54 protein-coding genes (1 of these 54 running past the window's edge) are annotated in these 57,671 nt (G+C 44.3%); 34 read left to right on the forward strand and 20 right to left on the reverse strand.

Translation table 11 applies throughout. From position 1 onward, the window contains the following. Positions 1-264: 264 nt before the first annotated feature. Together FTU46_RS10575 and FTU46_RS10580 are read left to right on the forward strand one after the other, a co-directional pair. A complete protein-coding gene (locus tag FTU46_RS10575) occupies positions 265-840 on the forward strand; it encodes an alpha/beta hydrolase (protein WP_180104943.1) in 576 nt (191 codons plus the stop codon). Between the two features lie 133 nt (positions 841-973). Continuing rightward, positions 974-1,579, forward strand: coding sequence for an alpha/beta hydrolase (locus tag FTU46_RS10580; RefSeq protein ID WP_166136715.1), 606 nt, complete (start codon positions 974-976; stop codon positions 1,577-1,579). On the opposite strand, the gene FTU46_RS10585 is transcribed toward FTU46_RS10580, so the two are convergent. Next, complete coding sequence (locus tag FTU46_RS10585) at positions 1,533-2,273, reverse strand: type III pantothenate kinase (RefSeq protein ID WP_180104944.1); 741 nt, start codon at positions 2,271-2,273, stop codon at positions 1,533-1,535. The two genes, FTU46_RS10580 and FTU46_RS10585, sit on opposite strands and share 47 nt — an antisense overlap. 14 nt (positions 2,274-2,287) lie before the next feature. Then, the gene (locus FTU46_RS10590; RefSeq protein ID WP_034170645.1) at positions 2,288-3,043 is read right to left on the reverse strand and encodes a biotin--[acetyl-CoA-carboxylase] ligase; all 756 of its coding nucleotides are present in this window, start codon (positions 3,041-3,043) and stop codon (positions 2,288-2,290) included. A gap of 27 nt (positions 3,044-3,070) precedes the next feature. Here FTU46_RS10590 and FTU46_RS10595 point away from each other — a divergent pair, with 27 nt between their 5' ends. From FTU46_RS10595 to rlmF, 6 genes are all read left to right on the forward strand, one after another. Then, positions 3,071-3,874 carry a sulfite exporter TauE/SafE family protein gene (locus FTU46_RS10595; protein WP_180104945.1) on the forward strand — a complete coding sequence of 268 codons (804 nt, stop codon included), beginning with the start codon at positions 3,071-3,073 and terminating at the stop codon, positions 3,872-3,874. Between the two features lie 194 nt (positions 3,875-4,068). Beyond that, positions 4,069-4,764: a GntR family transcriptional regulator gene (locus FTU46_RS10600; protein ID WP_034170647.1), complete on the forward strand. Its 696-nt coding sequence runs from the start codon at positions 4,069-4,071 to the stop codon at positions 4,762-4,764. An 11-nt stretch (positions 4,765-4,775) separates the two neighbouring features. After that, entirely contained in the window at positions 4,776-8,228 is a 3,453-nt protein-coding gene (gene smc / locus FTU46_RS10605) for a chromosome segregation protein SMC (RefSeq protein ID WP_180104974.1), read from the forward strand. A gap of 1 nt (position 8,229) precedes the next feature. Next, positions 8,230-9,225 carry a cell division protein ZipA C-terminal FtsZ-binding domain-containing protein gene (locus FTU46_RS10610; RefSeq protein ID WP_004783344.1) on the forward strand — a complete coding sequence of 332 codons (996 nt, stop codon included), beginning with the start codon at positions 8,230-8,232 and terminating at the stop codon, positions 9,223-9,225. A 96-nt stretch (positions 9,226-9,321) separates the two neighbouring features. Continuing rightward, on the forward strand, positions 9,322-11,361 hold the full coding sequence (ligA, locus tag FTU46_RS10615) for an NAD-dependent DNA ligase LigA (protein ID WP_180104946.1): 2,040 nt from the start codon (positions 9,322-9,324) through the stop codon (positions 11,359-11,361). A 222-nt stretch (positions 11,362-11,583) separates the two neighbouring features. Continuing rightward, on the forward strand, positions 11,584-12,558 hold the full coding sequence (gene rlmF / locus FTU46_RS10620) for a 23S rRNA (adenine(1618)-N(6))-methyltransferase RlmF (RefSeq protein WP_180104947.1): 975 nt from the start codon (positions 11,584-11,586) through the stop codon (positions 12,556-12,558). 120 nt (positions 12,559-12,678) lie between these two features. On the opposite strand, the gene FTU46_RS10625 is transcribed toward rlmF, so the two are convergent. Continuing rightward, entirely contained in the window at positions 12,679-13,746 is a 1,068-nt protein-coding gene (locus tag FTU46_RS10625; RefSeq protein ID WP_034170652.1) for an aldehyde reductase, read from the reverse strand. Positions 13,747-14,084: 338 nt separating this feature from the next. On the opposite strand from FTU46_RS10625, the gene bfr reads away from it, so the two are divergent. Continuing rightward, positions 14,085-14,549 carry a bacterioferritin gene (gene bfr, locus FTU46_RS10630; protein ID WP_180104948.1) on the forward strand — a complete coding sequence of 155 codons (465 nt, stop codon included), beginning with the start codon at positions 14,085-14,087 and terminating at the stop codon, positions 14,547-14,549. Between the two features lie 54 nt (positions 14,550-14,603). Here bfr and FTU46_RS10635 read toward each other — a convergent pair whose 3' ends face one another. The 5 genes from FTU46_RS10635 to FTU46_RS10655 all read right to left on the reverse strand — a co-directional run bounded on the left by FTU46_RS10635 (position 14,604) and on the right by FTU46_RS10655 (position 19,908). Next, positions 14,604-15,023 carry a biopolymer transporter ExbD gene (locus tag FTU46_RS10635; protein ID WP_004783336.1) on the reverse strand — a complete coding sequence of 140 codons (420 nt, stop codon included), beginning with the start codon at positions 15,021-15,023 and terminating at the stop codon, positions 14,604-14,606. A gap of 20 nt (positions 15,024-15,043) precedes the next feature. Next, complete coding sequence (locus tag FTU46_RS10640; protein WP_005234255.1) at positions 15,044-15,469, reverse strand: biopolymer transporter ExbD; 426 nt, start codon at positions 15,467-15,469, stop codon at positions 15,044-15,046. A 15-nt stretch (positions 15,470-15,484) separates the two neighbouring features. Further along, positions 15,485-16,369, reverse strand: a complete 885-nt coding sequence (locus FTU46_RS10645) for a MotA/TolQ/ExbB proton channel family protein (RefSeq protein WP_179992868.1) — start codon at positions 16,367-16,369, stop codon at positions 15,485-15,487. Positions 16,370-16,408: 39 nt separating this feature from the next. After that, complete coding sequence (locus FTU46_RS10650) at positions 16,409-17,113, reverse strand: energy transducer TonB (protein WP_175966796.1); 705 nt, start codon at positions 17,111-17,113, stop codon at positions 16,409-16,411. Between the two features lie 137 nt (positions 17,114-17,250). Continuing rightward, entirely contained in the window at positions 17,251-19,908 is a 2,658-nt protein-coding gene (locus FTU46_RS10655) for a TonB-dependent receptor (protein WP_180104949.1), read from the reverse strand. A 725-nt stretch (positions 19,909-20,633) separates the two neighbouring features. Here FTU46_RS10655 and FTU46_RS10660 point away from each other — a divergent pair. From FTU46_RS10660 to FTU46_RS10685, 6 genes are read left to right on the forward strand one after another with little or no spacing between them, the layout of a single operon-like run. Beyond that, positions 20,634-22,391: an ABC transporter substrate-binding protein gene (locus FTU46_RS10660; RefSeq protein ID WP_180104950.1), complete on the forward strand. Its 1,758-nt coding sequence runs from the start codon at positions 20,634-20,636 to the stop codon at positions 22,389-22,391. A gap of 22 nt (positions 22,392-22,413) precedes the next feature. Further along, positions 22,414-24,216, forward strand: a complete 1,803-nt coding sequence (locus FTU46_RS10665) for an ABC transporter substrate-binding protein (protein WP_179992870.1) — start codon at positions 22,414-22,416, stop codon at positions 24,214-24,216. Between the two features lie 19 nt (positions 24,217-24,235). Beyond that, on the forward strand, positions 24,236-26,239 hold the full coding sequence (locus tag FTU46_RS10670) for a M3 family metallopeptidase (RefSeq protein ID WP_159123537.1): 2,004 nt from the start codon (positions 24,236-24,238) through the stop codon (positions 26,237-26,239). A 17-nt stretch (positions 26,240-26,256) separates the two neighbouring features. Continuing rightward, the gene (locus tag FTU46_RS10675; protein WP_004783323.1) at positions 26,257-27,195 is read left to right on the forward strand and encodes an ABC transporter permease; all 939 of its coding nucleotides are present in this window, start codon (positions 26,257-26,259) and stop codon (positions 27,193-27,195) included. Positions 27,196-27,202: 7 nt separating this feature from the next. Beyond that, on the forward strand, positions 27,203-28,351 hold the full coding sequence (locus tag FTU46_RS10680; protein WP_180031798.1) for an ABC transporter permease: 1,149 nt from the start codon (positions 27,203-27,205) through the stop codon (positions 28,349-28,351). A gap of 10 nt (positions 28,352-28,361) precedes the next feature. Further along, the gene (locus tag FTU46_RS10685) at positions 28,362-30,089 is read left to right on the forward strand and encodes an ABC transporter ATP-binding protein (protein WP_034701592.1); all 1,728 of its coding nucleotides are present in this window, start codon (positions 28,362-28,364) and stop codon (positions 30,087-30,089) included. Between the two features lie 199 nt (positions 30,090-30,288). On the opposite strand, the gene rluB is transcribed toward FTU46_RS10685, so the two are convergent. From rluB to FTU46_RS10700, 3 genes are read right to left on the reverse strand one after another with little or no spacing between them, the layout of a single operon-like run. Continuing rightward, complete coding sequence (gene rluB / locus FTU46_RS10690; RefSeq protein ID WP_004783318.1) at positions 30,289-31,332, reverse strand: 23S rRNA pseudouridine(2605) synthase RluB; 1,044 nt, start codon at positions 31,330-31,332, stop codon at positions 30,289-30,291. Positions 31,333-31,374: 42 nt separating this feature from the next. Continuing rightward, positions 31,375-31,965, reverse strand: coding sequence for an SMC-Scp complex subunit ScpB (gene scpB, locus FTU46_RS10695; protein WP_180104951.1), 591 nt, complete (start codon positions 31,963-31,965; stop codon positions 31,375-31,377). Then, positions 31,962-32,756: a ScpA family protein gene (locus FTU46_RS10700; RefSeq protein WP_180104952.1), complete on the reverse strand. Its 795-nt coding sequence runs from the start codon at positions 32,754-32,756 to the stop codon at positions 31,962-31,964. Before FTU46_RS10700 ends, scpB begins: the two co-directional genes overlap by 4 nt. A 448-nt stretch (positions 32,757-33,204) precedes the next feature. On the opposite strand from FTU46_RS10700, the gene FTU46_RS10705 reads away from it, so the two are divergent. Continuing rightward, positions 33,205-33,768, forward strand: a complete 564-nt coding sequence (locus FTU46_RS10705; RefSeq protein ID WP_159123539.1) for a hypothetical protein — start codon at positions 33,205-33,207, stop codon at positions 33,766-33,768. A 26-nt stretch (positions 33,769-33,794) separates the two neighbouring features. On the opposite strand, the gene FTU46_RS10710 is transcribed toward FTU46_RS10705, so the two are convergent. The 3 genes from FTU46_RS10710 to FTU46_RS10720 all read right to left on the reverse strand — a co-directional run bounded on the left by FTU46_RS10710 (position 33,795) and on the right by FTU46_RS10720 (position 35,470). After that, positions 33,795-34,067, reverse strand: a complete 273-nt coding sequence (locus tag FTU46_RS10710) for a hypothetical protein (RefSeq protein ID WP_125278773.1) — start codon at positions 34,065-34,067, stop codon at positions 33,795-33,797. Positions 34,068-34,105: 38 nt separating this feature from the next. Then, entirely contained in the window at positions 34,106-34,723 is a 618-nt protein-coding gene (locus tag FTU46_RS10715) for an L-threonylcarbamoyladenylate synthase (protein ID WP_004783309.1), read from the reverse strand. 84 nt (positions 34,724-34,807) lie between these two features. After that, a complete protein-coding gene (locus FTU46_RS10720; protein ID WP_125278772.1) occupies positions 34,808-35,470 on the reverse strand; it encodes an elongation factor P hydroxylase in 663 nt (220 codons plus the stop codon). A 99-nt stretch (positions 35,471-35,569) separates the two neighbouring features. On the opposite strand from FTU46_RS10720, the gene FTU46_RS10725 reads away from it, so the two are divergent. The 6 genes from FTU46_RS10725 to lysM all read left to right on the forward strand — a co-directional run bounded on the left by FTU46_RS10725 (position 35,570) and on the right by lysM (position 39,366). After that, positions 35,570-36,127, forward strand: a complete 558-nt coding sequence (locus tag FTU46_RS10725; RefSeq protein WP_004783305.1) for a DUF177 domain-containing protein — start codon at positions 35,570-35,572, stop codon at positions 36,125-36,127. A 77-nt stretch (positions 36,128-36,204) separates the two neighbouring features. Then, positions 36,205-36,387, forward strand: a complete 183-nt coding sequence (gene rpmF / locus FTU46_RS10730; protein WP_004783304.1) for a 50S ribosomal protein L32 — start codon at positions 36,205-36,207, stop codon at positions 36,385-36,387. 246 nt (positions 36,388-36,633) lie between these two features. After that, positions 36,634-37,620, forward strand: coding sequence for an ACP S-malonyltransferase (gene fabD / locus FTU46_RS10735; RefSeq protein WP_034701605.1), 987 nt, complete (start codon positions 36,634-36,636; stop codon positions 37,618-37,620). Then, positions 37,617-38,351 carry a 3-oxoacyl-ACP reductase FabG gene (fabG, locus tag FTU46_RS10740; RefSeq protein ID WP_180104953.1) on the forward strand — a complete coding sequence of 245 codons (735 nt, stop codon included), beginning with the start codon at positions 37,617-37,619 and terminating at the stop codon, positions 38,349-38,351. The genes fabD and fabG overlap by 4 nt, the downstream gene beginning before the upstream one ends. An 86-nt stretch (positions 38,352-38,437) precedes the next feature. Further along, complete coding sequence (acpP, locus tag FTU46_RS10745; protein WP_004783299.1) at positions 38,438-38,674, forward strand: acyl carrier protein; 237 nt, start codon at positions 38,438-38,440, stop codon at positions 38,672-38,674. A gap of 182 nt (positions 38,675-38,856) precedes the next feature. Then, positions 38,857-39,366, forward strand: a complete 510-nt coding sequence (lysM, locus tag FTU46_RS10750) for a peptidoglycan-binding protein LysM (protein WP_004783297.1) — start codon at positions 38,857-38,859, stop codon at positions 39,364-39,366. Between the two features lie 124 nt (positions 39,367-39,490). Here the strand turns inward: lysM and FTU46_RS10755 are convergent, their stop codons facing one another. Beyond that, positions 39,491-39,958, reverse strand: coding sequence for an Lrp/AsnC ligand binding domain-containing protein (locus FTU46_RS10755; RefSeq protein ID WP_004783295.1), 468 nt, complete (start codon positions 39,956-39,958; stop codon positions 39,491-39,493). A gap of 140 nt (positions 39,959-40,098) precedes the next feature. Here FTU46_RS10755 and FTU46_RS10760 point away from each other — a divergent pair, with 140 nt between their 5' ends. The 4 genes from FTU46_RS10760 (at position 40,099) to FTU46_RS10775 (ending at position 44,499) form a co-directional block, all read left to right on the forward strand. Next, complete coding sequence (locus FTU46_RS10760) at positions 40,099-41,358, forward strand: D-amino acid dehydrogenase (RefSeq protein WP_180104954.1); 1,260 nt, start codon at positions 40,099-40,101, stop codon at positions 41,356-41,358. A 35-nt stretch (positions 41,359-41,393) separates the two neighbouring features. After that, positions 41,394-42,506, forward strand: coding sequence for an alanine racemase (gene alr / locus FTU46_RS10765; protein ID WP_180104955.1), 1,113 nt, complete (start codon positions 41,394-41,396; stop codon positions 42,504-42,506). Positions 42,507-42,544: 38 nt separating this feature from the next. Further along, the gene (locus FTU46_RS10770; RefSeq protein ID WP_180104956.1) at positions 42,545-42,907 is read left to right on the forward strand and encodes a RidA family protein; all 363 of its coding nucleotides are present in this window, start codon (positions 42,545-42,547) and stop codon (positions 42,905-42,907) included. A gap of 152 nt (positions 42,908-43,059) precedes the next feature. Then, on the forward strand, positions 43,060-44,499 hold the full coding sequence (locus FTU46_RS10775; RefSeq protein ID WP_180002411.1) for an amino acid permease: 1,440 nt from the start codon (positions 43,060-43,062) through the stop codon (positions 44,497-44,499). A gap of 54 nt (positions 44,500-44,553) precedes the next feature. Here the strand turns inward: FTU46_RS10775 and FTU46_RS10780 are convergent, their stop codons facing one another. Beyond that, positions 44,554-45,006: a CopD family protein gene (locus FTU46_RS10780; RefSeq protein ID WP_004783286.1), complete on the reverse strand. Its 453-nt coding sequence runs from the start codon at positions 45,004-45,006 to the stop codon at positions 44,554-44,556. Between the two features lie 23 nt (positions 45,007-45,029). Beyond that, entirely contained in the window at positions 45,030-46,259 is a 1,230-nt protein-coding gene (locus FTU46_RS10785) for a beta-ketoacyl synthase N-terminal-like domain-containing protein (protein WP_005234293.1), read from the reverse strand. A gap of 275 nt (positions 46,260-46,534) precedes the next feature. Between FTU46_RS10785 and FTU46_RS10790 the strand changes: the two genes are divergently transcribed. The 7 genes from FTU46_RS10790 to rimI all read left to right on the forward strand — a co-directional run bounded on the left by FTU46_RS10790 (position 46,535) and on the right by rimI (position 54,459). Further along, entirely contained in the window at positions 46,535-48,037 is a 1,503-nt protein-coding gene (locus FTU46_RS10790; RefSeq protein WP_180104957.1) for an EcsC family protein, read from the forward strand. Between the two features lie 155 nt (positions 48,038-48,192). Beyond that, a complete protein-coding gene (gene rpsL / locus FTU46_RS10795) occupies positions 48,193-48,567 on the forward strand; it encodes a 30S ribosomal protein S12 (RefSeq protein WP_004783283.1) in 375 nt (124 codons plus the stop codon). Positions 48,568-48,747: 180 nt separating this feature from the next. After that, complete coding sequence (gene rpsG / locus FTU46_RS10800; RefSeq protein ID WP_004783282.1) at positions 48,748-49,218, forward strand: 30S ribosomal protein S7; 471 nt, start codon at positions 48,748-48,750, stop codon at positions 49,216-49,218. Positions 49,219-49,350: 132 nt separating this feature from the next. Next, positions 49,351-51,486 (forward strand): elongation factor G, encoded by a 2,136-nt coding sequence (gene fusA / locus FTU46_RS10805; protein WP_180104958.1) that lies wholly within the window; start codon positions 49,351-49,353, stop codon positions 51,484-51,486. A 94-nt stretch (positions 51,487-51,580) separates the two neighbouring features. Then, positions 51,581-52,771 (forward strand): elongation factor Tu, encoded by a 1,191-nt coding sequence (tuf, locus tag FTU46_RS10810; RefSeq protein WP_166139643.1) that lies wholly within the window; start codon positions 51,581-51,583, stop codon positions 52,769-52,771. A gap of 234 nt (positions 52,772-53,005) precedes the next feature. After that, positions 53,006-53,887 (forward strand): metal-dependent hydrolase, encoded by an 882-nt coding sequence (locus tag FTU46_RS10815; RefSeq protein WP_180104959.1) that lies wholly within the window; start codon positions 53,006-53,008, stop codon positions 53,885-53,887. Positions 53,888-54,000: 113 nt separating this feature from the next. After that, on the forward strand, positions 54,001-54,459 hold the full coding sequence (gene rimI, locus FTU46_RS10820) for a ribosomal protein S18-alanine N-acetyltransferase (protein WP_180002414.1): 459 nt from the start codon (positions 54,001-54,003) through the stop codon (positions 54,457-54,459). Between the two features lie 27 nt (positions 54,460-54,486). Here rimI and FTU46_RS10825 read toward each other — a convergent pair whose 3' ends face one another. From FTU46_RS10825 to trxB, 3 genes are all read right to left on the reverse strand, one after another. After that, positions 54,487-55,302 (reverse strand): arginyltransferase, encoded by an 816-nt coding sequence (locus FTU46_RS10825; protein WP_005234302.1) that lies wholly within the window; start codon positions 55,300-55,302, stop codon positions 54,487-54,489. A gap of 21 nt (positions 55,303-55,323) precedes the next feature. Continuing rightward, positions 55,324-56,055 carry a leucyl/phenylalanyl-tRNA--protein transferase gene (gene aat / locus FTU46_RS10830; RefSeq protein WP_180002415.1) on the reverse strand — a complete coding sequence of 244 codons (732 nt, stop codon included), beginning with the start codon at positions 56,053-56,055 and terminating at the stop codon, positions 55,324-55,326. 83 nt (positions 56,056-56,138) lie between these two features. Beyond that, positions 56,139-57,098: a thioredoxin-disulfide reductase gene (gene trxB, locus FTU46_RS10835; protein WP_034704432.1), complete on the reverse strand. Its 960-nt coding sequence runs from the start codon at positions 57,096-57,098 to the stop codon at positions 56,139-56,141. 238 nt (positions 57,099-57,336) lie between these two features. Here trxB and FTU46_RS10840 point away from each other — a divergent pair, with 238 nt between their 5' ends. Continuing rightward, positions 57,337-57,671, forward strand: partial view of a DNA translocase FtsK gene (locus FTU46_RS10840; RefSeq protein WP_166137971.1) — the start only. It continues 2,716 nt past the right edge of the window; the window shows 335 of its 3,051 coding nt (coding positions 1-335); its start codon is at positions 57,337-57,339; its stop codon lies off the right edge, out of view.

Consider the following 57,671-nt stretch of genomic DNA (forward strand, 5'->3'; position numbering starts at 1 on the left):
ATAATTCAAGTGAATTTGTTTGAAAGAAGAACTTTAAAAGCTTTATTTTCACCCGATAAAATACCCATAAAACAAGAGGAAGCTCATTTGAGCTTCCTCTTGTGAAAAATTGTGGGACAGCAATGGCATATAGCGCCTTTTTTATTGTCTGTATTTTCTTTTATATCCAGTTTAAACAAAACAACATTTGCTTACCCAAATTTCCATAAAAATCAGGCAGACTCGAAAATATTCGAAATAAAATAATATAGAAGGATGTTTCTAATGACTCAAGTGATTGTGGTGCATGGCTATACCGCAAGTCCTGAAGAAAACTGGTTTCCATGGATTCAGGAAAAAGCCCAGCAGGAACATGTCAGCTTGAAAGTACTCAGACTTGACCCGTCAACTACGCCAAAACTGGAGGTCTGGGAACAGCAAATGCGTGAACAGATTGACGGGATTGACGAAAACAGTATTTTTATTGCGCATAGTCTGGGATGTCTGGCTGCATTACATTATTTAAGTCGCGAATTAAAAAATCAGAGAATCAAACAACTGGTATTAGTGGCCGGTTTCAATGGCCGACTGGGACGTCTGGAAGAAGTTAATCCGTTCATTGACGCTGCTGAAGTAGATTTTGATTTACTGAAACGTCAGATTGATGAACGTGTAGTGATTTATTCGGAAGGTGATGATCGGGTTCAGCCTGACTTTAGTCTGGAGCAAGCGGAAAGTCTGGATGCAATTGTAGTCTGTGCCGAGCATCAAGGACATTTTATTAATTCGCAAGGCTGTACTGAACTGCCGGAAGTCTGGCAAGTGATTCAGCCTTATCTGATTCAATCTTCCACTGAATAGGGAGGATGATGAACAGATCGGTTCAATGATGACAGGATGAAATTAAATAAGGAATATTGAATTTCATCCGCTAATAATTAAAAACTTAACTTTTGTCGGAGCATTTTGCTCTCAATATAATAAGTACAATGCTATGAAAAATATAACGAAGAAAGTCTATATCGTGCCTGACTATCAGGCAACCTCAAATGACCATTGGTATCCATGGTTAAGCCGGCAGATCAAAGACGCCGGGTTCGAGGCCAAACGGATCATGCTGGCCAATCCTTTTCAACCCGATCTGGAAGAATGGCAGCACAACCTGAAACTACAGATTCCGTACCTGGATGAGCATAGTTTCATTGTTGCGCATGGCTTGGGTGGCTTAAGTGCTCTAAAGTTTCTCGAAGAACACTATAACCGTACACAATTGAAAATTGGCGGGCTCATGTTAGTCGCAGCTTTTGATACACCACTGGTGGCCTGGTCGGAACTAAACAAAATGGTGCAGGCAGTAAAGTTAGATCTGAACAATCTATCACATGGCGCCAAACGTTTTGTAATGCTGCTTTCCAGCAATAATCCTTATGTGCCTGCACCGATTTCGTTGCGTTTGGGCCATAGCCTGAATGCACAGATTTTTGAAATCAAAAATGCAGGGCATTTTAACAAGCTGGATGGCTATGCAGATTTTTCAAAGTTGCTCGAGCTGCTCAAACTGTGTCTGGCAAATGATCTGCAAAATGCTGCAGGCCTTTAAGCAATAAGTCTGGTTCAATAATAGGCTGAAACCGTTCGAGATGCTGGGCAAAGAGCGCAGCATCTCCACCGGTCAGGATCAGCTGTGCCGGAAAATCTTGCAGTACTTTTTCAATGGTACTGAGCAGACCGAATAAAATGCCATGATGTACGGCATCAATGGTATTGCGCCCAGGACTGAGTTCCTCGAAAGCTGCATCCGGGATTTTAATACCTTTGGTATTCTGGATCAGGGAGTCGCGCTGTAAATACAGATTCGGCAGGATATAACCACCGAGATGTTTCTGACCTTGGGCTAGATCAATGGTCAGGGCAGTCCCGCAGCTGATGACACAATAATTTTTCTCAGCTGACTTGGCAACGGCCAGCACCTGCAACCAGCGGTCAATCCCAAGCTGGGAAGGATCATCATAGCCACAGATCAAACCGGCATAGCGTGCCTGTACCTTGGCAAAAACCATAGGAATGTTCAGGCAGGTCAGAATCGATTGAATACGGACATTATTCGCTTTGTCCAATACTGAAGAAATTCCGACCTGATGCAGACCCAAACTTTTAAAGTGCTGAATCAGTCCTAAAAGTAAGTCGGCAGGAGATTGCAAATGCATTTCCGCGGCATGCTCAATGATCTGGTTCTGCTCCGTAATCCAGTACTTGAGTCGTGTATTGCCGATATCCAACCATAATTTTTTCATTGAGTTATGCCTGATTAGCCGCCGTTTTTAAGACGGAGTTGCCCCTGATAAAATGTCTGCGTACCTGCATCCGTTTCAATAATGACTGCACCATCGTCTTGAATGCCGAGGAAAGTTCCGGAATATTGGCCTTGAATATCGGTAAATTCAACTGTTTGCTGGAAAAATGCAGCATATTGGTTAAACCGTGCCGGCAGATTCTGACTGCCATAATTAAACCATTCCCCCGCTTGCTGAATAGCCAGATACAACTCGGCAATCAGATCTACACGTGAAGTATGTGGTAGTCCCAATTCAGTCAGAGAGGTGACCTGCTGGTCTGGAATGCTTTCCATGAGTGGGCTGATATTGATCCCGACACCAACCACCACCTGTTGAGTCGAAATCGGTTCAATCAGAATGCCACCCCATTTCCCCTGCAGGCTGTACAGGTCATTGGGCCATTTCACCTGCAAGTCCAGGCCTTTTAGGCTTGGCATTTGCAGGATATTTAATGCAATTTCCAGTGCCAGGCGACCATCGATTACTTTTTGTGTATGCAGCAATGTGCTTAAATAGATGTTCCCCTCAGGAGAAATCCACTGACGTTGACGCTGTCCACGTCCCTGGGTTTGCACGCGGCTACACACCAGTACCTGTTGTACCCCTTTGGTTGCCAGTTCCCGGACATCGTCATTGGTCGATGTGGTGATCGGCTTGATCAGCAACACTTCAGGGAGTTGGCCTGCTTGACTTAAACGTTGCTGCAGTTCGCGAGTTTCTACATCCATTTGAATCTAAACGTGGTAAATGTCGTTATGGAGTTAATCATATATTTATTGATTGGTGCAATTGCAGGATTTGCCGCAGGCCTGTTTGGCGTTGGTGGTGGTCTGATTATCGTGCCAATTCTGTACATTGTTTTTACCCAGCTCCAGTACGATCCAAGCGTGATTATGCATATGGCAGTCGGAACTTCTCTGGCCACAATTATTGTGACCTCAATCAGTTCGGTGATGGCACATCATCAGAGAGGGGCAGTGTTATGGAATGTGGTGCGTAATCTGGCACCCGGCCTGGTCATTGGCTCATTCTTAGGAGCTGGAATTGCAGATTATTTATCGGGTCAGGGTCTGCAATTGCTGATTGGCTTCTTTGCAGTCTGGATTGCCTTCAGAATGTTTAGAGGTGCGCATTATCAGGTTGATCCGAACCAGAAATTGCCTTCAGCCGCATTACAGCTGGCAGCGGGTGGCGGCATTGGCGTGGCATCGGCCATATTCGGGATTGGTGGCGGCAGTTTGACTGTGCCTTTCCTGAATCGTTGTGGTGTCGTCATCCAGAAAGCAGTAGCCACTTCTGCTGCCTGCGGTTTGCCGATCGCAGTGGCTGGTGCCTTAGGTTTCATCTGGTTTGGTCAGAAAGCTGAAGTCGAAGTACCAAATACGATTGGTTATATTCATATTTATGCGTTTATTGGTATTAGTGTGATGAGTTTTATCACTGCAAAATTTGGTGCAAAAGTGGCGCATTTATTATCACCAGTTCTATTAAAAAAATGTTTTGCGGCCTTATTGACTACAGTTGGTCTGTATTTTATCTATCAAGGCTTTACTGCCTGAACTACTCATTTTTTATCAGCTAAATTTTTTGAGGAGAATAGGTCACTATTCTCCTTTTTCTTTGACTGGGTTGGCTGTATAGACACAAGATTGTCTGACAATGTCAAAGTATTTTCTGCAAAAAAGCCGTTTAATAACTGAAAAGTCATCCAGAATGACTGCACTTGCATCAATAAAAATAAGACAGGAACAGTATGCAACAACAAGAAGCACACAGTTTGTCTGAACAGATTGCCAAGCATATCAGTGAACAGATTATCCGGGGTGAACTGGTTGAAGGCGAACGCATCCAGGAACTCAGAATTGCATCGGAACTTGACGTCAGTCGGGGATCAGTCCGTGAAGCCTTGCTCTTGCTTGAACGTACCCAGCTGATTGAAATCTTCCCGCGTCGTGGCGCCATTGTTTCGGAAATGTCGGCCATGCAGGTTCGTGCCCTGTTTGACCTGACCTCTTTATTGCTGGGGCAGATGGTACATCGCATGGCAGAGACCTGGCGCAGTCATGAGGCAGAGCGCATTCAGCTATTATTAGAACAATTAGAAGCCGAAACCCGCCAAGGCCATATCGAAAAGTTTTATGATTTGATCTTTCAGGGAATGGCCCAGCAACAGGAGATGGTCGGTAATCTTTACCTGATGCGCTACTATCAGGAACTGCTGCCATCTTTACGCCGTAGCTATTTTCTGACCCTGAATATTTCAAGACGTGAGCTACAGGAATCTTTTGAATTATTTAAACTGGTGACGGAGGCGATTTTAATTCGTAAATCCCATCAGGCGACGTTATTTATGGAAGATTTTTGTCGACACTTGCGCAACCTTGTGTTGGAATCTCTGACACGGATGAAACAAATTGAACTCGCGTGGGCCAGACGCTCACGACGTTAAATCAGGACACTATGCGTTTAAGCAGTTTAAAACTTTCAGGCTTCAAATCTTTTGCTGACAGTACCACCTTACACTTCAAGGATAACCGGACTGCAGTGGTGGGACCCAATGGTTGTGGTAAATCAAATGTGATTGATGCCATACGCTGGGTGATGGGTGAGTCCAGTGCGCGCCAACTACGTGGTGGCAGCATGCAGGATGTGATTTTTACCGGAACAGCCAAGCGCAAACCGGTGGGCATCGCCAGTGTAGAACTGCGTTTTGATAATACTTATGGCAAGCTGGGCGGTGCGTATAATGCCTATAATGAGCTGGCAGTGCGTCGTCAGGTCAACCGTGATGGCAAGTCTGAATATTTCCTGAATGGCACTAAATGCCGACGTCGTGATATTACCGATATTTTCTTGGGAACCGGTCTGGGGCCGCGTTCTTATGCAATTATTGAACAGGGCATGATTAACCGTCTGGTAGATGCCAAGCCGGAAGAAATGCGGGTTTTTATTGAAGAAGCTGCCGGGGTTTCCCGTTATCAGGCACGTCGCCGCGAGACCATGCTGCATCTGGATCACACGACGCAGAACCTGTCGCGTCTGGAAGATATTGCCTCTGAACTCAAGTCTCAGCTTAAAACCTTGAAACGCCAGTCAGAAACTGCCATTCAATATAAGGAACTGGAAGGCCAGATCCGTACCATCAAGATTGAAATCCTGTCGTTCCAGTGTGAGCAGAGCCAGCGTCTGCAAGAAGAATATACTGTGCAGATGAATACGCTGGGCGAGAATTTTAAGCTGGTACGTTCTGAATTGACTACTGTTGAGCATGATCTGGGAGCGACCAGTGAACTGTTCCAGCGCTTGATTCAACAGTCCACACCGCTACAAACTGAATGGCAACAGGCTGAGAAAAAGCTCAGCGAACTGGAAATGACCCTGCAGCAAAAGCAGTCCTTATTGCAGCAGAACTCAAGCAGTCTGGTGAAGCTGGAAGAACAAAAAGCACAAACCAAAGAACGTTTACAGCTGATTGAATTGCAACTGGACACCCTGCATCAACAACTCGAAGATCAGACTGCACAATTGCAGCAGCAGGAAGGTCAAAGTCAGGAACAAAACCAGGGTCTGACTGATCTGAAATCCCAGCAAGGCACAATTGCTGCCCAGTTTGCTCAAATTAAAACCCAGGTTGAGCAACAGCAACAACGTAAACAGCAAATGCTGGCGCAAAGTGAACAGCTGGCTAAAAATATTGTCCGGATTGAACAGCAAAAAGAAACCTTGCAACAGCAGGCAGCACAAATTCAGCAGCAGGCGCAGCAAGATGAGCTGGAACAGTATCAGACTGATAGAGCTGAAACTGAACAGCAAATCACTGGCTTTGAGACTCAGCTCAAAACACTGAAAACTGAGCTTGAGCAGCTACAGGCAGAACAGGCAGGTCAGCAGCAATTGCTCATACAGATGAAATCAGAAATTCAGGTACTGCATTCAGAACGGAAAAACCTGAGCCAGTTACTGACCAAAGCCAATCCAAACGCCAAAGCGGATGCGGTGCAGTTAATGCAGGTGTTGAAGCTGAATCCACAGGCCAAAGCTCATGCCAGCCTGATTGAAAAGTTCCTGGCGAAATGGCTTTCTGCACAAGTATTAGAAGAAACTGAGCATTTTTTGAAAAATAGTGCACGCCAGCTCAAAGCTCAGATGATACAGGATAATATTCAGCTTGATGGACTCCCTTGTCTAGCAGACTGGATTGAAGCACCTCAATACTCACTCTGGCAACAGGTGGCCGTAGCTGAGAACTTTAAACAGGCACTTGGTTTACAAACGCAGTTGCATACAGGCCAGTCGATCTTAAGTCTGGATGGCTATCATGTCGGACCCGACTGGATGATTGCACTGGACTATGATGAAGCCAGTCAGGCGGGACAAGGGGCACTGAGTCATCGTATTCGTCTGGATGAAATCGAGCAGCAACTGATTCAGCTTGAACCAAAATTCGCAGATCTAGAGCAACAGCTTCCTGAGTTAAATGCTCAAGTGAAAGCTTTACAGAGCCAGATTCAGAGCATCAATGAGCAGCAGAAGCAGGCACAAAAGCAGTTACAACAGCTTGATCTGAATATTGCTAAAGTCCAGAGTGCGACACAGGCCTTTGCAGTACAGAAACAGCAATTGCAGAACCAGTTACAGCAACTGGACGAGCAACTGGAAGAAGATGCGATGCAGAAAGACGATCTGGAAATTGATCTGCATGCACTGAATCTGAAACTGGAACAGGCACTGCCAAATTACAAAACCTTGCAATTCCAGCTGGAAGAACTCAATGCCCAGCTGGAAGACTCACAGCAAGTCACTCAGCAGGCGCAGCAGGAATTAGAATTACTGCGCCGTCAAACGGTACAAAGTCAGCAGCAGGCTGAACTGCTGGAAAAAGACCAGCTGTTTTTAAAAGAGCAATATCAACAGATTATTGCGCAAATAGAACAGGCCAAAAAGTTTGTCGATCCGGTACAGCTGGAATTACCTGCTTTACAGAGCCAGTTCAATGAACAGGCACTGATCACGGAAAAACTGCAAAAAACCTGGGCAGACTGGCAGATCGAGCTGAATCAGATCCAGAGCAAGCAGCAGCACCTGACTGAGCAGCGCCATACTTTCCAGCAGCAAGATGAACAATTGCGTACTGAACTTGAAGCCAAACGTCTGGCCTGGCAGGCAGCAAAATCCGATTTACAGCATTATTCAGAGCAGCTGAAAGAGTTGAATAGTGAAGTAATTTCAGGGCTAAATATTGATGTAAAAGTACATCAGGCTAAACTGGAAAAAGCACAGGCTCAATTCGATAAACTGGGTGCGGTGAATCTGGCAGCTTCTGAAGAGTATGAAGAAGTTTCGAAACGCTATGGCGAACTCAGCCATCAGATTCAGGACCTGGAAAATACCGTTGAACAGCTGCAGGCAGCAATGAAAAGTATTGATCAGGAAACCCGCAAGCTGTTTATGAATACTTTCGATCAGGTCAATGCCGAGCTGCAAAACCTGTTCCCGAAAGTATTTGAGGGTGGTGAGGCGAGTTTAAGTCTTGAAGATGGATGGCAATCGGGTGTAAAACTGATGGCACGCCCACCAGGCAAGCGCAATAGCTCACTGGCATTGCTTTCTGGTGGTGAAAAGGCTTTAACCGCATTAGCACTGGTCTTTGCAATTTTCCGACTAAATCCGGCACCGTTCTGTGTACTGGATGAAGTCGATGCACCGCTGGACGATGCCAATGTGGGACGTTTTTGTAATTTAGTCAAAGAGCTTTCTGAACAAGTGCAATTTATTTATATTACCCATAACAAACTTGCAATGATGATGGCGACTGATCTTTTAGGTGTAACCATGCCTGAACCGGGAACCTCAAAATTAGTGACAGTAAATTTGGAACAGGCAAAAGAATACGGCTTAGCTGCGGAGGTATAACATGGAAATCACCACAATTATCGGGATTGTTATTGCAATTGTGATTATGCTATTCGGCATAAGACTGATCTTGAAAAAACCTGCGGAGGCTGTACCGTCACTGGATGCGGATCTTCATATTGATCCTGACAGCCAGACTCCGGTTATTCCAAGGCATGTACGATCTCAACTGTCTAAAACCGAAAGTCCGGCAGCTGCACGTGTTGAACCGAGTCTGAATGAAGAAGTGGTAGACAACATTGCACCTGAGACAGAACAAAAAGAAGCAGTCAAAGTAGAGCCAACTTTGACTGAAACCGCCCAGCCAGAAACCAAAGCAGCAAGTCCGCTCGATACACAGGTGGTTGCAGAGGAAGCAGCCAAAACAGAAGAAAACACTACGTCAGCTGAACAAGAAAACAAGCCTGAAACAGTAGAAGTAGCAGAAGAAGAAAAAGAGCCCAAAGCCGCTGAATTTAGCCTGAATAGTAATATTGAAAAAGCTGAAATTTCTGACTTTAATGATGAAAGCAGTATTCTCGATGCACATCTCCATGAGCAAAAAATTGTGGATGAAGAATGTTCGCTGGCTAATGCTGAAACGATTATTTCATTGCATGTTTATCCACAAGGCCGTGCTCTTTCAGGTGAAAAAACCTTAAAAGTTTTACTGAAATATGGCCTGCGTTATGGTGAGCTGGCATGTTTCCATCGCTATAGTGAAGATGGCTCGAAACTGCTATTTTCGGTATTACGTATGGCAGATACCGGTATGGAAGGTTTTGACCTAGAAACCCTGTCGACTGAAGAAGTGAAAGGTCTGGCGTTCTTCCTGGCTTTACCGCATAGCGATGTGCAGAATGCCTTCGATACCATGGACAGCATTTCTCGTCTGATTGCGCGTGAAGTGGATGGTCTGGTTTATGATCAGAACCAGCAGGAAATGACCCCACAATTACGTGAATTCTGGCGTCATCAGGCGATTGATTATCGTGCTGGACAGACTGCAGAAGTTTAATATTCCAATATTGAATCTGCAGAATCCGATTTTTATAATAGCGAAAAGCTGAATATTGTATAGGGCGGATTTTCCGCCCTTTTTTATGGTGAAATTATGACCCAAGATGCCACTGTCATTGCGCAAATGCGTCAATTGATTCAACTGATTGCCAAGCATAATCATGCTTATTATGTGATGGATCAACCTACGATTGAAGACAGTGAATATGATCAGCTCTTTCATCAGCTCAAAGCTTTAGAAGAACAATATCCACATATACAGCAGCCAGACACACCGACAGTCAAAGTAGGTGGTCAGGCACTTTCCAAATTTCTGACCGTAACGCATGCGGTGCCAATGCTGTCTTTGGGCAACGTGTTTAATCAGGATGATCTGTTTGCTTTTGCGCGCCGTATTGAAGAACGCTTACCCAATCAAAAGATTGAATACGATGTTGAGCTGAAATTTGACGGTCTGGCAATTTCCCTCTGGTATGAACATGGCGTACTGGTTCGTGGTGTCACCCGTGGTGATGGGGAAACTGGAGAAGATATTACCCAGAATGTCAAAACCATCCGTAACCTGCCGAAATTCCTGTCTCCAGTGAATGGCGTGATTCCAGAATTACTGGAAGTGCGTGGCGAAGTGCTGATGCCGAAATCCGGCTTTGAACGCCTGAATGCGGCCAATGCAGCGAAAGGTGAAAAAACCTTTGCCAATCCACGTAATGCCGCGGCCGGCAGTTTACGCCAGCTTGATCCGAATATTGCAGCTTCTCGACCTTTGGCTTTCTATGCCTATGGGATTGCCCAGTGTGTACCGCATCATGGTCAAACCACGATGTCAGCCAGTCTGGAATGGCTACAGCAGTTTGGCTTTGCTGTTGGTGAGCGGCATTTTATCTGCAGTAGCATCCAGGAAGTGCAAAAAGTTTACGAGCAGATCATTGAAGAACGTTCAAAGCTTAGTGTCGAAATCGATGGTATGGTCATTAAGGTCAATGACCTTAAACAGCAACAGAAACTGGGTTTCTTGAGCCGTGAACCACGTTGGGCAACGGCTTATAAATTCCCGGCAGTGGCTGCATTGACCACTGTTGAAAATATTGACTGGCAAGTGGGTCGTACCGGGACTCTAACGCCTGTAGCACGGTTGAATCCGGTTGCTGTGGGCGGCGTGACCGTTTCCAATGTGACCCTGCATAATATTGGTGAAATTCATCGTCTGGATGTGCGTATTGGTGATACCGTCAGCGTTTATCGTAGTGGTGACGTGATTCCTAAGGTTGAAAAAGTCTGGCCAGAATTCCGTCCTGCCGATGCGGTAGAAGTGTATTTGCCAGAGAACTGTCCAGTCTGTGATTCTCCTGTGGTCATGCCAGAAGGTGAAGCACTGGCACGCTGTTCAGGTGAGCTGTATTGTGCAGCGCAGCGCATTGAGACCATCCGTCACTTTGTTTCACGTAAGGCCATGGATATCGAAGGTTTGGGCGATCGCTGGGTAGAGTCATTGCTACATCTCAATCTTTTAAAAGATGTTTCGGATATTTATCACTTGCATGAGCATCGTGAGCAATTGCTGCAAATCGAAAAAATGGGTGAAAAATCCGTGCAGAATCTCATTGATTCGATTGAAAACAGTAAGAAAACTACATTGGCAGCGTTTATTTATGCACTCGGTATTCGCGGTGTAGGTGAAACGACAGCACGTATGCTGGCCAATACTTTCCAGACTCTCGACGCTTTGCGTAGTGCTGATGTAGACGCTTTAAAGAAAACACCGGATGTTGGTGATATTACCGCAGAATGGATTGTTGATTTCTTCCAGGCACCGCATAACCTGGAAGTATTGGATCGCTTGTTGGCTGCCGGTATTCATTGGGATGCGCCAATTGCACCAACGCGCCAACCACTGAATGGTGAAAGCTGGGTAGTGACTGGAACTTTAAGTTCTATGGGTCGTGATGAAGCGACGCAATTACTGCAAGCCTTAGGTGCACGGGTCAGTGGCAGTGTCTCTAGCAAAACCAAATGTGTGGTGGCGGGTGAAAAAGCGGGTTCTAAGCTCGATAAAGCAGAAAAACTTGGTGTGCCTGTGATCAATGAAGAACAGTTTATTGCCTTGATGAAAGAGCATGGGCAAATCGAAGAATAATCAGTTCTAAACAATGACTCAAATAAAAAAGACACCCAGGATGATGAATCTTGAGGTGTCTTTTTTATTGCTAGTTCAAAACTATAGGTGAATGAGAGGGGAGGATAGACAAATACAAGGACGGGTTCGGTAATGTAAGTTGAATTCACGTACAATAGATTCATTTGCAGGTATAGATCCTGCCTGATTGATTCTGTTCTCCCTTTGATGATTGGCATACACATGGCGCAAGCAAAGAAATCTTTTCCGCAACAAAAATCGCAATTACATGCACGAAATCTGCATCGCAGTCGTTACGATTTTCCTCAGCTGATCAAGACTTGTCCGGAACTTGCGCCTTTTGTCAGCCCGAATCAATACAACGATCTTTCAGTCAATTTTTCTGATCCACTGGCTGTGAAAATGCTCAATAAAGCATTGCTCAAGCATTTTTACGGCATTCAATATTGGGATATTCCTCAAGATTATCTTTGCCCACCGATTCCGGGTAGAGCCGACTATATTCACTATTTGGCTGACCTGTTAAGTCTCAATAATAACGGTCAGATTCCAACAGGACACGCCGTTCACGTATTAGATATTGGGGTAGGGGCGAACTGTATTTATCCGATCATTGGGCATCGTAGTTATGGTTGGAAATTTGTCGGCTCAGACATTCATTCGGCATCGGTTAAAAGCGCTCAATTTATCGTGGAGGCAAATCCGAATCTCAGGAAGGGGATTCAGATTCGATTGCAGAAGACACCGAGCAATATCTTCAAAGGTGTGATTAAACCTTCAGATCGTTTTGATTTGACCCTGTGTAACCCACCATTTCATGCTTCGCAAGATGAGGCAAATGCCACAGCAACGCAAAAATTACGCAAACTTGGCAAACCGGTTGATCGGTCTAAAGTGGTGTTAAACTTTGGCGGACAAAAGAACGAGCTGTGGTGTGACGGTGGAGAAGAACGCTTTGTTTGCCAGATGGTACAAGAGAGCACACAGTTTGCTGAGCAATGTCTTTGGTTTAGTACACTGGTTTCTAAGAAAACCACATTACCTATGCTGTTAAATACCTTGAGTAAGTGCGGTGCAGTGGATGTAAAAACTATTAAAATGACGCAGGGGCAAAAAGAGAGTCGTTTTGTGGCTTGGACTTTTCTAGATACAAAGCAACAGCAAGCGTGGAAAAATGCGCGTTGGACTTCTGCTTAGCTTGTTTTTATGCAGGAATAGTGAGCTTGTGGGCGCATAAGTCGGTGTAGTAGCTCAAATTTAATCTGACAGACACCATAAAAAATCGGTCACTGTCAGATCAGGTTTGAGCTCGTACAATTAAGGAATATATTTCTTCACCACACCATCATCCAGCAATTGCTGGAAATGTTCGACCAAGCTTTCTTTTACTGGACGATATTCCAGACCGAGTTCATCCTTACTTTTTTGGGCATTAAAGAAAATTGGATAACCCATATTGAGTTCAACAAATTTACGGCTAAAGCCTGCCAGAGGACCAAAAATCTTGAAGGCCGTTTTTGGCAACTGGTTGCGTGGAAACGGGAATTTAGGACCAAACGCTTCACGCAGGATTTTACCCATTTCTAGCAGGCTCAAAGTCTCACTACAGATAATATAACGGCCATGCGCTTCCGGATTAAATGCAGCACGGATATGGGCTTCAGCAACATCCTGAACATCCACCACACCATTCCACATTGGTGGAACACCCAGCAAGGTCATGCCATTGGCAAACTGTTGCAGAACTTCCACACTGCCTGATTGAGTATTAGGCGTTAAGGATTCCCCAAAGACCAGTGCCGGATTGATACAGATCAGGTCCCAGCGATCCTGCGCTTCCGCCATTTCCCAAGCTTTGCGCTCAGCCATGACTTTAGAATATGGATAAGGCTGATGGGTTTCTGAACTGGTGGTATTCCAGTGAGATTCATCAAAACTGGTGTGCTCGGTTTGCAAAATATCAATCGCATCGCCATACGTTGAGGCAATACTTGAGGTGACAATCACACGTTTGACAGATTCAGTTTTATTGACGCTATTCAGCACATTTTGCGTACCCAGAATTGCCGGTTCAATAATGTCTTTGAGCGCATCTTTATAATTGGTGACCACAAAAGGTGAGGCCATATGAAAGACAATTTCACAACCTTCCATGGCTGCATCAAAAGAACCGGGCTTGAGCAGATTAGCTTCAAACAGCTTTAAGGTCCCGGGGCTGCTATCTGCAATTTGTTCTAGGTGCGTATAACTCTGGGTTTTATTCAGGTCACGTACAGTGGCATGTACGGTATAACCCTGTTTCAAAAGTTTCTGGATCACCCAACTGGCGATATAGCCAGATGCGCCGGTGACCAGAACAGGTGCTGTGCTATGTTGTAATGTCATATTTAAACCGTTGTTGTTTTGACTTCTTTCATCGTAGGCACAATTATGCATGAACCAGGCCAAACAGGTGAGTCCAAGATAAAAATAAGCAACAAGATAAGTGCTTATTAATATTTACAAAAATTAACGTTTGAATATTCCAGCTTGCTAGAATGAATAAAAACGGAACGAAAAATGCAAGATGTTGTTTTATAAATGGGATTTGGCCGAACAGAGAGCGTAAATGCAAGTGCTTCTCATTTTAATTATATAAAAATCAGACATTTACCATAATTTTGCTTTTGCAAATCAAAAATCTTTTCTCCATAATAGGATGATAAAAGCAGGGAGTAATTCAAATGCGCGGTAATCCAGAAGTCGTAGATTATTTAAATATGCTGATCGGTGGCGAACTGGCTGCTCGTGATCAATACCTGATTCACTCTCGTATGTATGAAGATTGGGGTCTGACTAAAATCTTTGAACGCATCGACCATGAAATGCAGGAAGAAGCACAGCATGCAGATGCCCTGATCCGTCGTGTCCTTTTTCTTGAAAGTACGCCAAATATGCAGCGTGATGACATCGAAGTTGGTGAAGATGTGGTGACCTGCCTGAAAGCTGACCTGAAGCTTGAGTATCATGTCCGTGAAAAGCTGGCTCAAGGGGTCAAACTTTGTGAAGAGAAGGGCGATTATGTGACCCGTGACATGCTGCGCCAGCAAATGTCGGATACGGAAGAAGATCATACTTACTGGTTAGAAAAACAGTTACGTTTGATCGAGCTGATTGGTCTACAAAACTATATCCAGTCACAAATGTAAGATATTGAATAATCAAAAAACCCAGCAGATGCTGGGTTTTTTGATTCTATAGACTTAAGAATTGTTGTTACTGACAATTCCGATTTTTTTCACTTCCAGACGCTGAGCCGCAGCCATCACCATCGCGATATGCTTGTATTCAGTTGCACGATCAGCCTTGATTTTAATCTGATCCTGATCGGCTTTTTGCGCCACGGTCTTGAATAAGGCTTCCAGCGCTTGAGCATTGGCCACCGGCTGATCATTCCAGAAGATCTGGCCTTGAGCATCGAGACGCAAATTCACAATCTCTGGCGGTTTTTCCTCAGTCGGTGGTGGTGTACCATTCGGCAGGTTGATATTAATCGAATTATTCGGCAATGGAATAGTGATAATAAACATAATCAGCAAGACCAGCATGACATCAATCAATGGTGTCATGTTGACGTCCAGCATTACATCATCATCCTGATTTGAGCCAACATTCATTCCCATAACTGGATTCTCCCTCAATCTTAAGGTGAAGCGGGCGGGGTGGTGACAAATGCAATCTTGCCAATACCTGCTTGCTGGGTAGTACTGATGACCTGATCAATCGCTTCAAAAGCTGTTCTTTGATCACCGCGAATATGCACCTCAGGCTGAGGACGTTTCTGGGCTTCTGCCTGTAAACGGGTCAGTAAAATTGCCTTGTCCGGAATATAGGATTCATTCCAGAAAATATCGCCATTTTTATTGACTGCCAGCTGGATATTTTCCGGCTTGGTTTCATACGGGACATTACGTTCTTCAGGCAGATCGACCGGTACGGTATGAATTGCAACCGGTACTGTAATCAGAAAGATAATCAGCAGTACCAGCATCACATCAACCAGAGGCGTGGTATTAATGGTACCAATGACCTCATCATCGCTGTCGTTTGAATTGACCATCATTCCCATGGTTGACCCCCATTTCTATTTTGTGTCGCGGTGAACAGGATTGTTTGAGCTGATTTCGCCGCTCAGTAGTACAGCATGCAGGTCAGAACCGAAGGTACGAACTTCTTCCATTACAGCTTTATTACGGCGAGTTAACCAGTTGTAACCAAGTACTGCCGGAACTGCCACAGCCAGACCGATTGCAGTCATGATCAGTGCTTCACCGACCGGACCAGCAACTTTATCGATTGATGCCTGTCCTGAAATACCAATTGCAGTCAAGGCATGGTAAATGCCCCAAACGGTACCAAACAGACCTACGAAAGGTGCAGTAGAACCTACAGTTGCAAGGAAGGCCAGACCACCACTCAGATGGCTTTGAATCTTGTCGACTGCGCGTGAAATAGAAATCGTAACCCAGGTATTAAAGTCGATACGCTCTAGTAAAGTACCGCCATGGTTTTTGGTTGACTTGATGCCTTTTTCAGCGATAAAACGATATACGCTGGCTTCATCCAGATTTTGCGCTGCATTATCCAGAGAAGAAGATTCCCAGAACTGATGCTCTGCTTCTTTGGCTTGTTTGCGAATCTTGCCTTGTTGCAAGCACTTGGTGATCATGATGTACCAGGTACCGATCGACATGATCACCAGAATGAACAGGGTCACTTTAGACACCATGTCGCCTTCTTTCCACATGGCTTCCAGACCATAAGGGTTGCTGGCAGGTTTTTCAGCTGCAGCAGGTGCTGGCGGTGTAGGCTCAGCGACAGTCGCAGGAGTTGGGGTTGCCGTTTCAGTGACTGTCGTTGCAGGTGTAGGGGATTCTTCAGCAAATACGGTTTGCAAAGGTAGTAAAGTACTTGCCGCAATGACACTTGCAGCAGTGATATTTTTTAAAGTGTGTCGTGCGTTTTTCATAATGAATCTCCTCATTTTGTTTTTAATCTGTTGTCTGGATCAGTCCAAGATAAATTCGTAGGGAATGTCGTACCAAGATTCTTGTGGTTCACCATTTTTCATTGCAGGTTTAAAGGTACATAAGCTGAAAGCCTTGGACGCTGCACGGTCAAGTGAACGGCTGCCACTGGATTTTTTTACTTTGGCATCTTTCACTTTGCCGTCGGTATTCACAAAGACAGAGATCAGCACATTACCTTGCTCTTCATTCATTAATGCATCACGTGGATAATCTGGACGCTTACAGCCAGCTTCACCTTGAGATACGCCGCGTGTAACGCCAGTTGGTTGCGGTGGAGCAGCAGGTGCCGCTGCAACAACTGGAGCTGGTGCAGCCACCGGACTTGGGGATGGTGTTGCTGCAGCTACAGGCGTTGGTTCTGCAACCGGTTGAGTGACTGTTGGTGTAGGCTGTGTTTTCTGTACCGGAACCACTTTTTCTACCGGTTTAACCTCAGGAACCTGTGCCACTTTTTCTACAATTTTAGGTGGCTCAGGTGGGGTTTCTTTAGGTGGCTCTGGTTCTGGTGGTTTAATATCCTGAATAATCATCAATTCAACCGGTTCTTCTGACGGTTTGATGATGTCTTTTGCCATACCTGCCATTAGCACCAGGCCCACCAGGATATGCAAGAAAATCACGACACCAATTCCAGTCAACTTTTTGGCGGAGCTTTTTTCTATGTCTTCAAACGTTGTGCTCATCATGACTCCTGGAATTTAAGACAAACAAGAAATAACGGTTTATTTCAAAGCTGATGTAGCTGCATTATTTTTTGTTTGGCTAAAATGATATGAATACTGCAAATACAGCATGGCGCTGTATTTGCAGAAAGCTTGTCTTAGAATTTGTAAGTACCACGGATGTAGTAAGTACGACCTGTAGGATCTGAGTAACGAGGGTCATAACCGTATTGGAAGTTATCCAGAACATCAGATGCAGCAGGCTCTTCATCAAAGATGTTGAGGATACCGCCAGTCAACTCCAGGTTTTTGAAGCCTTTATAAGTTGTTGCGAAGTTATAAAGTGTGTAGTCACCCACATCACGTTCGCCAGAGTAGTCTTCATAACCACGAGTGAACTGTTGTTCAAAGATCATTTTCCAGTCTTCATAAGACCAGTTCAGGTTGGCAACATGTTTCCAGCGAACTACTGCCGGGTCTTCATATTTGCCTACCAGACCAGACCATTCACCGCCTGGTTCACTTTGGTAGTCCAGATTGATCACGTAAGTACCATCAATACCGAAACCGAAACGACCAGTAGATGTTTTAGGTGTCAGGTAGTTCAGGCTCAGGTCTACACCTGAAGTTTTTAAACCGCCAGAGTTCATCAGGGTAGTACGGATGTGCTGGATACGGCCTTCGCTATCACGTATGAAACGGTCTGCATAAAGGTCTGGATTACCAAAGATTGATGATTCACCCACTGTACCTACCAGACCATCGATCTCGATATTGAAGTAGTCAGCAGTGAAGACCAGGTTTTTGATTGGTTCAAATACTAAACCAGCAGTGAATGATGTAGATTCTTCTGGTTGCAGGTCAGGTGAACCACCTTGGGTACGCTTAAACTGGGTATTACATTCAACCTGATATTTAGGTTCGACTGGCGTGCCACCTGGACATAACACAGGGTCATTGTATTTCGCACCTGTCCAGGTTTCACTGATTGGCGCGTTGATTTCGTACAAGCTTGGTGCACGGAAACCGGTGCTATAAGATGCACGGAACATGACTTCCTTCATTGGTTCCCAACGAAGACCAACTTTTGGGTTGAAGGTATCACCGAAGTCGCTGTAGTCATCATAACGGGCAGCAATTTGAGCTTCCAGGCTTGGCAAGATTGGGATCTGGAATTCAGTAAAAAATGCTGTGATGTCACGATCACCCTTACTGATTGGTTTGCTCGGATCAATACCAGAACCTGGTACTTGAGCCACGATTTCAGAGTTTACTTTTGCTTCCCAGTCCTGAGTGGTGAAGCTACCACCGAAGGCAAAGCCAACATCACCTGCAGGTAATTCAAAAATTGGACGGCTGATTGTAAAGTCTGCAGTTGTAGACTCTAAAGAGGCGATGTTAGTTTCGCCATTAATCACAAATGATTCCCAAGGGGTATCGCCTGGACGTGCTGGACCGAATGGGTTAATACGACCTTCATTCAATGCAGTTTGCAGGTTGCTACGATGTAAGTAACCCCCTGTAAACTCATCAGTTGCTTCACTTTTCGCGTATGACACGCCTGCGTTGATATCCCAGCCTAATGCCTCACCTTCAATACCTGCAAAGAAGCGGTGAGAGTCATTGGTTGACATACTTTGACGGTTGCCTGCCTGAGAACGGAGGTAAAGTTGAAGTGGGTCACCGCTTAACTCGCCATCTGTAATAGCTGGAGTAATACCATTACCTGGATAGTATTGGCTGCTTGAAGGTAAAGTCACGGTACGGCCATAAACGTCTGGTGCAATTGAAGTGGATACTTCAGAACGTGTAAACACGTATTCACCAACCGCATTTAATGAATCATTAAGCTTGAATGTCCCTTTACCTAATGCAGATAGTGTTTCAACCTGTGGTTTGATCGCAATTAAAGCCTGCGTATTCAGGTAACAGAAGCCGTCATCTGGAGAAGACCATGGAACATTATTACAGTCATCTGGGTATGGGTTACCTAAGTAACCAGTGGTTGGATCATAGATGTTTGCCGGGAAGCCGCTTGCAGAGCCGGCATTAATACCTAATTCAGGAATTACACCACCACGGCGGCTGACTTTACGCTGTTGAGCATGGATCTGGTTAGATTTACGGTAGTCCAAGACACCCATGACGTTAAAGCCATTTTCATCCAGGTCACCGAAACCACCGAAGATCGCAGCCTGTTGTTTCTCACCACCTGAATGTTCAGTTTCATGTAAGGCTCCGGTAACGCCTAAGCCATTGTATTCAGATTTGGTGATGAAGTTGATTACCCCCGCAATCGCATCTGCACCATAAACTGCAGAAGCACCATCACGTAAAATCTCAATACGGTCAATCATCGCCATAGGGATGATGTTTAAGTTGGTACTATCTGTACTGAATGCACTATAGGCAAGACGGCGGCCATTTAAAAGCACAAGCGTTTTGTCTGAGCCTAGACCACGTAAGTTGGCTGTAGAACCTGAAGTATTACTTGCACCTACGTTTTGAGCAGTAGAGAAACCAGCCTGGTTGGCGCTGACTTTTACTAAAGCTTCTTCAACAGTAGTTACACCCTGGTTCGCAAGATCTTCACCTTTGATGACGGTGATTGGTGAAGAACTTTGTGCAGCAACCCCCTTGATTGATGAACCCGTCACTGTCACTTTTTGAACTTTAGTCGGCTGTTCAGTAGATGCAGCTTCTTCGGCATGGGCCAGCGGCAGACACATCATACTTAAGCTGAGTGCGCTTAACTTGAGTAGTCTTTTGCTGACGGTTGGAGCCCCCATAGATCCGACCAATTTATTTTTTTTCATCGTAAATTTCACCCTTTTGTTATGTGAAGTAGTGCTGGGTTGATCTAAGCAAGGCGGATGCCAACTTATAAAATTTTATATTTTTATATTTTTAAGTAATTGAAAAATATTAATTTAATTGAATTTGGTTTGATTTAGTCGAGTTATACTGAAGAAAAATTAAGAAGTCTGTGTATCGAATCTGAAGAAAGAAGGAAGTGAGACCCCTGTCAAAGCAATAAATAAATATTTAATGAATAAGAAAGTAGTCCAAAAATGAGAGGGAAATTGAATAAAGTTTAATCATGGTGCATAATTTTTACATAAAATATACAATATTTTTTTAAAATAAATTATTTATAATACAAGTACTTGTGTTTATTTGTTGTTTGCCTAAAGGTATACAATAGTGCAATAAGATGAAACAGGGTTGAGTTATTTTTGTGCGAAATGAACTTTAGTGAGAATTTTAAGGATAAAAATTTAATTAATGATTCATGGAAAATATTATGTTATTCATAATGTTTTAAATAATTAATAAAAATAAACTTTTTTCAGTTAAAAACAGGAAGAAATCCCTATTTTTTGCAAGGATGGCATGAAATTCGCTTTGTTCAGTTTATTCCATCTGTCCAGCTTTGACCCATCCATTGAAGCAAATATGGGATGATGTATTTAAAACTTCCTATAGCAATAAAACTTCAAGATAAAGAATAGGTACAAATTTGAAATCAGCACTTTTTAGCATGACGATTTTGGCCTTGGCTATGAGCTCGGGGCAAACTGCCTGGGCAAAATCATCTGCACATCCGGATAAAATTTTAAACCTGGCTTTCGAAGCACCTGATGATGGTTTTGATATGGTCAAAACCTATAATTTTTATAGTGGTAGCGTAGCTGAGGCCATTTTCGAGCCTTTGTTGCGTTATGACTATCTGGCCCGGCCTGCAATTTTGGCTCCGAATACCGTCGAGTCTTTACCCGTGGTTAAACAGGATGGCAAAGTTTATACTTTTAAAATCAAGCCAGGAATTTATTTCAGTCCGGATCCGGCCTTTCAGGGCAAGAAGCGTGAACTGGTTGCTCGGGATTATATTTATTCCATGCAAAGGGTGATGGATCCGAAAAATCATTCGCCTTCTTTTTCCTTTATCGAAGGCAAAATTCTTGGCGCGGATCAAGTTATCCAACAAGCCAAAAAAACGGGCAAATTTAACTATGATGCTCCGATTGCCGGTTTAAAAGCCCTAGATAAATATACCTTACAAATTACCCTGACCCGTTCAGACCTGAACTTTCCTTACATTCTGGCCTATGTCGCTTTTGCTGGTACTGCACGTGAAGTCATCGAACATTATGGCGATCGGGTAGGTCAGCATCCAGTCGGAACAGGGGCATACCAGTTACACAAATATGTGCCGCGTAGCCGCATTGAGTTAACCGCTAATCCAAATTATCGCGGTTTTGTCTGGAACTTTAAGGGGGATGGTTCAGAGTGGGATCAACGGATTGTCAAGGTCATGCAAGGCAAGCAGATGCCACAAATTGGCAAGGTCAAAATTAGTATTATTGAAGAAGAACAATCACGCTGGCTGGCCTTAAAATCTGGACAATTAGACTATGACAAACTGACTGCAAGCGGCGCTGAACAGGCACTGGAAAATAAACAGCTGAAAAGTGAATACAAGAAAAAAGGCATTCTGCATTATCCGAATAAAGAACCGGAAATCACCTATACCATCATGAATATGCGTGATCCGGTGATTGGTGGGAACTCACTGGAAAAAATTGCACTACGCCGTGCCATTGCCTTGTCCTATAACCAGAAAGAAGCCATCCAGCAGCTATATAAGGGGCATGCTGTTAAAGCTGAAATGATTCTTCCTGAAGGCGTGGGCGGATATAACCCGAATTATAGAAGCAGTATTGCCTATAACCCATTACTCGCCAATAAACTGCTCGATCGTTTTGGCTACAAGAAAGGCGCCGATGGTTATCGTACCTTGCCTGATGGCAAACCATTGGTTCTGAAAATGAACTCGACCAGCTCAAGTTCTTCCGTCATTTCTGCGGAGCTATGGAAAAAGAACCTGGATGCAATCGGAGTAAAAGTTGAATTTAAAGTCAGTAACTTTGCCGACAATTTAAAAGAAGCCACCCAGTGCAAACATATGATGTGGGGTGGCGCCTGGATTGCAGATTATCCGGAAGGGGAAAACTTTGCTCAGTTGCTGTATGGCCCAAATGCCCAGCAAGGTAACCTGAGCTGCTATACCTCTAAAGCCTATGACGCGCTGTATCAAACTGCGATGAAACTGCCGCCTCAGCAACGTACTCCATATTATGAGCAGATGAACCGCCAGATGGAGGCCGATAATCCATGGATTTTGCACAATACCCGGGTACGCAACTGGCTGATTCACCCACAGGTACAGGGCTTTAAGGCACATCCGGTGACTAGAGCAGTTTGGCAATATCTGGATATTGAACCTGTTAAAAAATAACTTGAGAAGATTAAGAACCAGTATGAATGTGAATACAAACGCTTTAAAAAAGCTGGCCAGTGGGGTTTTAATGGCCAGTTTAATGATGGCAGGTGCTGCACCTACATGGGCTGCCAATCCCGCTAATCCAAATAAAGTCTTAAAAACGGTCTTTCCTGCGGCTGAAACCGGTTTCGACCCCGGTTATATCCATGACCGTTATTCGGCCAAGATTAACTCGGCAATTTTCGAAACCTTATATACCTATGATTATCTGGCCTCACCAGCGAAACTGGTGCCATTGACTGCGGTAGATATGCCTCAAGTCAGTGCAGACGGTTTGACTTATACCATTAAAGTTAAAAAGGGCATTTACTTTGCAGATGATCCGGTCTTTGGCGGTAAAAAACGTGAACTGACCGCCTATGACTATGCCTATTCTCTAAAGCGTCTCTTAGATCCAAAACTTAATTCACCAAATAGCTGGTTGCTGGATGGTCGGATCAAAGGGCTGGAAGCATGGACAGCCATGGCGAAAAAAAATGGCAAAGTCTATGAAAATCCATTTGAAGGTATTCAGACTCCAGATCGCTATACCTTGGTACTCAAGCTGAATAATCCGGATCAGAACTTTCCGATGTTGCTGGCCCACGGTCCAGCTGCCGCAGTTGCACGCGAAGTCATTGAAAAGTATAAAGACAAAGCTGGCTGGGTAATGAGTAAGCCGGTCGGTACAGGGCCTTATGTACTTAGTCGCTGGACACCGGGATCACGCATTATCTTAAAGCCAAATCCGGCTTACCGTGGTTTTGTCTGGAATTATAAAGCCAATAGTGCAGAAGACCAGGCGATTGTCAGTGCGATGCAGGGCAAAAAAATGCCTCAAATCGGCACCATTGATGTGCGTGTCATTGAAGAAGCCCAATCACGGATGTTGTCATTTAAGAAAAATGAATTGGATCTGGTGGAAATCGACGGCGATCTGGTCGTGCAGGCATTGGATGGTGACAAGTTAAAACCTGAGCTGGTCAAGCAAGGCATCAAGCTGTCACGCATGTTGGAGCCATCGATTAACTACCATTACTGGAATATGCAAGATCCGGTAGTAGGTGGCTTTACGCCAGAAAAAATTGCCTTACGTCGTGCGATGGCAATGGCTTTTTCTGTTGAAAATATGATTAGCGTACTCCTTAAAGGAGATGGTGCAAAACTGCACATGCCTATTCCGCCAGGAGTTGCAGGCTATTCACCCGCTTATAAAACCAGTACACCATATTCGGTCAAGGCAGCCAACATGTTGCTGGATCGCTATAACTATAAGATCGGTGCGGATGGCTGGCGGAGAACTCCTGAAGGTAAACCTCTGGTGATTGAACTGATTACTGCTAATACCAGTCGTGGTCAGCAACAGGGCGAATTCTGGAAAAAGACCTTAGATAATATTCATATCAAACTGACCAGTAAGGCCATGCCATTTGCTGAAGGCATTAAGCTGGAAAAGCAATGTAAAACCATGTTTAAAAGCTCTGCATGGATTGCCGACTATCCTGATGCAGATAACTTCATGCAGCTGTTCTATGGCAAAAACGTCAATGTCACCAATAATGCCTGCTTCAAGCATGCGGAATATGACCGTTTATATGAACAAAGTCAAAGCATGCCACCGGGTCCTGAACGGGATCTGGTTTATCGCAAAATGACCCGTATTTTGGAGGTCAATATGCCCACCATGATGCTGTATAGCACTTACCGTAATGCATTAGCGCAACCTCATGTTATTGGGCACAAGTCCCATCCGATTCTGTCCACAGAATGGATGTATATCGATATTGATACTAAAAAGTAAGAAAAAGCTGGAGATGATGATGACATTAAAACACTTGAAATTTACCACACTCTGTCTGGCGATGATCGGGGGATCTCAAACCGTCATGGCAGAGACCCAAACCCAGCTTTTGCCTTTATTCAAGGCTGCAGAAATTCCGGCATTGTGCGATGCCAATCTGGATAAAATGCAAAAAGATATCCAGAAATTTGAAAGCCAGAAAATCAAAAATAAGGCTGAAGCCCGTCCTTATCTGGCAGCTTGGGATACATTGCAGGCATCGATTGGTGATTTTGTTTCACCTATCGGTTTATATAGTAATGTCGATCCTGATCCGGCCTTGCGTCAGGCAGCAGATGACTGTGAGCTGAAAATCAGTAAATACCTGACTTCCATGTATCAGAGTCCAAAACTGTATGCCCAGTTCAAGAAACTGAAAGCCACAGATCCGGTCGATGAAAAATTCCTGAAAGATATTCTGAATCAGTTTGAAAAAACGGGGGTACAACTCAGCGCAGAGAAACAGAAGCGTCTGAAGGAAATTATTGAAGAAAGTACCAAACTGGGGCAGGACTATTCCAAGAATGTACGTGATAACCCTGAAAAAGTTGAATTCACTGTTGCAGAGCTGAAAGGTTTACCTGAGAGCTATATCGCCGGTTTAAAGAAAAATGAAAAGGGCAATTATCTGCTCGGCTTCGACTATCCGGAATATCAGCCATTTATGGAGCTGGCAGAGAGTGATGAAGCTCGTAAACGTTATCAGACTGCCTATACCCGCCGAGGGACTGAGAAAAACCTCGAATACATGAAAAAGGCTATTGATCTGCGTTATGAACTGGCCCAGCTATTCGATAAAGACAGCTATGCTTATGTTGCCTTAAAAGATCGCATGGCCAAAACCCCAGAAGCAGTGAATAGTTTTCTGGATGAGGTCTATGCCAAAGTTGCGCCATTAGAAAAGCAGGATGTTGAAGAATTACGTCAGTTCAAGGCAGAAACCTTAAAAATTCCGCTGGAAAAAGCAGAGATTGAGCGCTGGAGCCAAGGCTACTGGAGTGAAAAACTGCGTCAGGCCAAATATAAGGTGGATCAGGAAAAACTGCGTGATTATTTCCCGACTGAAGCGGCGCAAAAATGGTTATTTGCCATATCTTCCGATTTATATGGGATTGAATTCAAGCCGGTAAAAGTCAAAGCCTGGCACGATGAAGTTGAATACTATGCCGTGCATGACAAAGCCACCGGTGAGTTTATGGGCGGACTTTATGTCGATAAATATCCACGTGAAGGCAAATATGGCCATGCTGCAGTCTGGGGCGTTTATGGTGGCAGCCGTTTAAATCATCGCCGTCCGGTCTCTGTTTTGGTGACCAACTTCAACCGTAAAGGTCTGAACAGTAATGAGCTGGAGACTTTTGTACATGAAATGGGTCATGCGCTACACGGAATATTATCGAAGACCCGTTATACCGAGCAGTCAGGTACATCGGTAGAGCGTGACTTTGTTGAAGCACCTTCGCAAATGTATGAAGAGTGGGCGCGCCGTTTCGAGACTTTATCTAAAGTAGCGGATTACTGTGAACCTGCTTGTCCTCGTGTCGATGAAGCCATGACCGAGCGCTTAAAGAATGTGAAAAATTATGGTCGCGGCCTGCATTATGCCCGTCAGACTTTATATGCTCAGTACGACATGGCCCTGCACGGTAAAGATGCGAAAAGTATTGATCCATTAAAACTCTGGCAGGATATGGAAAGTAAAACTGCGTTGGGCTCTGTTCCAGGTCAGCAATTCCCGGGTCAGTTCGGACATTTGATGGGTGGCTATCAGGCGGGTTATTACAGCTATATGTGGTCTGAAGTGCTGGCACTCGATATGTTGTCTGCTTATGGTGACCATCTGATGGATCCAAAAGTCGGCATGCACTATCGCGAGACTGTACTAGCACAAGGCGGACAAAAGCCGGGCGATCAGATGGTTAAGGATTTTCTGGGCCGTGATCCGGACAGCAAAGCTTTCTTTAATGAAATTTCAGGACATTAAGTCAAGGAAGGAAAGCGATGCTGGCATATATTATTCGAAGGATTTGGCAAATGATCCCCACCATGCTGGGGGTGATTCTGCTGATATTCCTGTTATTTAACTGGGTCGGAGGAGATCCGGCCTATATCTTGGCCGGTAAAATGGCCAATGCTGAGCAGATTGAAAATATCCGCCAGCAGCTCGGGGTCGATCAGCCTTATTACGTACAACTGTGGATATTTATTCAGCAGATTTTGACCTTTGATTATGGTGTGAGCTGGAGTACCGGTGAGTCGGTATCCCAGATTATTACCACGCGTTTGGGGCCATCACTGACCATTCTGATTCCACTGACTATCCTGCAAACGATTGTTTCAATCATTTTGGCACTTGGGGTAGCTTCAGTGCGCGGTTCACTGACTGACCGCATGATCATGATGCTGTGTACCATCGGTATGTCGATCAGTATTCTGGTCTATATCATCGTATTCCAGTACGTCTTGGCTTATGAACTGAGCTGGTTCCCGGTACAGGGCTGGAGCGATAACTTTACTGAAAACTTATTCAAATATGCACTATTGCCAGTATTAATCATGCTGGTGGTGAGTATTGCACCGACTTTACGTCTCTACCGTAGTTTTGTCTTGGATGAAGTCAATCAAGACTATGTCCGTACCGCACGCGCCAAAGGTCTGGGCGAAAGCCGCATTCTGGGCGTGCATGTATTGCGTAATGCATCAATTCCAATCATTACTGATGTCATGGCGGGACTTCCGGCTTTACTGATCGGTGCTTTCCTGATTGAACGTTTCTTCGGTATTCCTGGCATTGGCCGTGAAGTGATTATCGCAGTTGAACGTTCTGACTTTCCGGTAATTAAAGCGATTACGGTCTATGTTGCGGCTGCGACCATGTTATTTAACCTGATTGCCGATCTGATCTATAAATGGGTCGATCCACGTGTACAGTTGAAGTAGGTGAATTATGCTGAGTGCGATATTTAAAAAAGAGCAACATACTTCAGCAGTGCCTGAGTCTGCTTCAACCGGATTATGGCAGCTGGCGTTGCGTCGTCTGAAACGTGACCGCATTGCGATGTTCTCCCTATTTGTGGTGCTGTTTTATCTGCTGATGTTGCTGCTTTCCATGACAGGTGTGATTGCCAAGGACTGGAATAAAGAAGTAGCGGTGAGTTATGCACCCCCAAGCTTTATCTATACACCGTCTATGCCTGGAGCGGCAGGTGAAGATCAAAGTACTGAATCTGCCGTAGTACCAGTTAATCCAATTGATCCTTTAAAAGATGTGATTGCAGAACTGGAAGCAGAAATTGCTGCTGAACAGGGCGCAGGTGTGATTGATTATTATGGTGTAGTCGATCCACTGGCTGAAGATATGAAAGCCATTGATCAGGAATTAGGGGGTCAGTTACTGGATCAGAGTAGTGAGCTTAAACAGAGCCTGTTCTTTGGCGCAGATAAATGGGGTCAGGATGTACTACTGAAAACCATTAAAGGTGCAGAAACTTCGATTTTAGTTGGCCTGATTGCTGCGCTGGTTGCGGTGGTGATTGGTACAGTACTTGGTGCGATTGCTGGCTATTTCGGTGGTTGGGTCGATGATGTGCTGAACTGGTTCTACAATATCTTTACTTCTATTCCTTATCTGTTGCTGGTGTTAGCGATTGCAGCAGTACTGCAACAAAAAGGGATCTTATCGATTATCCTGATTTTGGGTCTGACCGGCTGGACCGGGGTATTCCGCCTGGTTCGTGCGGAATATATGAAGCATACTGCACGTGAATATGTACTGGCAGCGAAAGCCATTGGGGTAAGCAATATGCGCCGTATCTTCGTGCATATTTTTCCGAATGTCAGTCATATCGCTTTGGTTCAAATGTCCATTCTTGCAGTGGCCTTTATCAAGTCCGAAGTCATTCTCAGCTTCTTAGGCTTTGGCGTACCGATTGGTGTGGTGTCATGGGGTAGTATGCTGAATGAAGCGCAAAGCGAGCTGATTTTAGGCAAATGGTGGCAGTTGACTGCGGCATCGGTGGCGATGGCGGTACTGGTGACAGCTTTCTCAATGTTTACTGATGCATTACGTGATGCATTAGATCCAAAACTGAAATAGGAGCGCAGCGATGTCTGAAATGAATCCAAGCACAGCACCCGCGTTACTTCGCGTAGATAACTTACGTGTCAGTTTTAAAGGTGAAAATAAACAGTATGTGGAAACGGTCAAAGGAATTTCATTTGAAATTCCGGCCAATACTACAGTGGCGTTAGTCGGTGAATCCGGAAGTGGTAAATCTGTGACTTCATTAGCAGTGATGGGACTATTAGCACCTGAGAACTCGAAGGTCGCTGAAGACAGTCAGATCCTGTTTGAAGGTCGGGACTTATTGAAACTTAAGTCGAGTGAAATGCGTCAGATCTGTGGCAAAGAAATTGCCATGATCTTCCAGGAACCGATGTCCTCATTAAATCCGGTGTTTACCGTAGGCATGCAGATTTCTGAAATTCTACGCCTGCATTTGGGCATGAATAAAAAGCAGGCCCGTCAAAGAACACTGGAACTTTTGCAGGAAGTCGGTATTCCTTCACCGGAAACCAAGATTGATGCTTATCCAAGCCAGTTGTCTGGTGGACAGCAGCAACGGGTGATGATTGCCATGGCTATTGCCTGTGAACCGAAACTCTTGATTGCTGATGAACCAACGACGGCATTAGATGTGACTATCCAGAAACAGATTCTGGACCTGCTTGAATCCTTGCGTCAGCGCCGTCAAATGTCGATGTTATTCATCAGTCATGACCTGGCGGTAGTTGGTGAAATTGCGGATCAGGTCATTGTAATGCGTTATGGCGAGATTCGTGAGCAAGGTTCGGTGACAGAAGTCCTGAACAATCCTCAGGATATTTATACCCAAGCCTTGTTGCATTGCCGTCCACAGCTGTCGCACCGTCCTTTGCGTTTGCCGGTGATTAGCGACTTTATGAAACAGGATAGTCTGGCGCATGACCTGCATGCGAACGCTCCGCTACAACAGGAACGTTCCCGTGGTTTAAAAGGTAATGAAGAGATCATTCTCGATGTACGTGATCTGAAAAAATCCTTCTATAGCCGTAAAGGCCTATTTGGCAAAGATGAATTTCAGGCTGTGAAAGGCGTGTCTTTTCAGCTGGCTAAAGGCAAAACCTTAGGGCTGGTTGGGGAGTCAGGTTCTGGTAAAACCACGATTGGTTTGCTCCTGATGCGACTGCAACAAGCTACAGGCGGCAAGGCGTTGTTTCAGGGTAAAGATATCTTGTCGATGACTGAAAAAGAGTTTACGGCCTATCAGCGTAAAATCCAGATCATTTTCCAGAACCCTTATGCTTCTTTGAATCCGCGTTTTACCGTGGGACAAATCCTGATGGAGCCGATGCAGATTCATCATATTGGCAAGGATGATGCAGAACGTAAACAGATGGCACTTGATTTATTAGAAAGGGTCAGCTTACCGGCTCAGGCCTTCTATCGCTATCCACATGAGTTTTCAGGTGGCCAGCGTCAGCGGATTGCAATTGCACGCTGTCTGACCTTAAAGCCTGAGATTTTGATCTGTGATGAATCAGTGTCCGCACTGGATGTATCCGTACAGGCGCAGGTACTGAACTTATTGCAGGATTTACAGGATGAATTTGGTCTGAGTTACATCTTTATTTCGCATGATTTGTCAGTGGTGAAATATATTTCTGATCAGATCATGGTGCTAAATCATGGTGATCTGGTGGAAATTGCCAACTCAGATGATCTGTATCAGTCTCCGCAACACGACTATACCAAGCGTCTGTTAAGTGCGATTCCTCAGGGTATTCCGCAGTAACTTGCTAAAGTACGAAATAAAAAATGTCCACATTGCTGGGCATTTTTTTATGACAAGAATTCACTTTTAGGAAATAGAAGGGAGATACCCGCCTTTTATATCGGGTTCTATTGAGAAGACTAGGGATAGATAAAATTAGGTCATTATTATTGTTCTTGCAAAAAAAGAGCCACCGAAGTGACTCTATCTTATTCAAAGCTTAGAACTTTTTAAAGCCTTTATTCGCACCATATAAACCGCGTGGTGCATTACCTTCACGGTTTTCGCGGCGGCCAAACTGGTTGTCTTCACGGTTGTCACGACGTGCAAACTGGGTGCCATTCTGGTTTTCACGACGACCAAAGCCTTGATCATCGCGACGTTCACGGTTGTTGTATTGCGGCTGCTGCTCATCGGTATCACGGCGTTGCTGACGCAGGTAACCACCACGGCGCGCTGCCATTGGTTTTTCCTGCATACGCTCATTACGACGTTTCGCCATGCCGAATAAGCCGGTACCTTGACGCGGTTTCAGCTCAACTGATTTGGTCAGGTTATCGATATCCTGTTTATCCAGTTCAATCCAGCGACCTGTACGAAGTTCACGTGGCAGAATCACGGTACCGTAACGGGTACGTAATAAACGGCTGACTTTCAGGCCTTGTGATTCAAAGATACGACGAACCTCACGGTTACGACCTTCTTTTACGACAACTTGATACCAACGGTTGATCCCGTCACCACCCAGTTCAGAGAATGATTCAAACTTCGCAGGACCATCATCTAGCACCACGCCTTTCAGCATGTTGTTTTTCAGTTGTGGAGTCACTTCACCCATGACACGAACCGCATATTCACGTTCGATTTCATTGGATGGGTGCATTAAACGATTCGCTAGTTCACCGTCATTTGTGAACAGTAACAGACCGGTCGAGTTAATATCCAGACGGCCGACCATTACCCAGCGATCGCCTTGAATTGATGGCAGGTTGTCAAATACTGTTGGACGCTGTTCAGGATCATTACGTGAACAGATTTCGCCTTCTGGCTTATAGTAAATCAGGACACGACGACGGATTTCGTCTTCGATCTGGAACTGCACTTTACGACCATCGATGCGAAGCTCATCACCCGGTTCGATTCGTTCACCCACTTGGGCAATCTGCCCATTCACACTCACACGACCTGCGGCAATGACTTCTTCCATATAACGGCGAGAACCCAAACCAACACGTGCAAGCACCTTTTGCAACTTTTCACTCATGACAGCATAACCTTAGAAATAATTATTCAACAGTTCACCTATTTATGACTTCGGTGCATTCGCATCGAGCGCCATAAAAGCTTCCTTGGCATCCTGCAGGGGAGGCAATTGGCCTAAAGAATTTAAGCCAAACGCATTTAAAAATTGTGGCGTTGTCACTAACAACGCAGGTCTTCCAGGGAGTTCACGAAAGCCGGATTCTTTAATCCAGTTCCAGTCAAACAGCGTACGCAAAATCTGACTGTTATTCGTGACACCACGAATTTGTTCAATATCAGCTCGGGTCACTGGCTGATGATAAGCAATCACCGCAAGCATCTCCAGTAATGAAGGTGACAGGCGTGTCGGTCGCTCGGGCCAGGTCTGTGCAATAATATTACGATATTTTACACGCACTTGAAAACGGTAACCTTGCACAGTTTCAACCAGTTCAATAGAACGGCCATGCATCAGCATGGAAAGCTGTTGTAAATACTGGCGCAGCTCCTGCTTGTTATAGCGATCCTGAAATGCTTCTTTCAGTCGAGCTAAGGAAACTGGGGAGTCACTGGCAAAAATAATGGCTTCCAGCTGCATCAGAATTTCATGCAGATTATCTTCCGCAGACAAGGAGATATTATGGTCTGTGTTCATGCGTGTGCTCCTTGAATTGCGAGCGGTGCCTCAACACCTGAGGCAATAATTTGAATTTTTTGCTGGCGGGTGAGTTCCAACACGGCCATAAAGGTCACGACTACACCCATGCGTCCCTGACTTGGCTTGAGTAAGTTATCAAAAGACAAGACTTCACCGGATTCCAGACAGCTTTCAATATAGGCAATCCGCTCTTCTAGTAAAACAGGCTCCTGTTGCACTTGATGAATGACAGGTTCAGGGCGGTTAAAGACACAAAGCAAGGCATCACGTAGCAGATCAGCACTATGACCTTCATTCGGCTGGATAAACTCGCCTAAGTGAACATTGGTCTGAAAGGTATCACGTTCCAGAATCGTCATCTGACCCAGACGTTCCGCAGCTTGCTTAATCCGTAAATAATTTTCCAGACGCTCAATCAGATCCTGTTTCGGATCCTGTTCAACCGCAGCCACGCTTTTCGGTTTAGGCAGCAATAAACGGGATTTGAGATCGGCCAGTAAAGCAGCCATCACCATATAATCCGCGGTTAGCTCAATATTCAGGGATTTCATCGCATCCATATAGGACAGATATTGGGAGGCAATCGGCGCGATATCAACCTGTAACAGGTCAAAACCATTTTTCTGGATCAGGTAGATTAAAAAGTCGAGGGGGCCTTCAAAATGTTCTAACAGAATTTCAAACGCTGCTGGAGGAATATACAGATCCTCTGGAATCGTATTTTGCCATTCATCCAGAACCCGGATGTTTGGAGCAGATTCCATAGCGTTATGGGGCATTTGAGTCATTACAATTATAAGCCACGCGAATTTTCAAAGGCATGAAATGGCTTATTCCCCGAGCTCTTGTCAGGAGAAAAAGCACATAATTTAGTAGTTGGCATTGTACTGGAAAATTGTCGTTAAATAAAATAGATATGCATTCAAAAGCAAAAAAACCATATTTATTTTAGGAGAAATTTTATTTTTTTAATTTGGTAAAATGCACAAGTCTGATATTAAACAGCATATTAGCTAAAATTAAATACAATATAGTCTGGGTGGCTTAAGAAACTGTAACTTCATATAGAAAATTTTTAAAAGATTCTCAACACCTATTAAATAGTGACTGAGTTAAAGCTCATCAGGAAATATGTGATAAAAATAAGAAAAAACAGTTATCTATCGCCTAAAAATAAACTAATATAGCCAAAAAAATATTGATAAATAACAATCATAGATCAGGTTAATTATAAAAATGCCAATCATACTTGTGTTAATCGGCGTCATCGGCTTAGGGGTATTCTGGGGCTATCCTCAATATCAGCTCATGCAGCTTGAAAATGAAATGCGTACCAATCTGAAGTCTGGCGGCTTTTCAAGCTTTGTCGAGCAGGCCAAACCAGTGATGCAGGCCATGAAACTGGATTTTAGCGTACTGGACCAGTATCCTCATATTCGTTTCTATATGCGTAATACGCTTTATACGGGCAAAGATTTACCCGACGGTGTTACTGCAATGGTCAAAACCATGAGCTGTAATTCTATTGATTCTTTTAGGACTATGGAATCCACAGCCCGGACTGCGTTATTGAATGTGCTTGAAGAGGATCAAATCACTTTTCATGTTTCAGTCAAAAACAGGTTTGGTGCTGAACTTGCAACTCATCAGCAAAAACTGTCGGAATGTCCAAACTTCTTGCAGTTAAAACATTATAAAGAAGGTGATCCGTTCCCCCCAATGCCAAGTTTGAATAATCAAGTTCCTTCGGTTGCACCAGCGGTCAGTACATCTACTCAGGAGCGTGCAGCGAGCTATTAAATCTTGGCATGCGTGATAAGGTTATTTTAATTCTGCTCTCGCAATACATATTCGATGATACGTTGGCAGGTAGCTGCCAGACAAACATTGCTTGTTGAATAAACTTGTAGAAGTTTTCTTGCCATCGCGATCTCAAGAAAGTATGAGTATTCAATATTGTTGATATTCAGATTTAATTCTGGCTTGGAATTTTTATCGATAGATATTGCCTTGGATTCCAGTGTCCAAGGCAATTCAGCATAGATCAGATGATCGGCAGGAAATTCATTCAGGTTCAGGAGGATATAAAACAAATCCATTTTATTTTCTTCTGAGACTTCATTAGAAGCAGCTTTATTTATTCAAAAGCACTGACATCACCAACACCACGACGAATCACTTCAGGCTGATCTCCTGATAAATCCACAATAGAAGTCGTACTTAATGTGCCTAGTCCACTGTCGATAAACACATCAATACGCTTACCAAGCTGCATTTCAATGTCATAAGGATCATCTAAAGGATCCGTCTGGTCTGGCAGGATGAGCGTTGAAGTGAGCAGCGGTTCGCCCAGCTCTTGAAGCAGCATCTGACACACAGGATTGGTAGGGATACGCAAACCAATGGTTTTTTTCTTTGGATGCATTAAACGTTTAGGCACTTCGCTGGTTGCCGGAAGAATAAACGTGGTCACAGCAGGTGTATTATTTTTCAGCAAACGATAGACGGCATTGTCGACTTTGGCATAAGTCGCAAGATCGGATAAGTCACAGCAGATAATGGCATATTGGTGCTTAGGTCCTAGACCACGAATCTGTGCGATTCGCTCCATCGCATGTTTATTCCCGATCTGGCAGCCAATCGCATAGGCTGCATCGGTCGGATAAACCACAACATCACCGGCACGAATACGTTCTACTGCCTGACTGATCAGACGAGCTTGCGGATTATCCGGGTGTACACGTAAATGCAGCATAAATATTCCTCCCAACCTGCCCTAAACTTATTATGAAATGCCTTTGTATAAAGTAACAATGACAAACAGGTAGATTTGTGTAATTTAATCAAGCATTTCACGTTGAAATTCATCAGATTGTAAACTTTTGCCCGCACGGGTGCAGACACAGATACAATCAATGAAACGTTTGGCATCACGTGGCAGTTTGGCTTCACCACTAAAATAGCGTTGTACCTGAGCATAAACATTATCTTTAAAGCTGGAGCCATCGCCACCATCGCCGGTTAAATTGTCCAGGGACACACGGAACTTACGGCCAAATGCTTTGGAAAACATCCATTCAATCGCTTGTGGCTTGATTTCGACCTGCTCAAATAATGCCTGCTGTTCCTTGGTGCGACCATCTGGCGCATACCAATAACCTAGATCTGGTAGCAAACGGCGCTTGTCACCGGCAATCGTCCAGTGACTGATTTCATGCAGGGCGCTATTAAAGAAGCCATGCGCAAACTGGATCCGGGCAGGGCTATCTTTTGTTGCCGGGAAATACTCCGGTTCAAACTCACCACGGACTAAAGTGACATTTAGGTGGGAAAACCAGTGATTAAAGTGTAAGATGAGCCAATCAACCTGTTCCGCTTCTGAGGATAAATTCGCCCACGGTAAGCGTTGCACTTGCTGTAGTGAGCTGTCAGAATCGGAGGTTGAAAGTGTGCTAACGAGTGATGAAACATTCACTTCTGTTTGCGGCTGCAACAGATGCATGACTGAAATTACCCAATTGGTCTGTCTAAAAATAAGTACAAAATTGTATCTTAATCTTTGACAGAGTTCTGATGAATTTGTAGAATTGCCGCCTTAATTATGTCAGCAAATACCTTTCCGGCACAGATTGAGCCGTTTAAATGGGCTGAACAGGGCTTTAAATGGTCAGGTCAACTGCCTTTATCCCGCTTTGTTCGTATTGCTCGTGAAGCTGTTGGATCAATTGATGATCAATTGATTAACATAGACTGTAAGCTATCAATGGATGCCTATCATCGCATTGCATGGTTGGATGGTCATGTTGAAACGAAAGTTCCAATGGAATGCCAGCGTTGTCTGGAGACCGTTGAAATCGAACTCGTTTCAGATTTTCATCTAGCTCTGGTGGATGATGAGTCACTGATAGAGCGCTTGGATGAGGATGCTGATTTCATCGTCTTAGGTGAAAGTGAAGCAACGACGAAAGGTTCATATGATGCACCTGCCACCGCTGACTTACTCGCACTGATAGAAGATGAATTGTTATTGTTGATGCCGCTGTCTCCTAAGCATGACGTTTGTGAGCATAAGCATCAACCTGCCGCAGAAGAAGTTGTTGAAGAAAAACGGGATAATCCGTTTGAAGTTTTGGCAGCTTTGAAGGGTAAACTTAACTAATTTTTGTGTTATACTCATGCGTATAAGACAATCGAATTTGTTCTGATCCATTTTTTCGATATTTGTAAGGAGCCATCATGGCCGTTCAGCAAAACCGTAAAAGTCGCTCTCGCCGTGACATGCGCCGTTCACATGACGCTTTAACTGAGAATGCATTAACTGTAGACCAAACTACTGGTGAAACTCATCGTCGTCACCACGTATCTAAAGATGGTATCTACCGTGGTCGTCAATTATTCGCTAAAGCATCTGCTGAATAATTGATGATGTATTAAGCGTTAAAGCTTAGTAGAAAAAATGGGAGCGTTAAGCTCCCTTTTTTTATGCCTGATTTTATGCACAGGTTTTGCGGTCATCATGTGAAGTCGCGGTTTTTGTTGTATTTGGCAATTACCCAAGCCAAAATTACGTGTTAAATTGCGCTCCACAATGGGTAAGGTGATCTGATCGGCCAATTTTTAGGTCTAAGAAAAGATTCGCACCTCTTGAATGAAAGGATTTTATTTATGTCTGCTAAACAACTCGAACAAGCAGCTCAAGCAACTAAAACTGCATTTGTGTTCCCAGGTCAGGGTTCACAAAAAGTCGGCATGCTCGCTGAACTTGCAGAACAGTTTAGTGGTATCCGCGATACATTTGCTGAAGCATCTGAAGCGGTGGGTTTTGATCTGTGGCAGATTGCACAGACGGGTGAAGGTCTGGATCAAACCGAATTTACTCAACCGGTACTATTAACAGCATCCATCGCATTATGGCGTGTATGGTTAGAGCTGGGTGGGGTAGCACCAAAATATATGGCGGGCCATTCACTCGGTGAATACAGCGCGTTAGTTGCAGCGGGTGCTTTAAGTCTGGGTGATGCAGTCAAGCTGGTGAACCTGCGTGGTAAGTTGATGCAAACTGCTGTACCTCAAGGCGTAGGTGCAATGGCAGCGATTCTGGGTCTGGATGATGCCAAAGTGATCGAGCTTTGTGCACAAGCAACAGCAGCAGGCGAAGGTTCAGTTGAAGCAGCCAACTATAATGCTCAGGGGCAAGTCGTAGTTGCCGGTAATAAAGAACGTGTAGAAGCCGTGATGGCACTGGCGAAAGAAAATGGCGGTAAAGCGATTGCACTGCCAGTTTCAGTTCCTTCACATTGTTCACTGATGAAACCTGCCGCTGAGCAGTTCGCAACAGCTTTGGAACAAACTGCCATTGAGATGCCACGCATACCTGTATTACAAAATGTAGGCGCAAAAGCAGCTGCGGACGTGAGTGAGCTTCGTCAGGCTTTGACTGAGCAGCTGTATGAGTCAGTACAATGGACTAAAACACTACAATTCCTTCAAGATGAAGGCGTTGAGTACATTGTAGAATGTGGCCCAGGTAATGTACTGGCCAATATGGCAAAACGTTTACCGAATATCGAAAAAGCACTTCCATTAGATACTCAATCTCGTCTGGAAGATGCGTTGAACACCGTATTGGTGGCAGAAGGGAAAATTGCATGACACAGGAACGTAAAGTTGCCTTGGTGACAGGTGCAAGCCGCGGCATTGGTGCTGCAATTGCACAACAATTAATTCAAGACGGTTATTTTGTCGTAGGTACTGCGACTTCTGAAGCGGGTGCTGAAAAATTATCTGCACAATTTGCTGAAAATGGTGCCGGTAAAGTTTTAGATGTACGTGATGGTGCTGCGATTGATGCGCTGGTCAGCGATATTGAGCAAAACTATGGCCCGGTGCTGGTACTGGTGAATAATGCCGGTATTACCAAAGACAACCTGTTATTGCGTATGTCGGAAGACGACTGGGATGATATTTTGAATATCCATCTGAAAGCCGTTTATCGTTTATCGAAACGTGTGCTGAAAGGTATGACCAAGGCGCGTTTCGGCCGTATCATTAATATCAGTTCTGTGGTGGCGCATTTTGCTAACCCAGGTCAGGCGAACTATTCAGCTGCCAAAGCAGGTATTGAGGCATTTGGTCGCAGTCTGGCTAAAGAAATGGGTAGTCGTCAGATTACTGTCAATGCTGTTGCACCAGGCTTTATCGCGACTGAAATGACTGAACAGTTAAGTGAAGAAATTCGCAAGAAAATGAGTGATCAAGTGGCTTTAAACCGTTTAGGTGATCCACAAGATATCGCGAATGCCGTAAGTTTCCTGGCATCGGACAAAGCCAGTTACATTACAGGTACAGTCATTCACGTTAATGGTGGTTTATACATGAGCTAAACGGCACATGTATTAACTTTCCAAATTTTATAGATTCAATTAAACTAACGGCATTAAAAACGCCACAAGCAATGAGGAGAATTCCTGTGAGCGATATCGAACAACGCGTTAAACAAGCGGTTGCAGAACAACTTGGTATTAAAGTCGAAGAGATTAAAAACGAAGCATCTTTCATGGATGACTTAGGTGCTGACTCTCTAGACCTAGTTGAACTTGTTATGTCTTTCGAAAATGACTTCGACATCACTATTCCTGATGAAGATTCTAACGAAATCACAACTGTTCAATCTGCTATTGACTATGTTACTAAAAAACTTGGTTAATACTGATTTTCAGCTTTGCTGAACCTAAAGACCACCGCAAGGTGGTTTTTTTGTGCCTGTAGAATAGATATAGGGTGATTTTACAATCGATAACCTTTTGCTTACCAATGACTAACTTTGTATCTGCTGCTTTCCTTGTACAAATAAGAATGATCTGATGAATAACAAGAATGGAGTCCACTATGGGTCTTTTTGATTTTGTAAAAGGCATTGGTAAAAAGAACACTGCAGCTGCGGAGCCACAACAAACACCGGCAGCAACTCAACAGGCACCTGCCGCTGCACCTAAAGCAGCATCGGCTGAACCTTCTGCACAGGAAATAGCGAACAAATTATTAGGCCATGTTAAAAGCCTAGGACTGCCAATTACAGGATTGTCGATCAGCTATAACTCAACCTCAGATCTGGCAACCGTACGCGGACAGGTACAAAGTCAGGCGGATCGTGAAAAGATTATTTTAGCGGTAGGAAATGTTGATCATGTCGCTAAAGTGGATGACCAGCTGACTGTAGCGAATCCGGAACCTGAAAGTAAGTTCTATACGGTTAAATCGGGTGATACCTTATCTAAAATTTCCAAAGAATTTTATGGTGATGCCAACCAGTACAACAAGATTTTCGAGGCAAATCGCCCTTTACTGAAAAATGCGGATGATATTTTCCCGGGTCAGGTACTACGTATTCCTGCCTAGTTTTAAATAATCATCAATATAAATAATAAAATTTTATTTTAAACTTATCTGATTCAGATAAACGGTTCACAACAAAGCCCCTTATGGGGTTTTGTTGTGTCTACCACTTGAACTCGGGTCAGAATTAGATTCCTACATCCAGATATGAACTTTCCTTTACTTCTTCCATCACCACATAACTATGTGAGGAAGCAGAAGAGGGGAGCTTTTTTAATAAATCCCCAAGCAGACGCCGGTAAGCACTCATTTCCTTTAGGCGGGCTTTCACTAGGTAATCAAAATCTCCCGAAATCAGATGACATTCCAGCACTTCAGGAATTTCACTTAAGTCACGCGCGACCTGTTCAAATACATCACCGGATTTGGCAGAAAGTTTGATTTCCAGAAACACTAACAGGTTCTTTTCCAGCTTTTCCGGATTGAGCCGGGCATGGTAACCCATGATGATTCCATCGCGTTCTAGCCGCTTCACTCGCTCGGAACAGGGTGTGGTGGAGAGGTTGACTCGGGAGGCGAGTTCACTGATTGCAATGCGCCCATCGCGCTGCAGGATATCTAAAATCATGCGATCAATGCGGTCTAATTTACGCATCTATTATTCCCTTAATTTTTAAAAATGACGCGAAAAATCTAGTGAATTTGCTGAATATATCAGTTTAAAACAGTGAAATTCACTATTGATCCAAAAATATACTGGTGAAATAAACTATAAATGTCATTGAGGGTAATGTCATGCGCGTAATTGTATTAGGTGGTGGTGTCATTGGTGTAACAAGTGCCTACTATCTTGCGCAGCAGGGAGCAGAAGTGACTGTCCTTGACCGTCAGGCAGGTCCAGCTGAAGAAACCAGTTTTGGTAATGCAGGCCAGATTTCTCCTGGTTATTCGACACCGTGGGCAGCACCTGGCATTCCATTTAAAGCAGTGAAGTGGATGTTTCAGCATCATGCACCATTGGCGATTAATGTCGATGGTAGTCTGTGGCAGTTACAGTGGATGGCTCAGATGCTGAAAAACTGTAATGCCCAGCATTATGCAGTGAATAAAGAACGTATGGTGCGGGTCGCTGAATATAGCCGTGACTGTTTACGTAATCTACGTCGTGATATCGGCATTTCTTATGAAAACCGTTCTAAAGGAACCTTGCAGATTTTTCGTAAGGAAGCACAGCTCGATGCAGTGCAACGTGATATCGAAGTGCTGAAAGAAACCGGCGTGGATTTTGAATTGCTGGATCGTGAACAGCTAGCCAAAGTTGAACCGGCACTGGCTGAAGCTAAAGATAAACTGGTGGGCGGTTTACATCTGCCCAATGATGAAACCGGTGATTGCTACCTGTTCACCAATGTGCTGGCCAATTATGCCAAAGGCATGGGCGTGCAGTTCAAGTTTAACCAGCATGTTGAAAAACTGCTATTTGAAGGCGACCAGATCAAAGGTGTACTGGTCAATGGTCAGGTGTTGACCGCAGATAGATATGTACTGGCTTTCGGCAGCTATTCCCGTGATTTTCTGAAGCCGTTACATTTGGATCTGCCGGTATATCCAGTCAAAGGTTATTCATTGACTATTCCAATTGTGGATCAGACTCATGCACCACAATCGACTGTGCTGGATGAAACTTACAAGATTGCATTGACTCGTTTTGATCAGCGCATCCGTGTCGGTGGTATGGCAGAGCTAACAGGCTTTAATTTGGGCCTGAATGAGGATCGCCGTGCAACCTTGGAAATGGTCACTCGTGACCTGTTCCCGGGTGGTGACATGGCGCAGGCCAGTTTCTGGACCGGCTTACGTCCAATGACTCCAGATAGCACACCAATTATTGGACCAACACGCTTTAATAACCTGTTCCTAAATACTGGACACGGTACCCTAGGTTGGACCATGGCCTGTGGTTCAGGAAAGCTGATCAGTGATCTGGTACTGGGTCAAGCACCTGAGATTAGTACTGAAGGCTTGTCGCTGAATCGTTATCAGCAGGTTGCTTAAGCTTTTAAGGATTATCAGTTTCAGGGAAGAAATTTATGCCACGTCCAATACACGCGGTGATTCATCAACAGGCATTGCAACATAACCTGCAAGTTGCACGTTCCTGCGCACCTCAAAGCCAGGTCTTTGCAGTGGTTAAAGCTGATGCCTATGGGCACGGTATTGAGCGGGTTTATCCCGCATTAAAAAGTGCTGATGGTTTTGCCTTTCTAGATCTTACTGAAGGAAAGCGTTTGCGTGCCTTAGGCTGTGACAAACCCTTATTGTTACTGGAAGGCATTTTTGGCCTTGAAGATTTATTCGACTGCGCCAAGTACGGGATAAGTTTTGCAATTCATGCCCAGCATCAACTGGAATGGTTAAAAACCTTTGTCGACTTACAACCAGACGTACAGTTTGATGTCTTTTTAAAAATGAATAGCGGAATGAACCGACTGGGTTTTTTACCTGAGCAGTATCGTGTCGCTTTTCAGGAATTAAAAAATATTAAGCAAGTATGCTCCATCAGTCATATGACACATTTTTCCGATGCGGATGGCATGCGCCTTGGACAGGAAGGTATTGAACATCAACAGCTGGTCTTTACCGAAACCATTCAAAATCTGCCGGGCAAAACTTCACTCAGTAATAGTGCTGCCATTCTGCGTCATCATCAGCATATACAGTCAGACATTGTACGTAGCGGCATCATGCTTTACGGCAGCTCACCTGACTATCCCGCCCATACGATTGATCACTGGAACTTAAAGCCGACCATGAGTTTGCGTAGCGAACTGATCGCAATTCAGCAGGTTCGGGCAGGAGACAGCATCGGTTATGGCTCTACTTTTATAGTTGAGCAGGATATGCAGATTGGAATTGTGGCCTGTGGTTATGCGGATGGTTATCAGCGAATCACACAAACTGGAACACCAGTTTTGGTAGATGGGATTCGAACCCAAACGGTCGGTCGCGTCAGTATGGATATGCTGGCGGTTGATCTAGGTTCTGTACCTGATGCGCAGATTGGTAGCGAAGTTGTGCTGTGGGGACAATCCATTCACGGCACAGTATTACCGATTGATGAAGTGGCCGCGGGTTCAGGTACGGTTGGCTATGAGCTGATGTGTGCCATCACCCAACGTGTGCTTGTACAGATTGAAAGCTAAAGATTAAACAAATACTAGAAATAAGAGAGGATAAAATTATGACGGAACATGCACATATTCAGCGTTTGAACAGTAATCAGGTCATGAGTGCTGTCATCATTCACAATCAAACCGTGTATTTATCAGGGCAGGTGCCGGACAGCACTAGTCTAGATATTCGTGGTCAAACGCGTGAAGTGCTCATGAAGATTGATCAACTCCTTAAACTGGCAGGTACAGACAAAAGCCGTCTGTTATCTGCACAGCTCTTTGTTAAAAACCTGGAAGACTTTCAAACCGTCAATGCGCTCTGGATTGAATGGCTCGAGGGATGTGGTACACCAGCACGCGCAACCATTCAGGCGGATCTGGTGAATCCCGCCTGGTTAATTGAAATTGCAGTGATTGCAGCGCTCCCTTAAGTTGTTTCAGATTTTTATATCTCCCAACTTGATTTTGTAAGCACATCTGGCCTGATCATTTAATCCATTAAATGAAACTGCATCTGCAATCAGGATTTCAGGAAGAAATCCGATCAGATAAGCGAAGGCTTGATGTGAAAAAGGAACCGAATATGAATACAGCCTCTTCTAAAGATGATGCATCATCATCTCCCCATGAATTACAACGTAAGCTCTCTAACCGCCATTTGCAGTTAATTGCCATTGGTGGTGCCATTGGTACAGGCCTGTTTATGGGTTCTGGTAAAACGATTGCACTGGCAGGGCCTTCAATCTTGTTTATCTACATGATTATTGGAGCCATGTTCTTTTTCCTGATGCGTGCATTAGGGGAAATCCTGTTATCCAATTTGCACTATAAATCCTTCATTGATATGGCGCATGACCTGATTGGTCCGGGGGCTGGCTATTATATTGGCTGGTCGTACTGGCTGGGCTGGATTCTGGTCGGTATTGCCGACTTAGCGGCAATTATCAATTATCTGAATTTCTGGCTGCCACCCGATATGGCTTTTACACCCATGGGACAGGCCATGATCAGTGCGGGCTGTGTATTGCTGGTACTGGGAATTAACCTGCTGACCGTGAAGCTGTTTGGTGAAATCGAGTTTTGGTTCGCCCTGATTAAAATTCTGGCGATTCTGGGCCTGATTGTGATTGGCGGATATATGATCTTCAGCGACTTCCAGGCACCAAGTGGATCGGCTGCCAGCCTGACCAATGTCTGGGCCTATGATGGTATGTTCCCTAAGGGCACAATGGGCTTTCTGGCTGGTTTTCAGATTGCGATGTTTGCTTTTGTAGGGGTAGAGTTGCTGGGTACGATGGCGGCTGAAACCAAGGATCCGGAAAAGAACTTGCCTAAAGCAGTGAATGCGATTCCTACGCGAATCATCCTGTTCTATGTATTGTCTCTGCTGGTGATTATGTCTGTAACACCGTGGGTAGAAATTCCTGCTGATCAAAGCCCTTTCGTGACCCTTTTCCTGCATGCGGGTATTCCAGTGTCAGCCATTATCATGAATCTGGTGGTGCTGTCTTCTGTGATGTCCTCCATGAATAGTGGCGTGTTCTCTACCAGCCGGATGCTGTTTGGTCTGGCACGTGATGGTCAGGCACCTCAGGCTTTGGCTGAGCTTTCAAGTCGCGCAGTTCCGGCTAAAGGTCTGTTATTTTCTTGTGCCTTTATTATGGCAGGTGCAGCTTTCCAGTACTTTGTACCGAACACGATGGAAGCCTTTACGCTGGCCAGCTCACTCTGTGTGATTCTGTTTATCAGTATCTGGGGGCTGATTATGGTGTGTTATATCCGTTACCGTAAACAGCAACCTGAAAAACATGCCACTTCGACCTTCAAAATGCCGGGCGGAATCTGGATGTCCTATCTGGTGCTGATCTTCTTGTTCTTTGCCTTAGTTATTTTAAGTCTGGAAGCAGATACCATGAAAGCACTGATGATTAGTCCGCTGTGGTTGGTGATTTTGTTCGCTACCTATCATACTTTGTATAAACCACGTCTTCGTAAATGTCAGCAAATTCTCTCCGGAGAATAAAGTGCAGACATAAAAAATCCCCGATCAATCGGGGATTTTTTATTTTAGGGAATTTTAGAAAGTAGGTTTTACCACCACTAAAATCACCACAGCAAATAAAATCAGCGTTGGCATTTCATTAAAGAAGCGCCAGAACTTGTGTGACTTGTAATGGGCATTTTCCATCAGTTTCTTACGATAATAACCACATACCAAATGGTAAATGACTAGCAAGCCAACCAAGCCGACTTTCAGATAGAACCATAAGGCTTCATGGTAATGACGCGTTGCATCACCCCAATCGACTAGAAAGTGTGCTGTGATCAGCGTGGCGACCATAGCTGGCCACATAATCCCGCGATACAGCTTGCGTTCCATAATTTCAAAGCGTTGATGACTTACGACATCTTCGCTCATGGCATGGTAGACATAAAGCCGTGGCAGATAGAACAATGCAGCAAACCAGCAAACCACAGCAATAATATGTAATGCTTTTACCCACAAGAAAGCATCAGAAGGAGCATCCATCAAGTCACCCTAAAATGGGCGGCTTAGCCTTCCCATTTTTTGAAAACGAGACAAGCATTTACGCCGCCGAAACCGAAACTGTTACTCATCACAGTATTCAATTTTGCGTCACGTTTTTCAAGTACGATATCAAATGGTTTTGCGCCTTCATCCAGTTCAGTCACATTGATGTTTGGTGCAATAAAGTCATTTTGCATCATCAGGATAGAGTAGATCGCTTCCTGTACACCTGCAGCACCCAGGCTGTGACCTGTCATAGATTTAGTCGAGCTGAGTGGAGGAACCTGACCTTCACCGAAGGCACGTGCCATAGCTTTAAGTTCAGTAACATCACCTGCTGGGGTAGAAGTACCATGTGTATTCACATAGTCAATTTTATCTACACCATGCTGTTTGGCTTCTTCTAGAGCCATCAGGATACAACGTGTTGCACCTTCGCCAGATGGAGCAACCATGTCAGCACCATCAGAGTTGGCTGCATAAGCCACAACTTCAGCCAGAATATTCGCGCCACGTGCCTGAGCATGTTCTAAAGACTCAAGCACCACGAAACCGCCACCACCAGCAATCACGAAACCGTCACGGTCTGCTGAATATGGACGAGAAGCTGTTTCAGGTGTGTCGTTGTATTTAGAGCACAGTGCACCCATCGCATCAAACAGCAGGCTTTGAGACCAGTGATCTTCTTCACCACCACCGGCAAGCATTAAATCCTGTTTACCCAGTTGGATCAGGTTATAAGCATAACCAATTGCATCGGCAGAAGTTGCACAAGCGCTAGTAATCGAGTGTGCAATCCCTTGTAATTTAAATGCGACACCGACGTTTGCTGTAATGGTATTCGACATGTTGCGTGGTACGAAGAATGGACCAACTTTGCGTGCGCCTTTTTCTTCCAGCAATTTTGTCATTTCTACTACAGAAGCTGTCGAGTTGCCACCTGAACCACCGGCAATACCATAACGTGGATTATTCGCCAGGTCTTCCTGCTTTAAACCTGCGTGCTCAACGGCAGCCACAGCGGCGTTGTAGGCATACATTGCACAAACGCCCATAAAGCGTTTCAGCTTGCGGTCAATACCATCAAAATCCTGTTCAGCAGCAGCGCTCACATGGCTCTTGAAATTCAGTTCAGCATAAGTCGGATTAAAACGTGTTCCTGAAATCCCGTTTTGTAAAGAGTGATTCACATCCTCTAATGTATTACCAATGCACGAGTTAATACCCATACCAGTGATGACAACACGTTTCATCTACAGATCCTTATAGTTTATCTCTGGGGCAGCGGGAGATATTTAGCGTTGATAAGACAGCAAAATATAGCGCTAACCCCTATTTCACAATGCAGAACATCATAGCAGAAAGATTTTTGAAATCTTATGGCAAATGTTATGCCGTGTGACAGTAGGTTGAGTTTATAAAGTACTGTGTAGAGCTTTTACTAAATGAAACAGAATAAGGTTGAGATAAATGCTGACTACACCTAGTATTTATACCAAATACAAGCACGTGCATGCTGAGGTAAAAAATGGTAAATGCTAATAATAAACAATCTAATGGTCTGATTTCGAATGCCTTTGGAGTGGCGAAAAAGTTCAGTTCAACAGGTTTGGAGCTGTTAAATCATGTTGCACCAGATTCTGTGACTAAAACCTTCAATACCGATCATGCTGTTGATGGCTCGGCAAAAGTCAAAAGCCCTTTTGCTTCAAAAAAATATGAAAATCCCAAAGACATGCTACGCGAACATCTTCCAAATGTTTCCCGTCAGCTGCTGGGCCGTCGTTTTAATACCGTGAATAATGTCGCGCATTTTGTTTCTCCCCAGCTGGCCGACAAAGTATCTGATTACTTTTATAATCACCTGAATCAGTTCAGCAACCAGATGAGTTCGGTTGATGCCATTCTGAATGAAGCAGGGGCGAAGGATCTAGAAGAATTAACTCAGGATACTACGCGTTCTCAACGCATTTCTCAGGCATTTGCTGAACAAAATAAATGGATGGCGACAGTACAAGGTGCGGTAAGTGGTGTCACTGGGGTATTGGGAACTGCGATTGATATTCCAGCTTCTTTACTGATGGCACTGCGTACCATCTATCAAGTGGGACGTTCTTATGGTTTTGATTTGAGCAAGGAAGACGATCAGGAAATCGTACAGCATATCTTTAGACAGATTGATCTCAGTCTGATTGCAGAAAAACAAGCACTCTTGATGGGGCTTAAAGCGCTGAGCAGTACTTTAAAGACACATGACCTTTCCCAGTTGCAGACTATGCTTGGATCAAGCAACGATATAGAAGCACTGAAAAAATGGCTCAGTAATCAGGATGGCAGCATGAAGTGGGAATGGATGAACCATTTTCCGAAACTGTCTTTATTAGAGCAGCTAACCAAACTGACTCCATTGGCAAGTGCAGGGATTAGTGCAGTCTATAGCCATCGCTTTGTGAATGATGTGAACCAGAAAGCTCAAGAAGTATTCTCGCATGCTCGTCAGTATTTGCAGCAGCATCAGGATCTAGGTTTGTCGCCATATGCTGCCTATGAAAAAGCAGTTGACCTGCTCCAGCAGGCGACCCCGAAGCTGATGGAAAATCTTGATCATTCAGCCGCTGATAAAGATAAGCCAATTCTGGATAAAGAAATCCCAATTGAAGGCAATCAAACCATCAAGCAAGTCAAACTGGTTAAGAAAGAGCGGGAAAGCTTGAGCCCGGAAGAAGCTGAAGTGAAAAAAGATGAAAAGGTCAGTGAAGGTCTGGATGAATTGACCGATAAACTGGTTGAACATGCCGACGCTAGACAGGAACAAAAACCGGCTATTCCAAAAGATTCTTTTGATGCAGATGCAGCCCTAGAAGAAGAGCTCGGCTTGCAGGAAAATGACACAGAAATGTTACAGGCAGCCGCTGAAGAAGAGACGGATACAAACAATCCAGAAAACTCCGAGACTGCAGACAAACAAACGCAAGCTGAGGAAACTACGGAAGATGTTACAAAAAATGCTGCCACGAAATCGAAAAAATGAATGATTTTCACCATAAAATAAACGCTTAAAGTCGAGATGCGATCGTGTTTTGCCTGACTCCGGCATATTGACCGATTTTGCATCTTGACATACAATTGCATGCCCTCAAAAAGTAGTATTTTTTTGGGGCTTTTTATTAACGGGAGAATTGCCACATGGCAACAACAAATCAGTTGATCCGTAAGGGTCGTACGACTTTAGTTGAAAAATCTAAAGTTCCTGCGTTGAAGGCTTGTCCACAGCGCCGTGGTGTTTGTACACGTGTTTACACAACTACACCTAAAAAACCTAACTCAGCAATGCGTAAAGTTTGCCGTGTTCGCTTAACTTCAGGTTTCGAAGTTTCTAGCTACATCGGTGGTGAAGGCCATAACCTGCAAGAGCACAGTGTTGTTCTTATCCGTGGTGGTCGTGTTAAAGACTTACCAGGTGTACGTTACCATACCGTTCGTGGTTCTTTAGACTGTGCTGGTGTTAAAGATCGTAACCAAGCTCGTTCTAAATACGGTACTAAACGTCCTAAGAAATAATCTTTCGAGATTAAGCTCTTAGTTCGCTAGAACTGCAATCCTTTATCGTCTCGCTTGTCTGATTTCTGCATTTAATTTTGTGAAAATTCAAGCGACGTGTAGTAAGGCCAGCGAATGCACACGACACTTTGTGCTACTGCTGGATTAACCTGAAGTGTCATATTTATAGGTAGTTTTAAAATGCCAAGACGTCGCGTAGTCGCTGCTCGTGAAATCCTTCCGGATCCTAAGTTCAGCAGCCAAACAATCGCTAAATTCATGAACCACGTAATGCAAGATGGTAAAAAATCTATTGCTGAAAGTATCGTTTACGGTGCTTTAGACCGCGTTCAAGAAAAATCTAAAGTAGACCCAGTTGAATTTTTCGAGACTACTCTTGAAAAAGTTCGTCCTATGGTCGAAGTAAAAGCACGCCGTGTTGGTGGTGCTACATACCAGGTACCTATGGAAGTGCGCCCATCCCGTCGTACTGCCTTGGCTATGCGTTGGTTAGTAGATGCTGCTGCTAAGCGTTCTGAAAAAACTATGGCTTTACGTCTTGCTGGCGAGTTGCTTGATGCAGCTGAAGGTAAAGGCGCAGCGGTTAAAAAACGTGAAGATGTGCACCGTATGGCTGAAGCCAACAAAGCCTTCTCTCACTATCGCTTCTAAGCGGTTAAAACAGGACCTAATCAGGAGGGTGATGAATTTAGTTGTCACTAGTTTGTCATCAAAGCGCTTTAAGCTGCCCAGCAGCTTAAAGCGTCCTGTTTTAAACAACAAAATTTAGGAATGCAAGAAATCATGGCTCGTCAAACCCCAATTTCTCGTTACCGTAACATTGGTATCTCAGCGCACATTGACGCTGGTAAAACAACGACTTCTGAACGTATTTTGTTCTACACAGGTGAGAGCCACAAACTAGGTGAAACTCACGAAGGTTCGGCAACTACGGACTGGATGGAACAAGAGCAAGAACGTGGTATTACCATTACTTCAGCAGCTGTAACATGCTTCTGGAAAGGTATGGGCAACCAGTTCGAACAACACCGTATTAACGTTATTGACACCCCAGGACACGTTGACTTCACAATCGAAGTTGAGCGTTCTATGCGTGTTCTTGACGGTGCGTGTATGGTTTACTGTGCTGTAGGTGGTGTACAACCTCAGTCTGAAACTGTATGGCGTCAAGCGAACAAATATAAAGTGCCTCGTATTGCGTTCGTGAACAAAATGGACCGTACTGGTGCGAACTTCTTCCGTGCGGTTGAACAAATGAAAACTCGCTTGGGTGCTAACCCAGTGCCAATCGTTGTTCCAATCGGTGCTGAAGAAAACTTCCAAGGTGTTGTTGACCTTATCGAAATGAAAGCGATTATCTGGGATGAAGCATCTCAAGGTATGAAGTTCGAATATGGCGACATCCCAGCTGACCTAGTTGATACTGCTAATGAATGGCGTACAAACATGGTTGAAGCAGCTGCGGAAGCATCTGAAGAGCTTATGGACAAATACCTTGAAGAAGGTGATTTGACGAAAGAAGAAATCGTAGCTGGTTTACGTACGCGTACGCTTGCAAACGAAATTCAACCGATGATGTGTGGTTCGGCGTTCAAAAACAAAGGTGTTCAACGTATGTTGGACGCAGTAATTGAATTCCTTCCAGCGCCGACTGACGTTGAAGCAATCAAAGGTATCTTAGACGACAAAGACGAAACTGAAGGTTCTCGTGAAGCGTCTGACGATGCTCCGTTCTCTGCGCTTGCGTTCAAAATCATGAACGACAAATTCGTAGGTAACTTAACGTTCGTACGTGTTTATTCAGGTGTTCTGAAAGCGGGTAGCCCGGTTTATAACCCAGTAAAAATGAAACGTGAGCGTATCGGCCGTATCGTACAGATGCACGCAAATGACCGTCACGACATCGAAGAAATTCGTGCGGGCGACATCGCGGCATGTGTAGGTCTTAAAGATACAACGACTGGTGATACATTATGTGATGAAAACCACGTAATTACACTAGAGCGTATGGAATTCCCAGAGCCAGTAATTGCACTTGCAGTTGAGCCTAAAACTAAAGCTGACCAAGAAAAAATGTCAGTTGCTTTAGGTCGTTTGGCGAAAGAAGATCCATCGTTCCGCGTACGTACTGACGAAGAATCTGGTCAAACAATTATTGCTGGTATGGGTGAGCTTCACCTTGACATCATCGTTGACCGTATGAAACGTGAGTTCAACGTTGAAGCAAACATTGGTAAACCAATGGTTGCTTACCGTGAAACGATCAAAAAATCTGTTGAACAAGAAGGTAAATTCGTTCGTCAAACAGGTGGTAAAGGTAAATTTGGTCACGTATACGTACGTCTTGAGCCAATGGACCCTGAATCTGGTAAAGACTACGAGTTCGCTGAAGAAGTTGTCGGCGGTGTAGTACCGAAAGAATTCTTCGGTGCGGTTGACAAAGGTATCCAAGAACGTATGAAGAATGGTGTCCTTGCTGGTTACCCAGTAGTTGGCATCAAAGCGACATTGTTCGACGGTTCTTACCATGATGTCGACTCTGACGAATTATCGTTCAAAATGGCGGGTTCTTATGCCTTCCGTGACGGTTTCATGAAAGCAGATCCTGTTCTTCTTGAACCAATCATGAAAGTTGAAGTAGAAACTCCAGAAGACTACATGGGCGATATCATGGGTGACTTAAACCGTCGTCGTGGTATGGTTCAAGGTATGGACGATCTTCCTGGCGGTACTAAAGCAATCCGTGCTGAAGTTCCACTTTCTGAGATGTTTGGTTACGCAACTCACATGCGTTCTATGTCTCAAGGTCGTGCGACTTACTCTATGGAATTTGCTAAATATGCTGAAACTCCACGTAACGTGGCTGAAGGCATCATTGCTAAGTTCCAAGCTGGCGGCAAAAAAGGTGACGACGAGTAATCTTTCGATTACTATATTGCCTAACTAAATTTATAGTTAAAATCTAATACTCATGCAGGTTTACTGCATGAGTAATCTACAAAGGAAGATGAACATGGCTAAGGCTAAGTTTGAACGTAATAAGCCACACGTTAACGTGGGCACAATTGGTCACGTTGACCATGGTAAAACAACTTTAACAGCTGCGATTGCAACTGTATGTGCGAAAAAATTCGGTGGTGAAGCGAAAGACTACGCTGCAATCGACTCTGCACCAGAAGAAAAAGCACGTGGTATTACAATTAATACTTCACACGTAGAATACGATTCTCCAACTCGTCACTACGCTCACGTAGACTGCCCGGGCCACGCCGATTATGTTAAAAACATGATTACTGGTGCTGCTCAGATGGACGGTGCGATCCTTGTATGTGCTGCGACTGATGGTCCAATGCCACAAACTCGTGAACACATCCTGCTTTCTCGTCAGGTAGGTGTACCTTACATCGTTGTATTCTTGAACAAATGCGACCTTGTAGACGACGAAGAGCTTCTTGAACTGGTTGAAATGGAAGTTCGTGAACTTCTTTCTACTTACGACTTCCCAGGTGATGATACTCCTGTAATCCGTGGTTCTGCTCTTCTTGCACTTAATGGTGATGACAGCCAATACGGCGAGCCAGCAGTAGTTGCGCTTGTTGAAGCTCTTGACTCTTACATCCCAGAACCAGAACGTGCAATCGACCAAGCATTCCTGATGCCAATCGAAGACGTATTCTCAATTTCTGGCCGTGGTACAGTTGTAACTGGCCGTGTTGAAACTGGTATCATCAAAGTTGGTGAAGAAGTTGAAATCGTGGGTATCAAAGACACAGTTAAGACTACTGTAACTGGCGTTGAAATGTTCCGTAAACTTCTTGACGAAGGCCGTGCTGGTGAGAACTGTGGTATCTTGCTTCGTGGTACTAAACGTGAAGACGTACAACGTGGTCAAGTACTTGCTAAACCAGGTTCTATCAAACCGCACACTAAATTCGATGCAGAAGTATACGTACTTTCTAAAGACGAAGGTGGTCGTCACACTCCATTCCTGAATGGTTACCGTCCACAGTTCTACTTCCGTACAACTGACGTAACTGGCGCGATTTCTTTGAAAGAAGGCGTTGAAATGGTTATGCCTGGTGACAACGTAGAAATGTCAGTAGAACTAATTCACCCAATCGCAATGGACCCAGGTCTACGTTTTGCGATCCGTGAGGGTGGTCGTACAGTTGGTGCTGGTGTAGTTGCTAAAGTAACTGCATAATCGCTGATTGTGTGAAAAAAGCGTCCCTTTGGGACGCTTTTTTTATATCTGTAAATTCAACCTACTCATTTTCAAGCATATTTAAATTGTCTAACAATATATTTACAAGCTGTCCTTAAGTGATATTTCACTGACCTTATCTGCCCTTATGTGAAAAATTCAACGCAGTAATATAACTATAAGAATTTTAATAATTAGATTTCAGCTCTATATAGAACTGATGGGAGTAAGTGTATGAATGCTCAAGTGAAAATTACCAACCGTGCAGGTGCAAGTTTTCCGGTACGTCGTATGAGTTTTGATTTTGATCAGGTGTCAGAATACTGGATGAATGGTTCAGCAGGACTGACTCACTTTATGACTGCACTCTCTGCACTATTCCCGGCAGGCGAAAAATTCTTTATTGATTCTGTTCGCGCTGTACGTCAGCACCCACCAATTAAAGACAATGAAGCATTGCAAAAAGAAATTTCTGCCTTTATTGGTCAGGAAGCCATGCATACCCAGGAACATGTTGGCTTTAATGCCTCAGCGCAACGCCATGGCCATGACGTTGATACGCTAGATCATTATACTGACCGAGTCATTCAAACTGCACGCAAAATCTTTGCGGCAGTCGGTAAGCCAGTTGGTATTACCCAGGAAATGGTCGACCTCACTGCGACGACTGCACTAGAACATTTTACTGCGACCATTGCATCTCAGTTACTGACCAATCAGCATATTCAGGAACTGATGAAAGATGACACCATGAAAACCATGTGGCTCTGGCATGCAATTGAAGAGAATGAACATAAGGCCGTGGCCTATGATGTATTCGAAGGTGTTTTCGGTAAAGGTTTAAAATCTTATCTACTGCGTACCACTTCACTGGTTGCAGCGATGGTCACGCTATTCTTTGTACAAAGCTACTTCGTATTGCGTTTATTGAAAGAAGACCGTCAGTTAAGCCTTCAATCTTTGAAAGAAATTTATACTTATGGTTATAGCCCATCTAAAGGAATTATTACCGGTATGGGTAAAGAAATGTTGATGTACTTTAAACCTGGTTTTCATCCAAATGATCATGACACCCATAGCTTATTGCAAAGCTGGAAACAAAAACTGGGCCTTTAATTTGAAACTAGATTAAAAGACTGAAGAGCAACCTAAGTTGCTCTTTTTTTTGCTCGATTTTTTAAATAAAGTTTCTATAATGCGGAGGTTAATTCTAGATAAGATGAACGAAGATGATTCGTTTGATGCAAGCTGCGGATGTACCAGCCGTTGCCAAGATTGAAACCAAAGTACAATCCCATCCCTGGACCTTTAAACAATTTGAAGATGCTGTTACTGCTTATCAAAGCACTGTGATTGAACAGGCGGGGCAAGTCGTAGGGTTCTGCATCTTACAGCCGGTGCTGGATGAAGCCAATTTATTACTGATGGCAATTGATCCTGCGCAACAGGGCAAAGGTTTAGGTTATCAGTTGCTAGATGCCTCAATTGCATTATTGAAAAATAGTCCAGTACAAATCTTTCTGGAAGTACGGGAAAGCAATACTGCTGCAATTAAACTGTATGAAAAAACCGGTTTTCATCAGATTGATCTGCGCAAGAACTATTATCCGAATTCGAATGGCACTCGGGAACATGCCATTATTATGGTGAAGTCCTGTACTGATGATTTTGCCAGCCTGTTTAAATAATATTCCAGCTCTTATTTGACGACTAAATTACTTGATGATGGGATTATTCCATCCGCTAGGCAAGGTCGTCATCAAGGAGTTTCCCAGATGTTCAATCTCCACAGGGGTAAGGGTGCGGTTTAATCGGCGCCATTGCCCGTCAATCAATAATTCAAGTGGCAGGTATTGAGACTTGTAGTTCATTTTGGCTGAATGTGGCACCCAGTAGCCCAGATAAACAAACTGTAAGCCAAGTTTTTGAGTGTGCTCAATCTGTTTCAGAATCGCAAAGGCACCAAGGGAACGGCGGTTCTCATCAGGATCAAAGAAAGTATACACCGCTGAAACGCCATCATCGAGCAGGTCACAAGTCGATACACTGATGAGACGGTCATCTTTCCATAATTCCAGAAAGAAACTATCGGTACAGCTTTGCAGTAAAAACTTTTCGAACTGGTCACGGCTAGGTGGATACATATCACCATCTGCATGACGTTCATTAATATAACGTTCATAGAGGGCGTAATGTATATCTGTGGCCTGTTCAGGATGGGTAATTTTAACCGTCAAATCCTGATTACGTTTCCAGGCTTTTTTTTGCGAGCTGTTCATTTGGAATTCATGAACAGGAATACGTGAAGATAAACATTGACGGCACAGGTGGCATTCAGGCCGATAGACAAAATCACCACTACGACGGAAACCGGTACGAGAAAGCTCGGACAGCGTCACTACATCAATACGATGCGCTGGATCAAGAAAAACCATGCGCGCGGACTTGTTCGGCAGATAGCTACAATCATGCGGCGGCGTAATATAATACTGTAAATCGTTCAGCAGGGACTGTGGTTGATAAGAGTTCATAACAAGTGCCCTCTGTTATTTTCATTCACTTAATCGCGCAGACTGCGCTATTGTTTTACTTGAAAATACACCGTCTTGATACTTTTTCCAATTGATCGCAAGCTGTTTTATCACATCTTGTAACGATTTAAGATATGTGTGGCGAGAAATTGTACAGGCACCTAGACTCATCAAGTGATCATTCACCAATTGACAGTCAATCCAGGGCAACTGATTTTCTCTGCCAATCAGCATTAATGTATAGAAAGCCATTTTAGAAACATCGGTTTGGGTACTAAACATAGATTCACCGAAACAGCCCTTGCCGATAGTCACCCCATAGAGTCCACCTACTAGGCGATCTTCATCCCAAACCTCAATACTATAACCATAACCCGCATTAAACAGGTCGCAATAACCTTGAATGATCTCTTCACTAATCCAGGTCTCATCTGCATAAGCGCGAGGCAATGAGCAGGAACGGATGACTCTTTCAAAAGCATGATTCACCGTAATTTTATAATCCTGCTTTTTCATGCTTCGAAGCAGGGATTTACTGGGATGATAATCCTCTGGCCGAATAATGCAGCGAGGTTCCGGACTCCACCAGCAGATCGGATCACCTTCAGAGAACCAGGGGAAGAGACCATGGGTATAGGCCTCATACAAAGTAGAAGGGGAGAGGTCTGCACCGATACAAATCAGGCCTTCACCCTCAAGATCTGCTTCTTCAGGATTGGGGAAAATGTACTGTGAAGGAGGAAGAAGATGCATGCAGAACCCTGATCTTGAAATAGACTGTTTTTATCATACATAAAAAAACCGCCCATGATGGACGGTCTTTTTATTTTCGCTGCTTAGTCTAATTTACCCATTGCATCGAGATATTTTTCTGCATCCAGTGCCGCCATACAGCCTGAACCTGCAGAAGTAATCGCCTGACGGTAGATACTGTCTGCGATATCGCCTGCAGCGAATACACCCGGGATAGAGGTTTGGGTGGCATTCCCTGCGGTACCGCTTTGTACCTGAATATAACCATCACGCAGTTCTAGCTGGCCTTCGAACATAGTGCTATTTGGTTTATGACCAATAGCAACAAATAGACCTGATACTTCAACGTCCTGAGTTGAATCATCTTGAGTTGATTTTAAACGTACCGCAGTGACGCCAGTGGTATCACCCAACACTTCTTCTACCTGATGATTCCAGATAATGCTGATTTTGCCTTCTTTTTCTTTTTCAAAAAGATGGTCTTGCAGGATTTTTTCAGAACGCAACGTATCACGACGATGAACTAGGGTCACATGAGAAGCGATGTTAGAGAGATATAACGCTTCTTCAACAGCGGTATTACCACCGCCCACAACCATCACTTTTTGTTCTTTATAGAAGAAACCGTCACAGGTTGCACACGCGCTCACGCCTTGACCCATAAATGCAGCTTCTGATTCCAGACCCAAGTATTGCGCAGTTGCACCAGTACAAATGATCAGGGCATCACAAGTAAACTCTTCCATATCGCCTTTCAGGACGAATGGACGAACGTTAAGATTAACTTCATTGATATGATCATAGACAATTTCGGTACCGAAACGTTCTGCATGAGCCTGCATACGTTCCATTAAAGCTGGACCAGTCAGACCTTCAGGATCGCCAGGCCAGTTATCTACTTCAGTCGTTGTGGTTAATTGACCACCCAGTTGCAGACCTGCAATCAGGGTCGGTTTTAAGTTTGCACGCGCTGCATAGACTGCTGCGCTATAGCCAGCAGGGCCAGAACCTAAAATAATCAGTCGTGAGTGACGTGCGCTCATTCGCTGTATCCTTTTTTATTTAGAAATTTATTGAATTATACGTGAAACTGTATAACAGTGGTGTGAGATTAAAGTCGATATTATTGATCATCGAAATCGATTTGGGCTATATAGAAGAAGTACACAATAATGCATCTTTTTTGATGCAACAGGTGCATAATATGCATTTTATTGCGACGCTTTTTTTGAAGCATACCAGCAAAAGAATATTCATGAAGAATTGGTTACAGGACAGTATATGACAGCGGTGTCGAGTGCCTATGCACAGCGCTTAGTAATGACATTATTTTTAGTCTCATTTGGGATTTATCTGTTTCTTGCAACAGTGACCTATACACCATTTGATCCGGGGTGGATGCATATCTCTAGTGATACGCAGACAGTTTCAAATGCCAGTGGGGTTGCAGGGGCCTGGATTTCAGACCTGTTATTTGGCTTTCTCGGCTGGGCAAGCCTGCTGATCCCTGTGTATCTGTTTATGGAAGCAATCCAGGTCTGGTGGCCGCGCAGCTTCCTGAACCGTCCATTCCGCTATGCTGCCCAATTCTTCCTGTTATTGACTACATCGGCGTT

Origin of the sequence: Acinetobacter sp. YH12108 (assembly GCF_013419055.1) — a bacterium.
Lineage (GTDB): Bacteria > Pseudomonadota > Gammaproteobacteria > Pseudomonadales > Moraxellaceae > Acinetobacter.

Excerpts from the sequence above, each read along its gene's own strand:
- FTU46_RS10755 (WP_004783295.1), bottom strand. The coding sequence starts at position 39,958 with ATGCGTAAATTAGACCGCATTGATCGCATGATTTTAGATATCCTGCAG.
- FTU46_RS10725 (WP_004783305.1), top strand. The coding sequence starts at position 35,570 with ATGTCAGCAAATACCTTTCCGGCACAGATTGAGCCGTTTAAATGGGCT.
- FTU46_RS10815 (WP_180104959.1), top strand. The coding sequence starts at position 53,006 with ATGAATGCTCAAGTGAAAATTACCAACCGTGCAGGTGCAAGTTTTCCG.
- FTU46_RS10780 (WP_004783286.1), bottom strand. The coding sequence starts at position 45,006 with ATGGATGCTCCTTCTGATGCTTTCTTGTGGGTAAAAGCATTACATATT.
- FTU46_RS10775 (WP_180002411.1), top strand. The coding sequence starts at position 43,060 with ATGAATACAGCCTCTTCTAAAGATGATGCATCATCATCTCCCCATGAA.
- FTU46_RS10650 (WP_175966796.1), bottom strand. The coding sequence starts at position 17,113 with ATGAGCACAACGTTTGAAGACATAGAAAAAAGCTCCGCCAAAAAGTTG.
- FTU46_RS10700 (WP_180104952.1), bottom strand. The coding sequence starts at position 32,756 with ATGACTCAAATGCCCCATAACGCTATGGAATCTGCTCCAAACATCCGG.
- alr (WP_180104955.1), top strand. The coding sequence starts at position 41,394 with ATGCCACGTCCAATACACGCGGTGATTCATCAACAGGCATTGCAACAT.
- FTU46_RS10590 (WP_034170645.1), bottom strand. The coding sequence starts at position 3,043 with ATGGATGTAGAAACTCGCGAACTGCAGCAACGTTTAAGTCAAGCAGGC.
- rpmF (WP_004783304.1), top strand. The coding sequence starts at position 36,205 with ATGGCCGTTCAGCAAAACCGTAAAAGTCGCTCTCGCCGTGACATGCGC.
- FTU46_RS10665 (WP_179992870.1), top strand. The coding sequence starts at position 22,414 with ATGAATGTGAATACAAACGCTTTAAAAAAGCTGGCCAGTGGGGTTTTA.
- ligA (WP_180104946.1), top strand. The coding sequence starts at position 9,322 with ATGACCCAAGATGCCACTGTCATTGCGCAAATGCGTCAATTGATTCAA.
- FTU46_RS10600 (WP_034170647.1), top strand. The coding sequence starts at position 4,069 with ATGCAACAACAAGAAGCACACAGTTTGTCTGAACAGATTGCCAAGCAT.
- rluB (WP_004783318.1), bottom strand. The coding sequence starts at position 31,332 with ATGAGTGAAAAGTTGCAAAAGGTGCTTGCACGTGTTGGTTTGGGTTCT.
- FTU46_RS10645 (WP_179992868.1), bottom strand. The coding sequence starts at position 16,369 with ATGAAAAACGCACGACACACTTTAAAAAATATCACTGCTGCAAGTGTC.
- FTU46_RS10580 (WP_166136715.1), top strand. The coding sequence starts at position 974 with ATGAAAAATATAACGAAGAAAGTCTATATCGTGCCTGACTATCAGGCA.
- fusA (WP_180104958.1), top strand. The coding sequence starts at position 49,351 with ATGGCTCGTCAAACCCCAATTTCTCGTTACCGTAACATTGGTATCTCA.
- fabG (WP_180104953.1), top strand. The coding sequence starts at position 37,617 with ATGACACAGGAACGTAAAGTTGCCTTGGTGACAGGTGCAAGCCGCGGC.
- trxB (WP_034704432.1), bottom strand. The coding sequence starts at position 57,098 with ATGAGCGCACGTCACTCACGACTGATTATTTTAGGTTCTGGCCCTGCT.
- FTU46_RS10770 (WP_180104956.1), top strand. The coding sequence starts at position 42,545 with ATGACGGAACATGCACATATTCAGCGTTTGAACAGTAATCAGGTCATG.
- FTU46_RS10585 (WP_180104944.1), bottom strand. The coding sequence starts at position 2,273 with ATGAAAAAATTATGGTTGGATATCGGCAATACACGACTCAAGTACTGG.
- FTU46_RS10575 (WP_180104943.1), top strand. The coding sequence starts at position 265 with ATGACTCAAGTGATTGTGGTGCATGGCTATACCGCAAGTCCTGAAGAA.
- FTU46_RS10610 (WP_004783344.1), top strand. The coding sequence starts at position 8,230 with ATGGAAATCACCACAATTATCGGGATTGTTATTGCAATTGTGATTATG.
- bfr (WP_180104948.1), top strand. The coding sequence starts at position 14,085 with ATGCGCGGTAATCCAGAAGTCGTAGATTATTTAAATATGCTGATCGGT.
- rpsG (WP_004783282.1), top strand. The coding sequence starts at position 48,748 with ATGCCAAGACGTCGCGTAGTCGCTGCTCGTGAAATCCTTCCGGATCCT.
- FTU46_RS10785 (WP_005234293.1), bottom strand. The coding sequence starts at position 46,259 with ATGAAACGTGTTGTCATCACTGGTATGGGTATTAACTCGTGCATTGGT.
- FTU46_RS10670 (WP_159123537.1), top strand. The coding sequence starts at position 24,236 with ATGACATTAAAACACTTGAAATTTACCACACTCTGTCTGGCGATGATC.
- FTU46_RS10655 (WP_180104949.1), bottom strand. The coding sequence starts at position 19,908 with ATGAAAAAAAATAAATTGGTCGGATCTATGGGGGCTCCAACCGTCAGC.
- FTU46_RS10635 (WP_004783336.1), bottom strand. The coding sequence starts at position 15,023 with ATGGGAATGAATGTTGGCTCAAATCAGGATGATGATGTAATGCTGGAC.
- tuf (WP_166139643.1), top strand. The coding sequence starts at position 51,581 with ATGGCTAAGGCTAAGTTTGAACGTAATAAGCCACACGTTAACGTGGGC.
- FTU46_RS10760 (WP_180104954.1), top strand. The coding sequence starts at position 40,099 with ATGCGCGTAATTGTATTAGGTGGTGGTGTCATTGGTGTAACAAGTGCC.
- FTU46_RS10720 (WP_125278772.1), bottom strand. The coding sequence starts at position 35,470 with ATGCATCTGTTGCAGCCGCAAACAGAAGTGAATGTTTCATCACTCGTT.
- FTU46_RS10825 (WP_005234302.1), bottom strand. The coding sequence starts at position 55,302 with ATGAACTCTTATCAACCACAGTCCCTGCTGAACGATTTACAGTATTAT.
- aat (WP_180002415.1), bottom strand. The coding sequence starts at position 56,055 with ATGCATCTTCTTCCTCCTTCACAGTACATTTTCCCCAATCCTGAAGAA.
- rpsL (WP_004783283.1), top strand. The coding sequence starts at position 48,193 with ATGGCAACAACAAATCAGTTGATCCGTAAGGGTCGTACGACTTTAGTT.
- FTU46_RS10680 (WP_180031798.1), top strand. The coding sequence starts at position 27,203 with ATGCTGAGTGCGATATTTAAAAAAGAGCAACATACTTCAGCAGTGCCT.
- smc (WP_180104974.1), top strand. The coding sequence starts at position 4,776 with ATGCGTTTAAGCAGTTTAAAACTTTCAGGCTTCAAATCTTTTGCTGAC.
- FTU46_RS10675 (WP_004783323.1), top strand. The coding sequence starts at position 26,257 with ATGCTGGCATATATTATTCGAAGGATTTGGCAAATGATCCCCACCATG.
- FTU46_RS10595 (WP_180104945.1), top strand. The coding sequence starts at position 3,071 with ATGGAGTTAATCATATATTTATTGATTGGTGCAATTGCAGGATTTGCC.
- FTU46_RS10715 (WP_004783309.1), bottom strand. The coding sequence starts at position 34,723 with ATGCTGCATTTACGTGTACACCCGGATAATCCGCAAGCTCGTCTGATC.
- FTU46_RS10685 (WP_034701592.1), top strand. The coding sequence starts at position 28,362 with ATGTCTGAAATGAATCCAAGCACAGCACCCGCGTTACTTCGCGTAGAT.
- FTU46_RS10790 (WP_180104957.1), top strand. The coding sequence starts at position 46,535 with ATGGTAAATGCTAATAATAAACAATCTAATGGTCTGATTTCGAATGCC.
- FTU46_RS10625 (WP_034170652.1), bottom strand. The coding sequence starts at position 13,746 with ATGACATTACAACATAGCACAGCACCTGTTCTGGTCACCGGCGCATCT.
- lysM (WP_004783297.1), top strand. The coding sequence starts at position 38,857 with ATGGGTCTTTTTGATTTTGTAAAAGGCATTGGTAAAAAGAACACTGCA.
- FTU46_RS10705 (WP_159123539.1), top strand. The coding sequence starts at position 33,205 with ATGCCAATCATACTTGTGTTAATCGGCGTCATCGGCTTAGGGGTATTC.
- FTU46_RS10640 (WP_005234255.1), bottom strand. The coding sequence starts at position 15,469 with ATGGGAATGATGGTCAATTCAAACGACAGCGATGATGAGGTCATTGGT.
- rlmF (WP_180104947.1), top strand. The coding sequence starts at position 11,584 with ATGGCGCAAGCAAAGAAATCTTTTCCGCAACAAAAATCGCAATTACAT.
- rimI (WP_180002414.1), top strand. The coding sequence starts at position 54,001 with ATGATTCGTTTGATGCAAGCTGCGGATGTACCAGCCGTTGCCAAGATT.
- FTU46_RS10660 (WP_180104950.1), top strand. The coding sequence starts at position 20,634 with ATGACGATTTTGGCCTTGGCTATGAGCTCGGGGCAAACTGCCTGGGCA.
- scpB (WP_180104951.1), bottom strand. The coding sequence starts at position 31,965 with ATGAACACAGACCATAATATCTCCTTGTCTGCGGAAGATAATCTGCAT.
- fabD (WP_034701605.1), top strand. The coding sequence starts at position 36,634 with ATGTCTGCTAAACAACTCGAACAAGCAGCTCAAGCAACTAAAACTGCA.
- FTU46_RS10710 (WP_125278773.1), bottom strand. The coding sequence starts at position 34,067 with ATGGATTTGTTTTATATCCTCCTGAACCTGAATGAATTTCCTGCCGAT.